This window comes from Kluyvera sp. (assembly GCF_965301105.1).
Genome location: NZ_CBDKZX010000027.1, coordinates 1 through 45993 on the forward strand (window position 1 = coordinate 1; position 45993 = coordinate 45993).

Consider the following 45993-nt stretch of genomic DNA (forward strand, 5'->3'; position numbering starts at 1 on the left):
CCATCATTATGAGTGATGTGCTCTAACCAACTGAGCTACGTAGCCATCTTTTTTTCGCGTTACCTTATCGGCGTTGCGGGGCGCATTATGCGTATTGAGCCCTGGACCGTCAACACCTTTTTCAATGAAATTCACCGGAATGTGACTGTTTGGTTAGGTTGCGAACAGCCTGGCGCATTATTCGGCAATTATTGGCTATTTACCGTTATCCCAAACGTAAAATAGACCCTTCACAGTGCGTTGGCTAGTGGGTTCTGGCACCGGTTTAAGAAATGATTGTTATCACTGCAAACGTGGGTTTGCCGGCAGCAGAAAGAAGCAGGGCCCCGATGTCGCCATCGGGGCCCTGCCATTAAAACATCGTGCTTACTTATAAGCAGACTGATGCACGCCTACCGCACGGCCAGACGGATCGTCCATGGTTTTAAACGCTTCATCCCACTCAATGGCTTTCGCAGAGGAACATGCTACGGACGGGCCACCCGGTACGCATTCCGCAGCGCTCGGCACCGGGAACAGCTCTTCAAAGATTTCACGGTACAGGTAGCCTTCTTTTGAGCTCGGCGTGTTGTACGGGAAACGGAAGTGTGCGGTTTCCAGTTGCTGGTCGGTCACCTGTTTTGCCGCCACTTCTTTCAGCGTATCAATCCAGCTGTAGCCAACACCGTCAGAGAACTGCTCTTTCTGGCGCCACGCCACGCTTGCCGGCAGATAGGATTCGAAGCACTCGCGAAGCACGTGTTTTTCCATTTTACCGTTGCCGCACATTTTGTCCTGCGGGTTGATGCGCATTGCCACATCGAGGAATTTTTTATCCAGGAACGGCACGCGTGCTTCCACGCCCCAGGCGGACATGGCTTTGTTGGCACGGGCGCAGTCATACATATGCAGCGCCTGCAGCTTACGTACGGTCTCTTCGTGCAGTTCTTTGGCGTTCGGCGCTTTATGGAAGTACAGGTAGCCGCCAAACACTTCATCAGAACCTTCACCAGACAGCACCATTTTGATGCCCATCGCTTTGATTTTACGTGACATCAGGTACATCGGCGTGGAGGCGCGGATGGTGGTCACATCATAGGTTTCGATGTGGTAGATAACATCACGAATGGCATCAAGGCCTTCCTGCACGGTGAAGTGAATTTCATGGTGCACGGTGCCGAGGTGGTTAGCCACTTCCTGCGCGGCTTTCAGGTCAGGTGAACCTTCCAGACCGACGGCGAAAGAGTGCAACTGCGGCCACCAGGCTTCAGAGCGTTCCTGATCTTCGACGCGACGGGCGGCGAATTTTTTGGTGATAGCCGAGATAACCGAAGAGTCCAGACCGCCGGACAGCAGCACGCCGTAAGGAACGTCGGACATCAGGTGGCTTTTCACGGATTCTTCCAGCGCCTGACGAAGCTCATTTTTGTCGGTGACGTTGTCTTTTACCGCGTCGTAATCGAACCAGTCGCGCTGATAGTACTGACGAATTTCGCCGTCTTTGCTCCACAGGTAGCTGCCTGCCGGGAACTCCTGAATGGTGCGACAAACCGGAGTCAGCGCCTTCATTTCTGAGGCGACATAGAAGTTGCCGAATTCATCATGGCCCATGTACAGCGGGATAATACCGATATGGTCACGGCCAATCAGATACGCGTCTTTCTCGCTGTCATACAGCGCGAAGGCGAACATGCCCTGCAGATCGTCAAGGAACTCGGGGCCTTTTTCCTGGTACAGCGCGAGGATCACTTCACAGTCAGAGCCGGTCTGGAACTGATAGCGATCGGCATATTCAGCACGCAGGGCCTGATGGTTGTAGATTTCACCGTTGACCGCCAGAGCGTGCGTTTTCTTTTCGTTATACAGCGGCTGGGCACCGGCGTTCACGTCAACAATCGACAAACGTTCATGCGCAAGAATGGCTTTATCGCATGCGTAAATACCGGACCAGTCCGGGCCACGGTGGCGCATCAGGCGGGAGAGCTCAAGCGCTTTTTTACGCAGCTCGCCCGCGTCAGTTTTAATATCCAGTACACCAAAAATAGAACACATAGACTTCTCCGTTAACCCTGTTGTGCTGTGTTGTTGTGTGGCGTTGCGCTATCGCGTTGCCTTTGCATGACTAAAAAAATGCCGTAAAGGGCGCACGGGTGCAAGGCTTTTTCAGCCTCTGGAAGAAATAATGCAATAGGGCTTAATGAATACTAAAAAATACGTACGTAGAATCTCCTGTTATTGATGAATCTTCATTTTTATGCGGATTTTTTTATCGATTCTGTTTTCTTGCGGGCGTGTGATGTGGCATTTGTGCACCTCACCCGACAGCGCCAGGCTGCCGGGTGATAAGAGCGTCAGAAATGATAGTACACGCCTATACGTACCCGGTTTTCGTCATCGCCGTCGCTGGCTTTATCCAGATAAGCGACATCAATATAAGGCGTAAAGTGGTCGTCAATTTTGTAGCTTAAGGCTAACGTATGCTCGTAGTTCTCGGTCGAACCATTGCCGTAGCGATAATCTTCATCACGTTTATGGTAGGTAAAGTTGTACTCCATCCAGATTCGGTCGGTGACATTGAGGTCGGCCCAGATGTTAACTTCCTGGTTGGAATCTTCGGTGTAATCGCCGTTATAGTCGAAGCTCTGATAATTGTTCTGGTTATAGCGGTAGCCTGCAATGAGCATGAAGTTATCAGTCACCTGCACGCCAAGTTTGACGTAGGGATCAAAGGCGCTGCCGTTAGAACCCCAGTTAAAAACGAAACCGGGCCAGAAGAACAGGCGTGAAGCAAGTGGGATCTTATAGTTGGATTCAATTTCATTATAGCGGTTATTAAATTCATCAAAGTGCTTACCTTGCCCGGAAGTATTCTGAATGCTGAAATAGAGGTCGTCATCCAATTTCATTCCGTATTCTATTTTCGTCTGGAATTGTTCGCTCCCGGACATATAAGCTTCACGAAAGTTAACCCAGGAATCTGTAATTTTCATTGCTGATGCAGAGGTACTCATAAGAGCAAGGCTAATAGCAGTCGATAGTAAGGTGATATTTTTCATTCTTTTCATCCATTATGAATTTAAATTATATTTCCGATACGACTGAATTCGGATGAGAGTAGGTTATTTTTCGGGCCACAATTTTTCATGCGGCAGGCCGGTCAGGGTGTGCAGTACCGCCTTCGTTTCAGGAGCCGTATCGCTTAACGAACCGCCATTTTTCAAACGTGCAATTTCATTTTTGACTATCTGATGATTCTCTTTCGACAGCTTGAAGCGGAACGCAATAATGGTGCTGAGCAGTAACAAAATGACGTTGCCAAAAAAGAACAGGGCAGTAATCCCGTGAATAGTGGTGATGGATTGAGTGCTGCTGGTCGCGTCGAAATGGACGGCTTGCAGTACGATGCCAATTAACATTCCAGCCAGCGCTGAGGTGCTTTTTCTGGCAAGCGTCATCACGCCAGCAAAAACACCTTCGCGGCGTTGGCGTGTGACCAATTCATCGACATCAGGAATAAAAGGATAAATATTCCAGATAATATAGACGTAGCCACCCTTGAAGAACTGATAGATAAGAGAAGTGACGTACATGATGGGAAGCATCAATAAAGGCTTCCAGAAGTAGAACCCGGAAAAGACAAAAAAGCACAGCATGCTGACGGTCAGACAGATTCTCAGGCTCCAGGTCTGGCCATAACGGATCACCATCCACGCCATCAGCGCGTTACTCCAGCCGGTAAGGAAAATACCCACCGCCAACAGGTTTGAGGCCATCACCGAAGTGCTGTTCAGCGAGTAAATAATAAAATAGATAAATACCGTGTAGAACAGATCGAGTGAGGTAAACGACAGCACGTACATGGTCAGGTGCTGGCGGAAGCAGCGCACGCGTAGCGTAGAAGCCATATCCGTAAAAATATGTTTTATGCTGAAGCTGCGTGCTTTAGGGGCATCTGCCGTGCTTTCCTGTTTACGCTCCCAGGTGGTGGACCAGGTGACCAGCAGAGCCACCATAAAAATAACGGAGAAAATGACGGCGTTAATGAAGAAAACTTTGCTGTCCGACGTACCGAAATGTGCAAACAGACGTCCCGGTAAGAAGGTCGCGAGCCAGGTACTGAAACCGCCATAAAACAGACGAACGGCGGACAGAATACTGCGCTGCTTGTAATCGTCGGTCATTTCGGAGGCGAGGGTTTCCCAGGGAATGATGACCAGCGCACCGATGATCTCTATGGAAAGGTAGACCACCAGATAGTAAAGATAGGGCATGCCGGGGATCCACAACAGTGAATAGACATAAACCAGCACCGCGCCCAGCAGCAGGAAGATGCGTCGGCGACCAAAACGACGGCCTAACCGGGTATTCCCGATATTATCGGTAAGATAGCCAACGCAGGGGCTAACGAAGGTATCGATAATTTTGGCGATAAATAGAATCGATCCTGCCTGAATGGGCGTCAAACCCGAAAAGTTGGTAAAAAAATACATTAACCACGCCGCAATAATGGAAAATGCGCCGCTGGAAAAGAGGTCCGTCATGCCGTAACCAATATAGGTTCGCAGTTTAATCGGTACAGGGGTGCTCATAGGGTATCTCCAGAAATACGCCATAAAGTTAGATGAATTTATTTAGCGGTGGCATAAATGCCACCGACTAATGGTTTTTATTTATCAGGGATAAATCTTTCTGTTTCGTGAGTCATGAATACCTGATTTACGATAAAAATAGGTGTTGACCTGGTCACGCCAGGCTTCAGCGTTATTCAGTTGTCTATTTAAACGCTCTTGTACTTCGTGAAATAGAACTTCTGGAATGTTTTTATCAGCGGCAAGCTCAGCCCATTTTTGAATATAATCCTCAACCTGAGCCACGCCATTAAAGTGGCTGTCGTAAATGTGCTGGATAACGGTCTTACCTGAAGGCAGGACGTGGCGATATTTGAGGTGATGGAAGAATAAAATCAGCTCCTGCGGGCAGCGATTCGGGTTGTTATACATCTGGCAGTTGAGCGGATGATATTGTTTTACGTATCCTGTACCGCTGTTTTGGGTGCGGTCGACGCCAAGACCGTAGCGGTTAGCGTAGTGGTAAGTACCCCAGCTATCGTATTCGTAGCCATCAACCGCGGGACCGTAGTGGTGATGGGGCTGTACCATCCAGCCTACACCCAGTGGTGCGGTATAGCTTTCGTAAACTAACCAGCTGCTGAGCAGCATCTGGCTAACGGTGTCGACGGTTTTGGGGGAGTCAGACAGCGTGAGCTTGCACCACTCCTGTGCCAGCAGGCGTTCATCGATCTCAGGATCCCATATTAAACGGCCATAACCGTAGAGATTGGCCTGCGCAAGCGGATGACCCGTCCAGAAGGGATGATCGCCGGTGTTGACCACCGCCGTGACGCCGCTGTGGCGCATAGAGTGCTGACGACAACGGCCTGCAAGGATATCGGCAATCGAGGCGTCGTGCCTTCCTGGTTGGGTATCAAAGCCGAGAATGGTTTTCCACTGGGGAACTAACCAGCAGAGATCGATTTGCTGGCCGGTATACTCCTGGGTGATTTGCAATTCCATGACTTTGTTGGTGTGGGGCATCGCGCCCAGCAGGGGTGATACCGGTTCACGGACCTGGAAGTCCATCGGACCGCTTTTGATCTGCAAAATAACGTTGTCATCGAACTGCCCATCCTGTGGCGCAAAGTGGTCCCAGGCGGCACGGGCGCGATCGGTGCTACGGTCATACCATTTTTGCTGGCAGTTGTAGACGAAGCAGCGCCAGTACAGCAGACCCCCGTAAGGAGCTAACGAGCGCGCTAACATATTGGCGCCGTCAGCATGGGTACGCTCATAGGTGAAGGGGCCAGGGCGATGCTCCGAGTCCGCTTTCACTACGTAGCCGCCAAAATCAGGAATATATTGATAAATCTCTTCGGCGCGTTGCTGCCACCACGTCACAACCTGCGGATCAAAGGGGTCTGCCGTGGCGAGTTCGCCGGTTTCAATAGGCGCGGCAAAGTTAACGCTCAGGAAAAGCTGGATAGCGTAGCGGCGGAAAATAGCCGCGATACGGGCAACGTCAGGCAGCAGGTGTTGACGAATCAGGTTGGTTTCATGATGGTGGACGTTAACATTGTTTATCGTCAGGGCGTTGATGCCGACGCTGGCCAGCAGGCGTGCGTATTGGCACAGGCGAGTTTCATCGTAACTTATTTTATTATCAGCGAAAAAGAGTGAACGGCCTGCATATCCGCGCTCGATCGAGCCATCCATATTATCCCAGTGGTTAATCATGCGGATTGTAAAAGCCGGGCGTTCTTTTGTTATTTCCTTCACACCCGTTGGATTAGCGATATTACGCAGCAAATGGAACCAGCCATACAGTAACCCGGCATAATCTCCGGCTGTAATGGTTATCGCGTAATCATCGCGTGTAATCAAATATTCGCCATGACATGGCTGAGAGTCCGTGAAGGGCTCGAGTTTAAAAATTAGCGAGGCTTCATGAGGAGCGGCGGCTATTACCGTGTCTGCAGTGAGTTGTTTAATCTCCAGCAGCAATGTCTGGTTGTTCTCGTCCTCCTGATGGGGGAGATGAACCGCTTGTAAATACGGTTTAAGCCATGTTCCTTCCACGCTGGAGGGCAACCAACAATATGAAAAGTGACGGGGCTGGGCTATTTCCTGACGCGGTCTCATTATTTATCCTCTCGATCACCATACAAGTATGAGTGCGAGGGTAAATAATGAAATTAAAGAAATCTATTATAAAAATAGCTTGTGGGATTACGATAATTATTTTTCACATGATGGATCACATTTTTTATCAGGGTGGGAATAGCGTGGGGGAATTTATGTTATATACCGGGAAGGGAAATATTGTTGATGTGAATTTATATTTTGTATTTATATTATTGGTAAATGAATATGGTGCTGTATATCCATCTACCAATAATTTATGTGAATCTATTAGAGAATGTCGATTTCCGCCACAGACGGATAAATCCATGATGGCCGGAACGGCATATCATCGATGTCATCTACGGTGGAGACGCCAGAGAGGACCAAAATCGTTTCCAGACCAGCCTGGAAGCCGGCCAGAATATCGGTGCGGAGATTATCGCCGACGATCACCGTCTGCTCTGAATGCGCCTGCATTTTGTTAAGCGCGGCGCGGATGATCCACGGGCTTGGCTTGCCAACGACAAACGGCTTACGGCCTGAGATTTTTTCGATGCCGGCGCACAGTGCGCCACAGGCAGGGTAATAGCCGCGGCCATGCGTGTCCGGGTTGGTTGCAATGAAGCGTGCGCCATTGGCCACGAAGAATGCCGCTTTGTGCATCATCTCCCAGTTAAAGGAGCGCGTTTCACCCACGATAACGAAGTCAGGGTTGACGTCGGTGATGGTGAACCCGGCTTTATAGAGTTCGTGGATCAATGCGCCTTCGCCGACCACGTACGCTTTTTTGCCTTCCTGGCGGCGCAGGAAATCGGCGGTAGCCATGGCGGAGGTGTAAAATACGCTGTCAGGCACGTCGATGCCTGCGGTGGCGAAACGGTTCGCTAAATCCTGACCCGTCTGTGAAGGGTAGTTAGTCAGACAAAGAAACGGCATACCTTTATCCAGTACGCGCGCGACGAATTCTGCCGCGCCCGGCACGGCGACATTATCGTGCATCAGCACGCCGTCAATATCACAGATTACATTCTGAATGGTCATGGACTACCTGGCGTTTGTTTTTGAAGAGGCGTAATTATACACGTTATCTTTCTGCCTGCCTCTTCGTTGCGCCGTTCTCTCACGCTTTACGCTTGTTTTCTCAGCTCTTCGAACCATTCAGGATGCTTTTCTAGCGTCTTAAATAACAATATGAGCGGCTTAGGCGGCGCAATGCGTCCCGTTTCGTAGCGGCTAAAAGCATTCGCACCGCCGCCAAAGATTTCAGCCGCCTGGCGTTGGTCGAGTTCAAGACTTTTACGTACCCGGGCTATGAATGCAGGATCCACCTCACGGGCATTGATCTGCCGGTTAAATTCCACCATGCCAGCCATATACTCTTCGCCTTCACCCTTATCGAAGATGATTTCGCCACAGTTATCGCAGTACTGGCCTTTAACATCGTGAAATACAGTCTTGTTCCCTTTGTATTCATAGGGAATATCACGCTTTTCGTGTTTCAGCTCTGCACCACTGCATAGAGGACATTTCATTTTACAACTCCTTAAATGACACTATCAGGAGGCTGCCTGATACGATGAATTTAATGTAGAGAGGCAGTCCCTTATAGGTGGGACGATAGACGTCGTGCCAGCATGTGTGATCATGGTAGGCCGTCATACTTTTGTAGAAATCGCCTGTTTTCAGAGCCATCACAACCTCAAAGATTTCTCGTTTTGACTGGAATCCGATTTGAGATGCGCTGATTAACGCTGTGTTTGTGATACATACCCGTCCATCGCGGACCAGATTTTGGATGGTGTCTAAACGGGTATGCGGCGTTCTCTTTTCCATAAGATTAACCTAAATGCAAAATTTGGCAAATAGGTTAATCCGGCAGTGGGGGATGTCTAGCGAGGATGAGTTTAAAAATGCGCTGTATCAACGTTTGCAGCGCGTTACTCGTTGATTTGCGACTAACCTTCCAACAAATGTTGCAGCAAAATCCCGTTCAGCATGGCGCGTTTAACCAGCGCAAAAGCGCCAATCGCGGAGCGATGGTCGAGGGTTGAGCGCACCACCGGCAGATTCTTGCGGAAGGCCTTCAGAACCTGAGTATTGATGCAGCCTTCGATGGCGGGTAACAGCACGCGGTCAGCCTCGATGATCTCACCGGCAATTACCACTTTTTGTGGGTTAAACAGGTTGATGGCGATGGCAATTGTTTTCCCGAGATGGCGGCCCACGTGCTCAATAACTTCGGTGGCAAGTGGGTCACCTTTATTGGCCGCCTTACAGATGGTTTTGATGTGGCAATCGTCAAGCGTGATTCGGCTCTGGTAGCCCTGTTCAAGCAGATGGCGCACGCGCTGCTCAATGGCGGCATTCGCAGCCACGGTTTCCAGACAGCCGAAGTTACCGCAGTGGCAGCGCTCGCCGAGCGGATCAACCTGAATATGGCCGATTTCACCCACATTGCCATTACGGCCAATAAAAATACGCCCGTTAGAGATAATGCCCGCGCCGGTACCGCGGTGCACGCGCACCAGAATGGAGTCTTCACAGTCCTGGCTTGCACCAAAGTAGTGCTCCGCGAGCGCCAGACTGCGGATGTCGTGGCCGACAAAGCAGGTGACTTTGAAACGTTTTTCCAGTGCTTCCACCAGATGCCAGTTTTCGACCGGGATATGCGGCATATAGCGAATAATGCCGCTTTCCGGGTCGACAAGACCGGGCAGAATCACCGAAATGGCGATCAGCTCGCGAATTTTACGCTGGCACGATTCAATAAAGGTGGCAATGGTGTTGAGCAACGCATGTTCCAGCGTTTCCTGAGTGCGCTCCGGCAGCGGGTAGTGTTCTTCGGCAACCGCCTTGCTGCTCAGATCGTACAGTGTCAGGGTGGTGTCGTGGCGGCCCAAACGGACACCAATCGCGTGGAAATTGCGGGTTTCGGTGACGATAGAAATGGCGCGGCGGCCCCCGGTGGAGGCCTGCTGATCGACTTCTTTGATCAGGCCGCGTTCAATAAGCTGACGCGTAATTTTGGTTACGCTGGCGGGGGCAAGCTGGCTCTGCTCGGCAATCTGAATCCGCGAGATTGGCCCATGCTGGTCAATCAGGCGGTAAACGGCCGCGCTGTTAAGCTGTTTTACGAGATCAACATTACCAATTTGAGCTTGTCCGCCTGATGTCATACTTTCTCTTACTCAGTAACGACCTCGTCGCCATTAACGATGGTCTTGATGATTTTAAAGTCGTGGGTGAATGCGGTCAGGTTCGCCACTTTACCCGGGGCAATGCTGCCGAGGTGCTTTTCAACACCGATCGCGCGAGCAGGGTAGAGCGTCGCCATACGCAGCACTTCGTCCAGCGCAATGTTAGCGTGCTCGACCAGGTTGCGGACCCCTTCGATCATCGTCAGCGATGAACCGCTCAAGGTGCCGTTTTCGTCTACGCAGAGACCATTGCGGTAGTATATTGTTTTACCGGCAAAAATGAACTGATCAATATTGGCGCCTGCCGGTGCGGTGGCGTCGGTGACCAGGCACAGCTTATCGCCTTTCAGGCGTTTGGCGTTACGGATATTGATGTAGTCCACATGCAGGCCATCAGCAATGATACCGCAGTAGATTTCATTCGCATCGAGAATTGCACCGGTCAGGCCTGGTTCGCGGCCAGACATGTACGGCATGGCGTTAAACAGATGGGTGGCGAAGGTGATGCCCGCGCGGAAACCGATACGCGCTTCTTTCGCCGTGGCGTTGGAGTGCCCGGCGGAAACCACGATACCGGCGTTAGCCAGCGCGGTAATCACTTCCGGTGCGACCATCTCTGGCGCCAGGGTCACTTTGGTGATGACGTCAGCGTTGTCGCAGAGGAATTGCACCAGTTCGTGATCTGGCTTGCGCACGAATTCCGGATTATGGGTGCCTTTTTTCACCAGGTTCAGCCACGGGCCTTCGAGGTGCAAGCCCAGCGCCTGGTTCGGATGTTTGGCCAGATATTCACGCATCACGCGTACGCCCTGTTTCATCAGGTCGTCGCTGGTGGTAATCAGCGTCGGCAGGAAGCTGGTGCAGCCAGATTTCTCATTGGCTTTCTGCATAATCTCCAGCGTTTCAACGGTCACCGCTTCGGCAGTATCGTTGAACTGTACGCCGCCGCAGCCGTTAAGCTGAACGTCGATAAAACCAGGGGCGAGAATGGCGCCATTCACGGAACGCTGTTCGACGTTCGCTGGTACATCAGCCAGTGGGCAAATACGTTCAATAAGGCCATTGGCGACGATAATCGCATGGTCATCCAGAATTTCGTGACCGGTAAAGATCCGGCCATGGGTTAATGCATACATTACGACCCCCGGTATTCAAAAAATGTTGTCCCACGCCGCGGCGTGGGACGGGTAAGACATTACAGACCTTTGATATTTTCAGCTTCTAATTCATTGAAATATTTCAGGGTCTTAACTTTCAGCTCCATCGTGGACGGTTCGTCGCAAACGATCAGCGATTTCGGGTGCAGCTGCAGACAGGTAATGGTCCACATGTGGTTGACGTTGCCTTCAACCGCCTGCTGCAGCGCCAGCGCTTTCGGCGCGCCCTGCACCAGGATCATCACTTCTTCGGCATCCAGCAGGGTGCCCACGCCAACGGTCAGCGCATATTTTGGCACCAGTGAGACGTCGCCATCGAAGAAGCGGGAGTTTGCCACGCGGGTTTCGTGAGTCAGCGTCTTGATGCGGGTACGGGAAGAGAGTGACGATGCCGGTTCGTTGAACGCAATGTGACCGTCGTTGCCCACACCGCCCATGAACAGGTGGATTTTACCGTAAGAACGAATTTTTTCTTCATAGCGACGGCATTCTGCGTCAACATCTGGCGCGTTGCCATTCAGCAGATTGATGTTTTCTTCAGGAATGTCGATATGATCGAAGAAGTTACGGTGCATAAAGCTGTGGTAGCTTTCCGGATGCTCTTTTGGCAGGCCGACATATTCGTCCATGTTAAAGGTGACAACATGTTTAAAGCTAACCTGGCCCGCTTTATGCATTTCGACTAACACTTTGTAGGTCGCCAGCGGGGTACCGCCGGTTGGCAGTCCGAGGACAAACGGACGGTCCGCAGTGGGTTGAAATGCGTTGATGCGGTTAACGATGTGGCGAGCAGCCCATTTGCCGACTTGTTCAGCGTTAACGAGAGGAATCAGTCTCATTCTTCACCTCAAATGTAAAATGTAAGAAGTTGGCGGATGGCGTCTCCGTGCACTCTCTAAGCGTAACCTGTTTGCATCGATAGGGAGCAATCCGTTTTGATTTTTTGAATGATAAAATAAGTTTTCATAGTTAGCCAGTGAAAGGGAGTGGTGAGAACAATATTTGGTGACTATAGTCACAAAAAGAACGCGTTTAATTTGCGATACGAATTAAATTTTCACACACTCTGATGCCTGAACAGGTGTAAATGCAGTTTACAAGACATCGCAGTGTCATGCTTTTTTGCACAATAAAAAAATGGCTTAGATTAAATGAGCCGTCTCGGGGTCTCGTAGGGGGAATAAGATGAATATTTTAGGTTTTTTCCAGCGACTCGGTAGGGCGTTACAGCTCCCTATCGCCGTGCTGCCAGTTGCGGCGCTGTTGCTGCGATTTGGTCAGCCAGATCTACTCAACGTCGCGTTTATCGCACAGGCGGGCGGGTCTATCTTTGATAACCTGGCGCTAATCTTCGCTATCGGTGTGGCATCCAGCTGGTCAAAAGACAGCGCGGGTGCGGCAGCGCTGGCGGGTGCGGTAGGTTATTTCGTATTGACCAAAGCAATGGTGACTATCAACCCGGCCATTAACATGGGTGTGCTGGCCGGTATCATTACCGGTCTGGTCGGTGGTGCCGTTTATAACCGTTGGGCGGGTATCAAACTGCCTGACTTCCTGAGCTTCTTCGGCGGTAAACGTTTTGTGCCGATCGCAACCGGCTTCTTCTGTCTGGTGCTGGCTGCCATCTTCGGCTACGTATGGCCGCCGGTGCAGAACGCTATCCATGCGGGCGGTGAGTGGATCGTCGGCGCGGGCGCGCTGGGTTCCGGTATCTTTGGTTTCATCAACCGTCTGCTGATCCCAACCGGTCTGCATCAGGTTCTGAACACTATCGCCTGGTTCCAGATTGGTGAGTTCACCAACGCGGCGGGTGCGGTATTCCACGGCGACATCAACCGCTTCTATGCGGGTGACGGCACCGCGGGTATGTTCATGTCCGGCTTCTTCCCGATCATGATGTTTGGTCTGCCGGGTGCGGCACTGGCGATGTACTTCGCAGCGCCAAAAGCGCGTCGTCCGATGGTCGGCGGTATGCTGCTGTCTGTTGCCGTCACCGCGTTCCTGACCGGTGTGACCGAGCCGCTGGAATTCCTGTTCATGTTCCTGGCGCCGGTACTGTACCTCCTGCACGCGATTCTGACCGGCGTGAGCCTGTTCATTGCAACGCTGCTGGGTATCCACGCGGGCTTCTCCTTCTCCGCAGGTGCTATCGACTACGTGTTGATGTACAGCCTGCCGGCAGCGAGTAAGAACGTCTGGATGCTGGTGGTGATGGGTCTGGTGTTCTTCGTTATCTACTTCGTGCTGTTCAGCGTGGTTATTCGCATGTTTAACCTGAAAACGCCGGGCCGCGAAGATAAAGACGAAAACGTTGTGACCAACGAAGCCAACAGCAACACGGAAGAAGGTCTGGATCAACTGGCGACCAGCTACATTGCTGCCGTTGGTGGTACTGACAACCTGAAAGCGATTGACGCCTGTATTACCCGTCTGCGCCTGACCGTTGCCGACTCCGCGAAGGTGAGTGACGCAGTATGTAAACGCCTGGGTGCATCCGGCGTGGTGAAACTGAACAAACAAACCATCCAGGTTATCGTGGGTGCGAAAGCAGAAGCGATTGGCGATGCGATGAAGAAAGTGGTTGCACGTGGCCCAGTTGCCGCTGCTTCTGCTGACAGCGCGCCGGCTGCGGCACCTGCTGCGGCAAAACCGCAGGCAGTGGCTAACGCCGCAACCGTTGAAGCGTTGGTTTCGCCAATTACCGGTGATGTGGTGGCGCTGGAGCAGGTGCCTGACGAAGCGTTCGCCAGCAAAGCGGTCGGCGACGGCATTGCGGTGAAACCAACGGACAACATCGTTGTTTCCCCGGCTGCGGGCACTATCGTGAAAATCTTCAACACCAACCATGCGTTCTGTCTGGAAACAGATAAAGGCGCGGAAATCGTTGTCCACATGGGTATCGATACCGTAGCGCTGGAAGGTAAAGGCTTCAGCCGCCTGGTTGAAGAGGGTGCGGAAGTCAAAGCAGGTCAGCCAATCCTGGAAATGGATCTGGACTTCCTGAACGCAAATGCACGCTCAATGATCAGCCCAGTTGTATGCAGTAACAGCGATGATTTCGGCGGTCTGGTGATTAAAGCCGAAGGTCACGTGGTTGCGGGTCAGACGCCGCTGTATGAGATTAAAGGTAAATAATCGCTCCTGAGTAAAGTAGATTAATGCCTTAAGCGGCGGGGGAATTCCTCCGCCGCTTTTTTTTGCCGTAAATTCCCCCATATTCATCGGTACAACGCCTTTTTGTGCAACTAATAGTTGTCTCCGGGCGCGGCTTATAAGATCATGTGCCGTTATACGTTGTTTACGCTTTGAGGAATCCACGATGAGTGAGGCTGAAGCCCGCCCGACTAACTTTATTCGTCAGATCATCGATGAAGATCTGGCAACCGGTAAGCACAACACGGTGCATACACGTTTTCCGCCAGAGCCGAATGGCTATCTGCACATCGGCCACGCGAAATCTATCTGCCTGAACTTTGGTATCGCGAAAGACTACCAGGGCCAGTGCAACCTGCGTTTCGATGACACCAACCCGGTGAAAGAAGATATCGAATACGTAGAGTCGATCAAAAACGATGTCGAGTGGTTAGGTTTTCACTGGTCAGGCAACGTTCGCTACTCCTCGGATTACTTCGATCAGCTGCACGCCTACGCTGTAGAACTTATCAACAAAGGCCTGGCCTACGTTGACGAACTGACGCCGGAACAGATCCGTGAATATCGCGGCTCGCTGACTGCGCCGGGCAAAAATAGCCCATTCCGCGATCGCAGCGTAGAAGAGAACCTGGCGCTGTTCGAAAAAATGCGTACCGGCGGCTTCGCGGAAGGTACCGCGTGCCTGCGCGCCAAAATCGATATGGCTTCGCCGTTTATCGTTATGCGTGACCCGGTGCTGTACCGTATTAAATTTGCCGATCACCACCAGACCGGCACCAAGTGGTGCATCTATCCGATGTACGACTTCACTCACTGCATCAGCGATGCGCTGGAAGGCATTACCCACTCGCTGTGTACGCTGGAGTTCCAGGACAACCGTCGTCTGTACGACTGGGTGCTGGACAACATCACCATTCCGGTTCACCCGCGCCAGTACGAATTCTCGCGCCTGAATCTGGAATACACCGTGATGTCCAAGCGCAAGCTGAATCAGCTGGTGATGGAAAAACATGTCGAAGGCTGGGACGACCCGCGTATGCCGACCATCTCCGGTCTGCGTCGCCGTGGCTACACCGCCGCCTCCATTCGCGAGTTCTGCAAGCGCATCGGCGTGACCAAGCAGGACAACACCATTGAGATGGCGTCGCTGGAATCCTGCATTCGTGAAGATCTGAATGAAAACGCACCACGCGCGATGGCGGTTATCGATCCGGTAAAACTGGTGATCGAAAACTATCCCCAGGGCGAGAGCGAAATGGTTTCCATGCCTAACCATCCGAATAAACCGGAAATGGGCAGCCGTGAAGTGCCGTTTAGCGCTGAAATCTGGATCGATCGCGCAGACTTCCGTGAAGAAGCGAACAAGCAGTACAAACGTCTGGTGATGGGGAAAGAAGTGCGTCTGCGTAACGCCTATGTGGTGAAAGCAGAGCGCGTGGAGAAAGATGCCGAAGGCAATATCACCACCATCTTCTGTACCTACGATGCTGATACCCTGAGCAAAGATCCGGCTGATGGCCGCAAAGTGAAGGGCGTAATTCACTGGGTTAGCGCCGCGCACGCGCTGCCGGTAGAGATTCGCCTGTACGATCGTCTGTTCAGCGTACCGAACCCAGGCGCCGCAGAAGACTTCCTGGCGGTGATGAACCCTGAGTCACTGGTTATCAAGCAGGGCTATGCTGAGCCGTCTCTGCAGGCCGCTGAGGCCGGTAAAGCGTACCAGTTCGAGCGTGAGGGTTACTTCTGCCTCGACAGCCGCTACAGCACGGCAGACAAGCTGGTCTTTAACCGTACCGTTGGTTTACGTGATACCTGGGTTGGCTAATACTCGCCGATCCAAGATGAAAAACGCCGCTTTTGCGGCGTTTTTTTTTGCCTGGTCATATGCCCCTGGCGCCGATGGCAACATATCGTTCCTTTCTGTTCCGGTAATGTGCAAACCGGTTCTTTTTATAGTTTCGCGATGCGAATTAATAATATTTTCCTGGATCTGGTACGTTCGCACTTTTTTACATCTACCCACCCCTGATCTTCAATGTAAACGGTCTCATTAACATTTCATCCAAGCCCCGCAAGGGCTGGCCTGTGCAAATGTTAACAATGCATTACGTTACACATTGAAACCAAATATGTGCGCTTTGTCATAATCCTGCACTCTTGTTGCGGAAAAGGATTGATAATTCGCGTCGCGAAAAATAGTCTATCAGTGTACTGAAACACCTTTTTCCAGAAGTTCATTTTTTAGCGTTTTATTTTTTTGCTTCTGCTTTGCAGCGGCATTTTTAAAAGTCAAAGAGGATATAACTATGCGTACGTTTAGTGGCAAACGTAGTACGCTGGCGCTGGCTATCGCCGGTGTGACAGCAATGTCAGGCTTTGTGATGACTCCGGAAGCGAAGGCAGAAGGGTTCATTGATGATTCAACATTAACCGGCGGCATCTACTACTGGCAGCGTGAGCGTGACCGTAAAGATGTGACCGACCACGACAAATATAAAACCAACCTTTCTCACTCCACCTGGAACGCCAACCTCGACTTCCAGTCGGGTTATGCGGCTGACATGTTCGGTATTGATATTGCTGCTTTTACCGCGATTGAAATGGCGGAAAGTAGCGAAAGCGGTCACCCGAACGAAATTGCATTCTCGTCAAAAAATAAAGGCTATAGCGAAGATTACAGCGGCGATAAGAGCGGTATCAGCCTGTATAAAGCGGCAGCTAAATTTAAACTTGGCCCAACCTGGGCGCGTGCGGGTTACATTCAACCAACCGGTCAAACCCTGCTGGCACCGCACTGGAGCTTTATGCCGGGTACTTACCAGGGCGCTGAAGCCGGGGCAAACTTTGACTACGGCGACAATGGCGCGCTGAGCTTCTCCTACATGTGGACCAATGAGTACAAGGCGCCATGGCATCTGGAGATGGATAACTTCTATCAGAATGATAAGAAGACCAAAGTTGATTACCTGCACTCTATCGGTGCGAAATACGATTTTAAAAATGACCTGGTGCTGGAAGCGGCATTCGGTCAGGCGGAAGGTTATGTCGACCAGTACTTCGCCAAAGCAAGCTACAAATTTGATATCCCTGGCGGCCCGCTGACCACCAGCTACCAGTTCTATGGTACCCGTGACAAAGTGAGCGATCACGGCGTGAACGACATTTACGACGGCACCGCGTGGCTGCAGGCGTTAACATTTGGCTATAAGCTGAACGAGGTGTTCGACTTCCGTCTGGAAGGGACCTGGGTTAAGGCTGACGGTCAGCAGGGCTACTTCCTGCAGCGTATGACCCCGACCTACGCGTCATCTAACGGTCGTCTGGATATCTGGTGGGATAACCGCTCTGACTTCAACGCCAACGGCGAAAAAGCGGTCTTCTTCGGTGGTATGTATGACCTGAAGAACTGGAATCTTCCTGGCTGGGCAGTGGGTGCATCCTACGTCTATGCATGGGATGCGAAACCAGCGACCTGGCAGATGAACCCGGATGCCTACTACAACAAAAACAATACGATCAGAGAATCTGCATACAGCCTGGATGCCATGTATACCGTACAGGAAGGCCGCGCGAAGGGTACCCTCTTCAAACTGCACTTCACTCAGTACGACAACCACTCCGACATCCCAAGCTGGGGCGGTGGTTACGGCAACATCTTCCAGGATGAGCGTGACGTGAAATTCATGGTTATCGCACCGTTCACTATTTTCTGATGCATGATGCGGCAGGGGGAAGCCTCTGCCGCCGCTAAGAGGCTCATCGTATGAAAAAACTGATTATTGTTGCCCTGATGGCCGCTGGCCTTACCGCTTGCGCTCAGCCATCCACGCCGAAAGAAGACAGTAAGCTGAAGGATGCCTACAGCGCGTGCATTAACACCGCTGAAGGCAATCCGGACAAAATCCAGGCCTGCCAGAGCGTGCTGAACGTGCTGAAAAAAGAGAAACAGCATGAACAGTTTGCTAATCAGGAATCCGTACGCGTGCTGGATTATCAGCAGTGTATTCAGGCAACCCGTACCGGTAACGACCAGGCCGTAAAAGCCAAATGCGAAAAGATGTGGCAGGAAATTCGCAGCAATAACACCGTGAAGCCATAAGATAAGGCGAATGCTAATAACTGAAAAAACCGCTGCTTGCAGCGGTTTTTTTATGGCTGAATGCGAACGAAGGGCAAAAAAAACCAACGCATGGCGCTGGTTTTTTTAACGAGGGCGGGAGTTACTTCTCTACACCATCGTGAGCATGTTCATCTTCACGGCAGTCGCCTTCAGCGCAGTGGCCATAAAGATAAAGGCTGTGGTTGGTCAGACGAATTCCGTGTTTGGCGGCAATTTCACGCTGGCGAGCTTCGATAGATTCGTCGCTGAACTCGATCACTTTGCCACAGTCGAGGCAAATCAGGTGATCGTGGTGATGCTGCTGGGTCAGTTCGAAAACGGATTTGCCGCCTTCAAAATTATGACGGGTCACGATGCCCGCGTCATCAAACTGGTTCAGGACACGATAAACCGTGGCCAGGCCAATTTCTTCACCCATGTCGATCAGGCGTTTGTATAAGTCTTCCGCACTGACATGGTGGTTATCCGGTTCCTGAAGAACTTCCAGAATCTTTAACCGTGGAAGTGTGACTTTCAGGCCAGCCTTCTTTAATGCGGTATTATTGTCAGTCATGCGGAATCTGTCCTGTTGCTAAACGATTAACTTCCATCAGCGAAAGTATCACAGAGAATTCACCCGTTTTAATGCGTCTCATTATAGAATGACCCTGGATAAATGAAAACAGCAAGGCTTGGGTAAACTAAGCTTTCAAAAACGAGGCGTCACCGACAAACAGAGCGATGAACCTACGCTAAATCAGAAGATATTGTACAGGTATGCGCTGAAAAGTTAAAAAAATGTAGCTATTATTTTGATTGCTTTTACCTATTAATGAGGCGCGATTTGTTATCGCGCCTCAATATCATCAGGCGTTTTTGATTTCGTCGAGGTGCAGCTCTTCAGCAACCTGCTTAACCCATTTTTCAACGCGTTCAGCGGTCAGCTCCGGCTGGCGGTCTTCGTCAATCGCCAGACCCACGAAGTGGTCGTCATCGGCCAGGCCTTTCGACGCTTCGAAGTGGTAGCCTGCGGTTGGCCAGTGACCAACGATGGTCGCGCCGTTTGGCTCGATGATGTCGCGAATCGTACCCAGCGCATCGCAGAAGTACTCCGCGTAGTCTTCCTGATCGCCACAGCCGAAGAGGGCGACCAGCTTACCGTTGAAGTCAACTTCTTCCAGAGACGGGAAGAAATCGTCCCAGTCGCACTGTGCTTCACCGTAGTACCAGGTTGGGATACCCAGCAGCAGGATATCGTAGCCTGCCAGGTCTTCTTTGCTGCTCTTGGCAATGTCGTGAACGTCAGCGACATCTTTACCAAGCTGTTTTTGAATCATTTTTGCGATATTTTCGGTGTTCCCGGTGTCGCTACCGAAGAAGATGCCAACGATTGCCATGAGTAAAATAACCTCTTGAAACTTAATGATATGGTGGTGGCTTATTGCCCACAGATAAGGGCAATCATAGCAGAACAGAGAAGCGGGCGGAAACAGCTATCGTGCCGTACTGCACACTCTGCTACATGAAAGTGCGTTCTGGGGGGATATTTCAGACTTTCCCTTGCCCGTGCAGCAGCGCCAGTTGGCTCATCAGCATCTCTTCGATGAGTTCGCTGCGGCTCATGTCACGGGCTGCCGCCAGTTCGTTGAGCGCATCAACGGCGTCGCTGTTCAGCTTTAACTCGACGCGCTTAAGCCCACGAACTTTGTCGCGTTTGAGCTGATTGCGCTTATTAATGCGGAGCTGTTCGTCACGCGAAAGCGGATTGGTTTTGGGTCTTCCCGGCCGACGCTCATTTGCGAACAAATCTAATGTCGTACGGTCCGTTTGTTCTTTTGCCATGGTTCTGAGTGACTTCGGGGAAACAAGCTACCGGACGGTGCCCGGTGCAGACAGCGCGCAATCATACAACAGTGGAACCCGCACGCCAACGACCACGGCCATTCTGGCGCGCGGTCGATGCATTTTTAATCACTCAGCGAGGTAACGGCGAATGGCGCGCAGCACGGCGTCCGGTTTTTCGGCGTGAACCCAGTGACCCGCCCCGGCAATCACGTGCGCTCTCGCCTGCGGGAACTGCGCCAGCAGATCGTCACGATAGGCTTCGGTGACATACGGTGAGTTGCCGCCGGGAATAAACAGCGCAGGGTGTTCCCAGGCCGGAATGGTTTCCCAGCCGACGATATGGGGATATTGCTCCCACAGCACCGGCACGTTAAAGCGCCAGGCGCCGTCAACAAACGACTTCAGCAGAAACTGAATCACGCCTTCTTCATGCAGATACTCGCGCATCACCGTGGCTGCCTGCTGGCGCGTGGAGACGCCCGCGCTGGTGACGGCGTTAATGGCGGCAAAAATTTCATCATGACGACGCACGTGGTAATCCACCGGCGCAATGTCGATTGCCACCAGGCGGTCGATGCGCTCCGGGGCCAGCGCGGTCAGCGCCATCACCGCTTTTCCGCCCATTGAATGGCCGATGAATGTCGCTTTCTCAATCTGGTTGGCGTCGAGAGTATCGAGCAAATCCTGCGCCATGGCCGGATAGCTCATATCGTCGGAACGCGGCGACAGACCGTGGTTACGCATGTCGACCTGAATGACATCGTGATCGGCAAGCAGGTCGCGGGCGAGAATGCCGAGGTTATCCAGGCTGCCGAACAGACCGTGGACCAGGACGATGGGGGAATTATTGTGCAGGTTTTGTGCAGTTTGCGCTCGGAAATTCAATTTCATAGCAAAGTTCTTTTTTTCGCATTGTCGGGTTAGGGTATCATGTTGAACATTCTAACGCTCAGGGGCAAGTGAGGAACTCATCCGAATTTTGCCGTGCCCCTGGTTTGGCGCTACCCGCTGTTGGGTTTTGACTTTATAATCCCAATAAACTGTATTCAGAAAAATTATCGCACCGGATTAAGATGAAAACGATCGAAGTTGATGACGAGCTCTATCGCTATATTGCAGCCCACACTCTGCGCATTGGCGAGAGCGCGTCCGACATTTTACGGCGTATGCTGAAATTCTCCGCCGCTTCCCAGCCCGCAGCCGTCGCTGCCGCGCCGGTCGTCAAAGCAGAAACGGTTGCCGCTCCGGCGCCCGCTGCTGTCCCCGTTGCTGAGGTGAAAACGGTTAAATCCGCCAAAGATAAAGTCCGTGCCATGCGCGAACTGCTGCTCTCCGACGAGTATGCAGAGCAGAAGAAAGCGGTAAACCGCTTCATGCTGGTGCTGACTACGCTGTACTCTCTGGACAACAATGCGTTTGCTGAGGCAACCGAATCCCTTCATGGCCGTACCCGCGTCTACTTTGCTGCCGACGAGCAAACGCTGCTGAAAAACGGCAATCAGACGAAACCAAAACAGGTTCCGGATACGCCATACTGGGTCATTACCAATACCAATACGGGCCGTAAATGCAGCATGGTCGAACACATCATGCAGTCAATGCAATTCCCGGCGGAATTGATTGAGAAGGTTTGCGGTACCATCTAATACTGACAATCTAACCCTTGCATAAGAAGGACCAGGCAATGGCAAACCATACCCGTGCGGGTCAACCCGCACAGCAGAGTGATTTGATCAACGTCGCTCAACTGACGGCCCAGTACTACGTGCTGCAGCCGGACGTGAGCAATGCGGAACACGCGGTGAAATTCGGGACCTCCGGTCACCGCGGTAGCGCAGGTCGTCACAGCTTCAATGAAAAGCATATTTTGGCCATTGCTCAGGCGATTGCTGAAGAGCGCGCGAAAAATGGAATTTCGGGCCCATGCTACGTCGGAAAAGATACGCACGCGCTTTCTGAGCCTGCGTTCATCTCCGTACTTGAAGTGTTAGCGGCGAATGGCGTAGATGTGATTGTGCAGGAAAACAATGGTTTCACGCCGACGCCGGCGGTTTCCAACGCTATCCTGGTGCACAACAAGAAAGGCGGCCCGCTGGCCGATGGCATTGTCATTACGCCGTCCCACAACCCGCCGGAAGACGGTGGTATCAAGTACAACCCGCCAAACGGTGGCCCGGCTGATACCAACGTCACCAAAGTGGTTGAAGACCGCGCTAACGCGCTGTTGGCCGCCGATCTGAACGGTGTTAAGCGCATCTCTTACGATGCGGCGCTGGCCTCGGGTCATGTGAAGGAAGTCGATCTGGTGCAGCCGTTCATTGAAGGGCTGGCGGATATCGTCGATATGGCGGCGATCCAGAAAGCCGGTCTGACGCTGGGCGTTGATCCGTTGGGCGGTTCCGGTATCGAATACTGGAAACGTATCGCGAAGCACTACAACCTGAACCTGACTATCGTTAACGATCACGTTGACCAGACTTTCCGCTTCATGCACCTCGATAAAGATGGCGCAATCCGTATGGACTGCTCTTCCGAGTGCGCGATGGCGGGCCTGCTGGCGCTGCGTGATAAGTTCGACCTGGCATTTGCCAACGATCCTGACTACGACCGTCACGGTATTGTTACCCCGGCCGGGCTGATGAACCCGAACCACTACCTGGCGGTTGCGATCAACTACCTGTTCCAGCATCGTCCGCAGTGGGGTAAAGACGTTGCCGTGGGTAAAACCCTGGTCTCTTCCGCAATGATTGACCGCGTGGTGAACGACCTGGGCCGTAAGCTGGTTGAAGTGCCGGTGGGCTTTAAATGGTTTGTTGATGGCCTGTTCGACGGTAGCTTTGGCTTCGGCGGCGAAGAGAGCGCGGGCGCTTCCTTCCTGCGCTTCGATGGTACGCCGTGGTCAACCGATAAAGACGGGATCATCATGTGCCTGCTGGCGGCAGAAATCACCGCCGTCACCGGTAAGAATCCGCAGGAACACTACAACGACCTGGCAGCACGTTTCGGCGCGCCAAGCTATAACCGTCTGCAGGCGAGCGCGACTTCCGCACAGAAAGCGGCGCTGTCTAAGCTCTCTCCTGAGATGGTCAGCGCCAGCACCCTGGCCGGTGATCCGATTACCGCACGCCTGACCGCTGCACCGGGTAACGGCGCATCTATCGGTGGTCTGAAAGTGATGACCGATAACGGCTGGTTCGCGGCGCGTCCGTCCGGCACGGAAGATGCGTACAAGATTTACTGCGAAAGCTTCCTTGGCGCTGAGCATCGTCAGCAGATTGAGAAAGAAGCGGTAGAGATTGTTAGCGAAGTGCTGAAAAACGCCTGATATCATCGCTGTTAAGACAAAGGAGCCGTAAGGCTCCTTTTTCATATTCCCTGATGCTGGCGGCAGGTTAGCGTCTGGCAATCCATTCGCACGACGCACACCGCTTTCATCATATCGTCACGATAGCTGAAGGTTTTACCCGGTACGGCCTGCCGCATGATGAGGTCCAGCCCGGTGGTCATTTCTTCGCATTCTTGCAAAATCGACGCCTGTCCATTGGCAATGATGCTGGTGTACGCACTGCTATAATCACAGGCATCCTCGGCGGGAATTAAGCGATAATCACCGTCTATTTCCAGGCTGATTGCCGGGTCTTTACGCAACAAACGCATCTTTTTACCGGTGCGCGCGCCATGGAAATAGAACGTCCAGCGTTCGTCCTGATAGGTACAACCAAAGTTGACCGGAACAATGTACGGGCTGCTCTCATCGTTCAGTGCGATACGGCAAATTTGCTGGGTCTGAATAAAACGGAGGATCCGTTCTGGGTCGGAGACAATACGATCTGGATTACTCAAGTTAGCTGCCTTATCAACGAAAGAAAAGAAAGCGGGCTGTAGTGGTCTACAGCCCGAACGGGTAAGTCAATTAACCGTGTTTATTCTTCAACTCAAAACGCGGTGACACCAGCCCGTACAGCGTCCAGCCGAGGAACGTCACGATGGAACCGTACAGCATCGCTTCTTCACCGGAAGAGTAGAGCGCATAGAAGCTATACATTGCCCCAACGAATGCCACGAAGTTAGCGATGCGCGCTTTGTTCATCGGCACGTTAGCCATACGCTGGATAATAACCAGCGCTGCCATCGACAGGATGTACGGAATAATGTTGGTGACGACCGCCAGGTTTACCAGCACGTTGAACTGATTATTCAGCGACGGGCTGATGGTCATCAACGACAGCCCGGACTGAATGACCACGATCACCAGCATCCCCTTAACCGGCGCATCCGCCTTGCTAACCTGAGAGAATACTTTCGGGAAGTAGCCTTCGTCCGCCGAGGATTTGAATACCTGGGCGATAGTGAACTGCCAGCCGAGCAGTGAACCGCAGCAGGACATGACCATCAGCGCCATGATCACTTTACCGACTTCCGGCGTGAACATTTGCGCGAAGGCCAGGCCGAACGGGGCGGTTGAGTTAGCCAGGTCCATATTTGGCACAATCCCGGCAATCACGTTGGTGGAGACAATGTAAATCACCGCCGCCCCCAGCGTCCCGCCGAGCACGGCGATTGGCACGTTACGTTCCGGGTTTTCCACCACTTCAGCGTTGGCGCAGGCAGATTCCAGACCGAGGAAGGCCCACAGCGTCATAGCGATGGATGAACCGACCGCGCTAAAGAACGGCACGTGATGCGGGTTCCAGGACTCGACGTACATTGTCGGGCTGAACCAGAACCAGCCAATCACGCACAGACCCACCACCGGGATAATGACGCCCCATACCGTGATGCTGCTGATCTGTCCGGTAATGCGCGCGCCGCCGAAGTTGGCAACAGTACAGATCCACAGCACGCCGATGGTGGCGAGCCCAATTTGCACTGGGCTCAGTGCGGCACCGAAAAGCTCGGTGCCATAACCCACCGCCGAAATCGCGATCGCGACGTTGGCAATCAGCAGCGATACCCCATAGGTATAGTTGGCCATAAAGTTGCCCGACTTACCAAAGGCATACTCCGCATAGCCGCCCATGCCGCCGGATTTTTTACTGAACATCCCGCATTTAGCGAAAGCCCAGGCCAGTGCCATCGAACCGACGGCGGTGACCAGCCAGGAGATAATGGAAATGGTGCCGACTTCAGCGAGCTTGGTGGGCAGCATGATGATACCGGAGCCCATCATGTTCACCATCGTCAGGATGGTGAGCTGAACAACACCCATTTTGTTGTTGGCTTTGCTCATAATTTCTCCCCTTTCAGCATCGCTGGCAGCGGCTGCTGAGGTTTAATCACGTTGCACCACACTTCTTTGCGACCGTCGTGTTCCTGGATGTAAACCCCTTGCAGTTCTGGCGCAAAGCCCGGCAGCAGGTTGATGCCTTCTTCCAGCGCTTTGAAGTAGCGCAGAACGGAATCCCCCCAGATTTCACCCGGGACAACGCACAGCACGCCAGGAGGATACGGCAGGGCGCCTTCGGCGGCGATTTTGCCTTCCGCCATCGACAGCGGCACCAGATCGACCTCGCCGCGGATGTAGGCAAAGTTCGCTTCCTGCGGGTTCATGCTGACGCGTGGGAAGTGCGATTTGCGGAACATCTCTTTTTGCAGCTGTTTCACGTTATGGCGGGCATAAAGGTTGTGCATTTCCTGGCACAGCTGGCGCAGGGTGTAACCGGCGTAACGATCTTTATGCTGACCGTAGAGCGACGGCAGCACCTCTTGCAGCGGCGCGTCAGATTCCAGCAGCGTTTCGAAGCGCACCAGCAGCGCCACCAGCTGTTGCAGCTTGGCCATATCTTCCGCTGGCGTCAGCAGGAACAGGATTGAGTTGAGGTCGCATTTTTCCGGCACCACGCCGTGTTCACGCAGGTAGTTGGCCAGAATGGTGGCCGGCACGCCAAAGGTGTCGTACTCGCCGTTAGCGTCAATGCCTGGGGTGGTCAGCAGCAGTTTGCACGGGTCAACGAAGTACTGATGCTCTGCGTAGCCTTCGAAGCCGTGCCAGCGTTCACCCGGGACGAAGTGGAAGAAGCGCAGGTCGTTGGCAATCTGCTCGGTCGGCCAGGATTGCCACGGTTTACCGTCAATCTCGGCGGGGACAAACGGACGAATGTGGTGGCAGTTATCCAGAATCAGCTTACGTGCTTCAATGCCGTTCGAGACGCAGTCCATCCACATATTGCGGCCCGCCTGTCCTTCGTGCATCCGCGCGTTGACGTCCAGTGCGGCAAACAGCGGGTAGAACGGGCTGGTGGACGCGTGCATCATAAAGGCGTTGTTGAGACGTTTGTGCGGCACATAGCGCTGTTGGCCTTTGATATGACTATCTTTTTTATGGATCTGCGAAGTCTGGGAGAAACCGGCCTGCTGTTTGTGCACCGACTGAGTCACCAGAATCCCCGGATCGTTTTCATTCAGTTCCAGCAGCAGCGGCGAGCAGTCGGCCATCATCGGAATGAACTGTTCGTAGCCTACCCATGCGGAGTCAAACAGGATGTAGTCGCACAGGTGACCGATTTTATCCACCACCTGACGGGCGTTATAGATAGTGCCATCGTAGGTGCCCAGCTGGATGACCGCCAGACGGAACGGGCGTTCGTTACGTGCGCGGTTTGGCGCCACTTCTGCCACCAGTTCACGCAGATAGCCTTCTTCAAAGCAGTGGGCATCGATGCCGCCGATAAAGCCATACGGGTTACGTGCGGTTTCCAGGTAGACCGGTGTGGCTCCAGCCTGCAACAGCGCGCCGTGGTGGTTGGATTTGTGGTTGTTACGGTCAAACAGCACTAAATCCCCCGGAGTCAGCAGCGCGTTGAGCACCACTTTGTTAGAGGAGGAGGTGCCGTTGAGCACGAAGTAGGTTTTGTCGGCGTTAAACACCTTCGCCGCGTGCTGCTGAGCGATGCACGGCGCGCCTTCGTGAATTAAAAGGTCACCCATTGCCACGTCGGCGTTACACAGGTCGGAACGGAAAAGCGTTTCGCCAAAGTACTCGACAAACTGATTCCCTGCCGGATGACGGCGGAAGAATTCGCCGCCCTGGTGCCCCGGGCAATCAAAGGCACTGTTGCCCTGGGCGACATAATCCACTAACGCACTGAAGAACGGCGGGCGCAAATTGACTTCGTACTTATGGGCGGCGGCCTCTAACTGGCGGCCATAGAAATCGTTGCGGGTTTCATCGTGCTCGAATACCCCTTGAATGCGGGCAAGATATTCAGCCGGAACGATCTGATCTTTATTAATAGCAATAAACACCGGCAGGTTATAACCCGTCGCATCTATTTCATCGAGTTTACCGCTTTCCACATCTTCAATAGATAATACGGCAGCTGCGACATCAATAAAGTGGGTGTCGCAGGTATTGATAATACTACGCTGGGTAGTGAAGCAGTCAGGACATGAACGACTAACGGCAATTTTTAATTCAGACATTTTTTCGACTCTTTATTTTAGGTAATAGCAGTCCCTCAATTTCTCAATGGAGAAATTGATATCGCCGGAAAAAAAAGCAATAAGATCTCGCTGACAATAAAATCAGAACATTGCTTTTTTCAGAATGTAGCAAACCCAACTCGGTCCGGTGGCCGGCAGATACAGGTTTGTCATGGCGAGCGCTGGCAGCAGGCTAGAAGCCTGAATTAGCAAGGAATAACTGCGAGGCGCCCGAAGTCGGGAGACTTATCGGGCGTTAAAGAAGTGAAAGTCGAAACTATTACGGTGAGCAAACATCATAATATGTGTTGTCCGCCGTATGTGGGGCATCAATCGGTTATTGTTTTCCATTTCGTATACCTCAGATGAATATCCTAAAGCGCAGCCATTTTATCTCCGGGTGGGCTTAAAACTGTGAGGGTGATCAACAATAAGAGATCATTTATAAAATTATTCATTATTGATGAGCGACAAGCCAGGATAAAATGCTGGATTGTTTAAGTAATGTAAATAAATTGTTTTAATTATATATTTGAAAGGGTTTTAAAACCATATTTGAATATTTTTCAGATTGAGTTATTTCTGATTAAAAATAAAAGCTGGCTATGTTGTAAATATGAATAATTATTCAAAACATGAAACGATAGCCAATTCCGGTTTCGGTTAATAAATGCTGAGGACGCGCGGGATCTATTTCCAGTTTCTGGCGAAGATGCCCCATATAAATGCGCAAATAGTGACTATGTTCTACGGCATTAGGTCCCCATACCTGGCTGAGTAGTTGGCGTTGGGTGAGCACTTTACCGGCATTATTGAGCAGTACCGCCAGCAGACGGAATTCAATCGGGGTGAGATGAATTTCTGCACTGCCACGGGTAATTCGCCGTGAGGCGAGGTCAACGGTGATATCAGCAAAGGAGACGACGGGTTCATTGGGCTGGGCACCGGCATGGCGACGTAGCGCGACGCGTAAGCGCGCCTGAAGCTCGCCGATGCCAAATGGTTTACTCAGATAATCGTCGGCGCCTGCATCCAGCGCTGCTATCTTATCGCTCTCTTCACTGCGCGCCGACAGCACAATAATCGGCACCGGGCTCCACTGGCGGATATCGCGAATAAAATCGAGGCCATCACCGTCCGGCAGGCCGAGATCGAGGATCACCAGGTCTGGTTTGCGCGTCGCCGCTTCCAGCAACCCACGCTGGAGGGTTTCGGCATCAAAAACGCGCAGGTCTTCGGCTTCCAGCGCGGTACGCAGAAAACGGCGAATGGCGTGTTCGTCTTCAACAATCAGAACGCTGGTCACAGCTCTTCGTATCCCTCTTCAAGTTCAGGCGGTTGTTCCAGTGGCAGTGTAACACGAAAACAGGCGCCGCCTTCCGGGCGGTTACTGACAGACAGCGTACCGCCATGAATCTCAACGATGGCCTGACAAATGGCCAGACCTAGCCCCACGCCGGGAATGGCCGACTCTTTGTGGCCACGGGCGAATTTGGCAAAAATATGCTGTTCCTGGCCGCCTGGAATCCCCGGCCCACTGTCCCAAACGTCCAACAGCAGGTGGTTGTTTTCCGTTGCCGCGCGAATACCGATTTGCGCCTCGCTGCCCGCGTACTTCACGGCGTTCTCCAGCAGGTTGTTGAGCACTCGCTCAAACAGCGGGCCGTCGAGGTGCACCAGCATCAGCGGGTCGGGCAGGTTAAGGAGGATTTTCCGCCCGCTAAGCGTGGGTTCCAGCGTACGCAGTGCGCTGCCCACGACCTCTTCGAGCGTCAGCCACTCCTTATTGAGATTAAAGCCACCGGACTGAATCCGCGCCATATCCAGCAGATTGTTTACCAGACGCGTAGTGTTAAGCACGTGCTGGCGAATTTCGTTCGCCTGCGGCGCGTAGGGCGAACCGCTGCTGGCGAGATCGAGCGTCAGAATTTCGGCCTGGCCAAACAGCACGGTCAACGGTGTGCGCAGGTCGTGCGACAGCGCGGCGAGCAGCGAGTTACGCAGGCTTTCGCGTTCGCTGATAAGCCTTGATTGCTCTTCGCTGGCCGTCAATGCCAGCCGCTCCAGCGCGCTGGAGACCAGCAGGGTAAAGGTTTCCAGTAGTCGCTGTTGTTCCGGCACCATCAGCTGACGCAGATTATTGGGCTCGACGACGACCAGTCCGTGGGTTTTATCCGCGCTGCGTAGCGGCAGAATCAGGTAGGGGACGCCGGGGAGCGTGTCGGTTCCCGCTCCGGCGGGTAGCCCTTTGTCAAAACTCCAGTGGGCGATGGCTTCATCCCACGGCGTCATACCTTCCTGATGATTTAGCGCCGCCAGCTTCCCGTTTTCGTCCGGCAGCAGCACCTGGCTGCGGGCGTGGAAGGTCGAGCGAATATATTGCTCGCAGGTGAGGGCGATATCGCGGGCGTTGCGACCCACCGCGAGTGTTTTCGACATTTCATACAGGTGCCGTGTTCGTTGCTCGCGATAGCGGGCCACACGCGCCTGATAGCGCACGCCAGCGGTCAGATTACCGATGACCAGACCGACGGTGAGCATCACGCCGAAGGTGAGCAGGTACTGGACATCGGAGACGGCCAGCGTGCCGCGTGGGGCGATAAAGAAGAGATCAAAACTGACCACGTTGATCACCGTCGCCAGTACCGACGGCCAGCGGCCATAGAACAGCGCGACGATCACCACGCCCAGCAGATAGAGCATGACCAGGTTGGCGGCGTCAAATGTCATGAGCCACTGAGCGGCCACCCATGTAATGGCGGCGCACAGCCCAAGCGCCACCAGGCAGCCACGGATCTGGACGCGCCATTTGTCGATAAACGGGCGGCGGTCGCTTGAGCGCTCGGGCAGCGGCAGGGGCGTCTCATCTACGCCTATCACCAGCAGGTCCAGCTCCGGCGCGTGGCGAGTCAACCGGTCGCCGAAGCGTTCACCGCGCCACCAGCGACGCTTCTGCTGACGGCCAATGACAATTTTGCCCAGATTGTGTTCACGCGCATAGCGGATCACCGCCGCTTCCTCGGACGGCTCCGACAACGTCGCGGTCTCTGCGCCCAGCTCCTGCGCCAGTCGCAGTGCGTTAAGGATAGCGCGGCGCTGCGGTTCGGGCAGACGGTGCAGCGTAGGGGTTTCAACGTAAACGGCGTGCCAGACGCTGCCCAGCCGGGCGGCCAGACGCGCGGCGGTGCGCACCAGCTTTTCGCTACCGGCATGATGGCCAATACACAGCAGGATCGCGTCCTGGGTATGCCACACTTTTTCCTGCCCCTGACCGTCGCGCCAGGCGCGCATTTGATCGTCCACCCGCTCGGCGGTACGACGTAGAGCCAGTTCGCGCAGGGCGATCAGGTTACCTTTACGAAAGAAATTCTCGATCGCGCGTTCAGCCTGGCCGGCCAGATAAACTTTGCCTTCGTTCAGGCGCTGACGGAGGTCGTCCGGCGGCAGATCCACCAGCACCACCTCATCCGCGGCGTCAAAAAAGGGATCGGGCACGGTTTCCCGCACCTGAATACCGGTGACGCCGCTGACAACATCGTTCAGGCTTTCCAGATGCTGCACGTTAACGGTGGTGAAGACGTCGATGCCCGCTTCCAGCAGCTCATCGATGTCCTGCCAGCGTTTGGGATGGCGGGAACCGGGCGCATTGCTGTGCGCCAGCTCATCCATTAACACCAGCGCCGGGCGACGGGCGAGGGCGGCATCCAGGTCGAACTCCATCACGTAGCGGCCGCGGTAGGCGGTGCGCTTTGGCGGCAAAATGCTCAGGCCATTCAGCATCGCAGCGGTCTCTTTGCGACCATGGGTTTCTACCACGCCCGCCAGCACGTCCAACCCCTGCGCACGCAGCCGCTGCGCCTCTGCCAGCATCGCCCAGGTTTTACCTACCCCGGCGCAGGCGCCGAAGAATATCTTCAGCTTTCCGCGGTGCGCGTCGGCGGTTTGTTCCAGCAGGCGATCCGGGTTCGGACGCAGCGGCTCGTCGGTCATCATCAATTATCCTTGTGGGCATCCAGCGCCATATTCAGCTCAATAATATTTACCACAGGTTGGCCGAGAAAGCCGAGTAGCGGCGTATGGGTTGCCGCCTGTACCTGTTGCGTTAACCATTGCGGCGAGAGCCCGCGCGCTTTGGCGATACGCGGCACCTGCCACAGTGCGGCGGCAGGGGACAGGTTGGCATCCAGACCGCTGGCGGAAGCGGTCACCAGTTCAACCGGTACCGTGCGGCTGGCGTCCGGGTTAGCGGCGCGCAGCGCGGCAATACGGTCCGTAAACAGTTTATCCAGCGCCGGGTTGCTGCCCGCCAGGTTGCTGCCGCCGGAGGCCATCGGGTTATCCGGCGCGTCGGCGGTGGCGGAGGGACGCCCCTGGAAATAGCCGGGGTCGCTAAAGTTCTGGCCGATAAGCTGCGATCCGCGAATCTCATGGTTTTCAAAAATCAGCGAACCGTTAGCCTGAGTCTGGAACAACCACTGCCCTAACGCGGTGGTCAGCAACGGATAGACGCCGCCGGTAATCACCGCCAGGAATAGAAAAATGACAATGGCAGGACGTAATGCAGACATGGTTATTTCCTCACACCAGACCCAGCAGGGTTAACAGTAAATCAATCACTTTAATACCGATAAACGGCACCACCAGCCCGCCCGCGCCGTAAATCCACAGGTTGCGGCGCAGCATCGCCGATGCCGACAGCGGGCGGTAGCTCACGCCTTTCAGCGCCAGCGGCAGCAGGAAGACGATGATAAGCGCGTTAAAAATCACCGCGCTGAGAATGGCCGAGTTCGGTGAGTGCAGGTGCATAATGTTGAGCACGCCCAACTGCGGCCAGGTGGCGGCAAAGGCTGCCGGGATAATGGCGAAATATTTCGCCACGTCGTTAGCGATACTGAACGTGGTCAGCGAGCCGCGCGTCATCAGCATCTGTTTACCAATATGCACCACCTCAATCAGCTTGGTCGGGTTAGAGTCCAGATCCACCATGTTGCCGGCTTCCTTCGCCGCCTGCGTACCTGAGTTCATCGCGACCGCCACGTCGGCCTGTGCCAGCGCGGGAGCGTCGTTGGTACCGTCGCCGGTCATCGCCACCATCCGGCCTTCGGACTGATACTGACGAATTAACGCCAGTTTGGCTTCCGGCGTGGCTTCGGCGAGGAAGTCATCAACGCCCGCTTCCGCGGCAATGGCGGCGGCGGTCAGCCGGTTGTCGCCGGTGATCATCACCGTTTTAATGCCCATTTTGCGTAACTGGGCAAAGCGTTCTTTAATGCCGCCTTTGACGATGTCTTTCAGCGCGATGACGCCGAGCACCCGTGCGCCTTCGGCCACCACCAGCGGCGTTGCGCCCAGACTGGCAACACTTTCGACCTTCTGCTCGACATCCAGCGGGAAGTGACCGCCGTTGCTCTCAATATGGCGGCGAATAGCATCGACCGAACCTTTACGGATCATGCGGTTATCAATATTGATGCCGCTCATTCGGCTTTGGGCGGTAAACGGCACGAAGGTAGCGTGTAGCGCCTGGACATCACGTTCGCGCAGATTGAAGCGCTGTTTTGCCAGTACCACGATGCTGCGGCCTTCCGGCGTTTCATCAGCAAGCGACGAGAGCTGCGCGGCATCGGCCAGCGTTTTCTCATCCACGCCCTGAGCCGGCAGGAACTGCGAGGCCTGACGGTTCCCCAGGGTAATGGTGCCGGTCTTATCCAGCAGCAGTACGTCAACATCGCCTGCCGCTTCTACCGCGCGGCCGCTGGTGGCAATCACGTTTGCGCCGAGCATACGGCTCATCCCCGCCACGCCGATGGCCGACAGCAGGCCGCCGATGGTGGTGGGAATCAGGCACACCAGCAGGGCGACCAGCACGGTGACGCTAATGGGCGCGCCGCTCCAGGCGGAAAACGGCCAGATGGTCGCCGTTGCCAGCAAGAAGACAATAGTCAGCGCCACCAGTAGAATCGTCAGCGCGATTTCATTTGGCGTTTTACGTCGCTGGGCACCTTCGACCATGGCGATCATGCGGTCGAGGAAGGTCTCACCCGGGTTAACGCTACAGCGCACTACCAGCCAGTCGGAGAGAATACGCGTCCCGCCGGTTACTGAGGCGAAGTCGCCGCCGGATTCACGAATGACCGGGGCGGATTCCCCGGTAATGGCGCTTTCATCCACTGATGCGCCCCCCTCAATCACTTCACCATCGCAGGGGATAATGTCACCGGCTTCCACCAGCACCACGTCGCCTTTGCGCAGGTCATCGGCCGGAATATGATCCATTTCCGCCCCGTAGCGGGCTTCGCGCAGTTTGCGGGCGAAAGCGGTTTTCTTTACCCCTTTCAGGCTGTTGGCCTGCGCCTTGCTGCGGCCCTCCGCCATGGCTTCGGCAAAGTTGGCGAACAGCACGGTAAACCACAGCCACAGCGCGATAGCGCTGCTGAAACCCACGTTGCCCGGCAGAGCGCCCACGGCCATGGCAATGGCCAGCGCGCTGGTCAGCACGCTACCAATCCAGACGATAAACATCACCGGATTGCGCCACTGGACGGTAGGGCTGAGTTTCTTCACGGCGTCGATCAGCGCCTGGCGAACCAGCGACGGTTCAAACAGGCCCAGTTGTTTACGACTCATAACCAATAGCTCCGCATCACTCAAAACAGGGAAAGATGTTCCGCCACCGGGCCAATCGCCAGGGCGGGAATAAAGGTCAGGGCGCCAACAAGCAACACGGTGCCAATCAGCAGGCCAATAAACAGTGCATCGTGGGTGGCAAGCGTCCCCGGCGTCGCGGGCTGGATCTTTTTATTCACCAGTGAACCGGCAATCGCCATCACCGGGATGATGACGCCGAAGCGGCCAACGAACATGCACACCGCCAGCAGGCAGTTCCAGAACGGCGTATTGGCGCTCAGGCCGGCGAAGGCGCTACCGTTGTTGTTGGCGGCGGAAGAGACGGCATAGAGCACTTCGCTAAAACCGTGCGAGCCGGGGTTGGCCATTGCGCTACGGCCTGCGTCGGTCATCATCGCCAGCGCGGTACCCAGCAATACCAGCGTTGGGGTCACCAGAATCGCCAGCGCGGTCATTTTCATCTCCGGCACGTCGATTTTTTTGCCGAGATACTCCGGTGTGCGGCCAATCATCAGCCCGGCGATAAAGACCGCCAGCAGCACGAACAGCAGCATGCCGTAGAGGCCCGATCCGACGCCGCCGAAGACCACTTCGCCAATCTGCATCAGCCAAAGCGGGATCATGCCGCCCAGCGCGGTAAAGGAGTCATGCATGGCGTTCACCGCCCCGCAGGAGGCCGCCGTGGTCACCACCGCGTACAGGCTGCTGGCGAGGATGCCGAAGCGGCTCTCTTTCCCTTCCATGTTGATGCTGCTGTCTGCGCCAAAGGCCAGCAGATGTGGGTTACCGCGGGTTTCCGCCCACATCACCACCGCCACGCAGACCACGAAGATGATCGTCATGGCCCACAAAATTGCCCGGCCCTGACGGTTATCGCTCACCGCCTCGCCGAAGGCGAAGCACAGCGCCGCCGGGATCAGGAAGATCGCCAACATCTGCACGAAGTTGGTCAACGCCGTGGGGTTCTCAAACGGATGTGAGGAGTTAGCGTTAAAGAAACCGCCGCCGTTGGTGCCCAGCATTTTGATCGCTTCCTGCGAAGCGACTGGCCCCATTGGCAGGAGCTGATGCGCGCCTTCCAGCGTGGTAAATGGCTGATAGGGTAGGAGATTCTGCAATGCGCCTTGCTGAATAAAGAACAGGGCCAGTAGCAGCGAAATCGGCAGCAGCAGCCACAGGGTAATGCGGGTGATATCGACCCACGCATTGCCCAGTGTGCTGACGTTGTGACGAGCAAAAGCGCGCACCAGCGCAAACAGCACGGCAATACCGGTGGCCGCGGAAAGGAAGTTCTGCACCGTCAACCCAGCCATCTGGCTAAAGTAGCTCAGGGTTGTTTCGCCGCTGTAGGACTGCCAGTTGGTATTACTGACAAAGCTGACGGCGGTATTGAGCGCCAGATGCCAGGACAGTCCAGGTAACTGCTGCGGGTTCAGCGGCAGATAACCTTGCAGCATCAGCATTGCGAACAGGACGAGCAGGCCGCACAGGTTGAGCAGCAAAATCGCGATAGCATAACGCCCCCAGCTCATTTCCTGGCCGGAAATACCGAGTACGCGCCACAGCCCGTTTTCCACACGCGCCAGTCCCGGCAGCGGTACGTTGCCGATCATTGTCGCCAGCATTTTGCCGAGTGGGCGAGCGAGAATAAACAGCACCAGCAGGAAGCTGGCAATGAGTAAAAATCCCTGAGCAGCCATCACAGCGCCTCCGCCTTCAAAAGGGCATAAACCAGATACGCCAGTAACAGGAACACCAGCACCACGCCAGCTATTACGCCTGTAGTCACAATCCACCTCCGGATGGTTGAGTTATGCCGGTAAGCGTAGGATTTTGGATGCAAAGATTTCGCAAAAATCAGCGGGCGGGGTGTAAAAAAAGTATAAAAATGGACAAGACCACAATTTAACTAATGGTTAGTATTAATTTAACAATCGTGTAACCGAATTACGTTTTGAATGTAAATAAAGACAAAACGGCCTTAAATTAGTGGTCGGATGAGTAGTAAAATTACACAAAAAGCGGTACTCTTTTAGTCAGATTACTGAGCTTCATTTTCCGGCGTGCGTTGCCGGCCAACTTAGGGGAGAGAATATGGAACTGTATAAAAAATATCCTGCACACGTCATATTAATGCGCCGTACTTTCGCCGTGGTGGCGGGGATAGTCGCGCTGCCGGTGATGCTGTTCTGGAAAGACCGCGCCCGTTTTTATAGCTATCTGCACCGCGTCTGGTCGAAAACCAGTGAGAAACCGGTATGGATGGAACAAGCTGAAGAGGCCGCCTGCGACTTTTATTAATGTTGTGGCGTAAAAGAACGAGACAAACCGCTCCTGCTATAAAGGGGGGCGGTTTTTTTCACCTTGTGTTGCCGGGCCAGCCGCGTGTGGTGAAATAATTGGTGTAATATGAATGTATTAGTTAAATATATTCAGGGTTTTTATGTCCACTCATCTGGTCTGGTTCCGCGCCGATTTACGCCTGCATGACAACCTCGCCCTTGCCGCTGCCTGCCGCGATCCGCGTGCGCAGGTGCTGGCGTTGTTTATCGCCACGCCTCAGCAGTGGGCTGCGCATGACATGGCTCCCCGTCAGGCGGCCTATATTGCCGCGCAGTTGAACGCGCTCCGCCAGGCGCTGGCGGAGAAAAATATCCCGCTGGTGTTTCATGAAGTGGCCGATTTTGCGGCCAGCGTCGAGGTGGTGCACGACGTTTGCCAGACTCATGGGGTAACGCATCTTTTTTACAACTATCAGTATGAATTTAACGAGCGCCAGCGTGATGCTGCCGTAGAGCGCCGGCTTACCGACACGGTTTGCCAGGGTTTTGATGACAGCGTGATCCTGGCGCCCGGTGCGGTCATGACCGGTAGCCAGGAAATGTATAAAGTGTTTACGCCGTATAAAAATGCCTGGCTGCGCCGCCTGCAGGCGCATATGCCGGAGTGCGTCCGCGCGCCGGAGCGACGCGATGCGCCCACGGTAACGGCAGAGGAAACGCTCAACTTTACCTATCCTCAGCAGCCGTTCGACGCGATGCTGTTTCCCGCCGATGAAAAGGCGGCCATTGCGCAGTTGCGCCATTTTTGCCAGCAGCAGGCGGCAGAGTACGAGACCCAACGCGATTTCCCGGCTATTGAGGGAACCAGCCGTTTGTCGGCCTGCCTCGCCGTCGGCGTGCTTTCGCCGCGCCAGTGTCTGCATCGCCTGTTGGCAGAACAGCCGGAGGCGCTTAACGGCGGCGCGGGGAGCGTCTGGCTGAATGAGCTTATCTGGCGCGAGTTTTACCGCCATCTGCTGACCTATTATCCTGCCTTATGCAAGCATCGGCCGTTTATCGCGTGGACCGATCGCGTGCGCTGGAACCCGGCGCAGAAAGCGCTGATTGCCTGGCAGAAAGGCGAGACCGGCTACCCGATTGTCGATGCGGCGATGCGCCAGCTTAATGAAACCGGGTGGATGCATAATCGCCTGAGAATGATCGTCGCCAGTTTCCTGGTGAAAGATCTGCTGATCGATTGGCGAGAGGGTGAGCGTTATTTTATGTCGCAGCTGGTGGATGGCTGTCTGGCCGCTAACAATGGCGGCTGGCAGTGGGCCGCGTCAACCGGTACGGACGCCGCGCCTTATTTTCGCATCTTCAATCCGACGACCCAGGGCGAGCGCTTTGATAAAAACGGTGAATTTATCCGCCGCTGGCTGCCGGAACTGGCGGCGGTACCCGAGAAGGCAATTCATCAACCGTGGGTATGGGCCGATAAACAGGGGAGAACGCTGGCGTATCCGCGACCGATAGTCGATCACGCGCAGGCGAGGGTGGCGACGTTGGCCGCTTATGAAGCAGCGAAAAAGAGCGAGGCCTGAACATTCAGGCCTCGTCAGAGCGGGTTTAGACGTCAACCGCGAGGCGACGGCTACGCACTTTCACCGTGTGATATAACCAGATAACCAGCACCACGCCAACACAGGCCAGCGCGCCCCAGGTGATTTGGCTGAATACGTCGATATAAGCGTTAATCGAGTAGTCTGCCGCGCCCGCAGAATCGAACGATGCCTGCGACGTCTGGTCGGCAATAATACCCGCCACATAGTTGGCTACCGCACCGGAAAGCAGCATGTAAATGCCGGTCAGTACGCCGGTCACGCCCGGGATCTGGATGCGGGTGATTTGCGACATGGCGACCGGGTCGATAAACAGTTCAGCGAAGCCCATCACCGACAGCCCCAGCAGCATCAGCGGCATGGAGGAGTGGCCATAGGTGGCTGACCAGCGGGCGCTCAGGGTCAGAATACAGAACCCTGCGCTCATCAGGCCCAGACCCAGCGCGTATTTGCCCCAGATGCGCAGATCGCGGTTATTGGTGACCTGTTCTTTAATCAGCCACGCCAGCACCACGCCGCACAGCATGACCGCAAAGGCGTTGACCGACTGGAACATGGCGGTAGGCACTTCATAGCCGAGTACATCACGGTTTACAAAGCGGTCGATATATAGGCTGATTGAACTGCCGCCCTGCTGAGCAAAGGCCCAGAACAGCAGGCTGAAGAAGGTCAGTACCACGATCAGACGCAGGTCTTTACGCTGCTCGGCGGTTTCGGCGCGGCGATAAATTTTCGCCAGAACCGCAAGGCCAATCACCGATGCGGCGATCAGCGCATACACCGACCACTCCTGCCAGAACAGCACGGTGATGAACAGCGGCGCAACCACCAGCAGCACCAGCAGCCAGCCCCAGTTTGGCAGCAGGAAGTTGCGGGCGCACAGCACCTCTTTGTTTACCCCACGCGTGTGGGCAAAATGGCGGCGACCGCTAATGAAAATGACCAACCCGGCCAGCATGCCGACGGCTGCCAGCGTAAAGCCCATTGCCCAGCTATACTGCTCTTGCGCGAAGCCGCAGGCGATTGGCGCAATAATAGAGCCGACGTTGCCCGCCGCGTACATCAGCGAGAAGCCGCCGTCACGACGCGGATCGGTGGGTTCGTACAGTTCGCCCAGCAGGCAGCTGACGTTGGACTTAAATAGCCCATAGCCGCAGACGATAATCGCCAGCGACAGGTACAAGAACATCGGCGCGATTTCGCTGGCGCCAAGCACCATATGGCCGACGACCATCAGCAGTGCGCCGAGCATGACCGCCACCCGGTTGCCGAGCACTTTATCCGCCAGATAGCCGCCAAGGATGGGCGTAACGTACACCAGCGAACAATAGGCGCTGAATAATTCGTACGCGTGGGTATCGTTGTATTTCAACTGGTTGGTGAGATACAGGATCAGCAGCGCGCGCATGCCATAGAAACTGAAGTATTCCCAGATTTGCAGAGCGACGACGTAGTAAATCGCCTTAGGCTGCGATTGTGATTTATTCATTGCACATTTAACCTCGAAACCCGGCAACGGCATGCTGCGTAAGGCTTTGTTTCATTTATGTAATAATACGTAGAAAAGCGTATTATCTTTGTAATATGCGGTATGGTTGCATAAATATACATGAAGTCCATCACATAAAAACAGACATATCGTGTTATTTACGCATTTTTTTCGCGTAGTTAAGCGGTGTCCTGACAGAGGTAAGGAATTGTGTATCGACGTAGCCGCGCGAGGGCGCTATTTTATTCTGCTTAACAGCATCAATGGCTAAGGGAGCGACGATGAAAAATACCGAGCTAGAACAACTGATTAACGAGAAACTCAATAGCGCCGCCTTTAGCGATTACGCGCCTAACGGCCTGCAGGTTGAGGGGCGTGAAACGGTGCAGAAGATTATTACTGGCGTCACCGCCAGTCAGGCGCTGATTGATGAAGCCATTCGCCAGCAGGCAGATGCGGTGATTGTCCATCACGGCTATTTCTGGAAAGGGGAGTCGCCGGTCGTGCGCGGCATGAAGCGCAATCGCCTGAAGGCGCTGCTGACAAATGATATCAATCTTTACGGTTGGCACCTGCCGCTGGATGCGCATCCGGAGCTGGGTAACAACGTTCAGCTGGCGCAACTGCTGGGGATTAACGTCCAGGGGGAGATCGAATCGCTGGTGCCGTGGGGGGAACTGTCGATGCCGGTGTCCGGTCTGGAACTGGCCTCATGGATCGAAGCGCGTCTGGGGCGTAAACCGCTGTGGAGCGGCGATACCGGGCCGGATAAAGTTTCTCGTGTGGCCTGGTGTACCGGCGGTGGTCAGGGCTTTATCGATAGCGCCGCGCGCTTTGGCGTCGACGCGTTTATTACTGGCGAAGTGTCGGAACAAACCATCCATTCAGCGCGTGAACAGGGGCTGCACTTCTATGCTGCGGGCCACCATGCCACCGAACGCGGCGGGATCCGTGCGCTGAGCGAATGGCTCAATGAAACCACCGATCTGGATGTTTCATTTGTGGATATCCCGAACCCGGCTTGATGTCGTGAGCGCGTTACGCTTCCTGAAATAGTGAAATAGCCGCTTGCGTCGACGCGGGCGGGGCGCACACGATATCAACGTGTTGGTTTAGTAGAAGGAAATGGTCATGCCTGAAGGCCCAGAGATCCGTCGTGCGGCGGATAGCCTGGAAGCGGCAATAAAAGATAAAACGTTAACCGAGGTGTGGTTTGCGTTCCCCGAGCTTGCGCCCTATGCAGCGGAGCTGGTGGGGCAGCATGTGACGTGGGTAGAAACGCGCGGTAAGGCGCTGCTGACGCATTTTTCAGGCGGTCTGACGCTCTACAGCCATAATCAGCTGTACGGCGTATGGCGGGTGGTGAAGGCTGGCGAAATACCCAAGACCACGCGAGTGCTGCGCGTGAAGCTACAAACGGATGATAAAGCCATCCTGCTGTATAGCGCTTCCGATATTGAGATGCTGACGGCGGAAACGTTGAAAACGCATCCGTTTTTGCTGCGCGTCGGGCCAGACGTGCTGGATATGACGCTGACGCCTCAGGCGGTAAAAGCGCGGCTGCTGTCGGCGCCGTTTCGCAACCGTCAGTTTTCAGGCCTGCTATTGGATCAGGCGTTTCTTGCCGGGCTGGGCAACTATCTGCGGGTTGAAATTCTCTGGCAGGTGGGGCTAACGGGTCACCACAAGGCGTCGCAGCTGACTGAACCGCAGCTTGACGCGCTGGCGCAGGCGCTGTTGGATATCCCCCGGCTCTCCTACAAAACCCGCGGCAGAGTGGATGATAACAAGCATCACGGCGCGTTGTTTCGCTTTAAGGTTTTTCATCGCGACGGTGAAGCCTGTGAGCGCTGCGGCGGGATCATTGAGAAGACCATGTTGTCGTCAAGGCCGTTTTATTGGTGCCCGGGGTGTCAGCGTTAAGTAGGACGGATAAGGCGTAGCCGCCATCAGGCAATGTGCGCCGATATTGCCTGATGGCGCTTTGCTTATCAGTCCTACGGTAATAAAAAAAGCGCCCGCAGGCGCTTTTTTTGTGCAGACCATCGCTTACTTCTTGAGGTCTGATTTGAAGTCACGCTGCTCGTAGCCGGTGTACAGCTGACGCGGACGCGCGATTTTCATGCCGTCGGTGTGCATTTCGTTCCAGTGAGCAATCCAGCCGATAGTACGCGCCATCGCAAAGATGACGGTGAACATGGAGGACGGAATACCCATCGCTTTCAGGATGATACCGGAGTAGAAATCGACGTTCGGGTAGAGTTTCTTCTCGATGAAGTACGGGTCGTTGAGCGCAATGTGCTCAAGTTCCATCGCCACTTCCAGCAGATCATCTTTGGTACCCAGCTCTTTCAGCACTTCGTGGCAGGTTTCGCGCATTACGGTCGCACGTGGATCGTAGTTTTTGTACACGCGGTGGCCGAAGCCCATCAGGCGGAAAGAGTCATTCTTGTCTTTCGCGCGACGCACGAATTCAGGAATGTGCTCAACGGAGCTGATCTCTTCCAGCATTTTCAGCGCGGCTTCGTTGGCGCCGCCGTGTGCCGGCCCCCACAGGGAAGCAATACCGGCCGCGATACAAGCAAACGGGTTGGCCCCGCTGGAGCCTGCGGTACGCACGGTAGAGGTGGAAGCGTTCTGCTCGTGGTCAGCGTGCAGGATCAGAATACGGTCCATCGCACGTTCCAGCACCGGGTTAACTTCGTAATCTTCACACGGCGTGGCGAACATCATACGCAGGAAGTTACCGGCATAGGACAGGTCGTTGCGCGGATAAATGAACGGCTGGCCAATCGAATATTTGTAACACATGGCCGCCATGGTCGGCATTTTGGACAGCAGACGGAAGGCGGCGATTTCACGATGACGCGGGTTATTCACGTCCAGAGAATCGTGATAGAACGCCGCCAGCGCGCCGGTAATCCCGCACATCACCGCCATCGGGTGAGAGTCGCGGCGGAACGCGTGGAACAGACGGGTGATCTGCTCGTGAATCATGGTGTGGCGAGTGACGGTAGTGGTGAACTCGTCGAATTCGGCCTGGCTCGGTTTTTCGCCGTACAGCAGAATGTAGCAAACTTCAAGGTAATTAGATTCGGTGGCTAACTGATCGATCGGGAAGCCGCGATGCAGCAGGATCCCTTCGTCGCCATCAATAAAAGTAATCTTAGACTCGCAAGATGCGGTAGAGGTAAAACCAGGGTCAAAAGTAAAAATGCCTTTTGAACCGAGAGTACGGATATCAATAACATCCTGACCGAGCGTGCCTTTCAGCACATCAAGTTCAATAGCAGTATCACCGGATAGAGTGATTTTTGCCTTTGTATCAGCCATTTACGGTCTCCTTAGCGCCTTTTTGCTTAAGACTGCCGGATGCCGGATTTGCAATTCAAAAAATATTTCGACGGTGCCAGTTTGTTATTTGGCTCACGGCTCTGCTGTAGAGATGAAGCAAGGGTACAGAGCAAGGGCGCTTGACGGTGCACGTCTAATCTACAGTGAAACAACAGCAAATCAGGGTCTTAGCAATCCAATGATTCAAACCTGAACAAACACTAATAACGTTACAGCCAGGCCAGGTCAACCCAATCACACTGTTACATAACTTATTATCAGGTGAAAGAGTGCCCCCATAACTTTTGAGCATTATATGCTTTTACAGGTGATGGTTGTAACAATAATGTTTAATATTTGTCAAATCACGTGATTAATTTTTAAAAAATTGTTTTAATCGTGAGCGTGATCACTGTTCTGCATAAAACCAGACAAACTATATGTAGGTTAATTGTAATGATTTTGTGAACGGCCTATACTGCCGCCAGGTCTCCGGAACACCCTGCAATCCCGAGCCACCCAGCGTTGTAACGTGTCGTTTTAGCATCTGGAAGCAGATTTAACCATGACGCGAAGTTATAGAAAGGACGCTGCTTGACCCGCCTGCAGACCGGAGGAAGGAAATAATAAGAACAGCATGTGGGCGTTATTCATGATAAGAAATGTGAAAAAACAAAGACCTGTCAATCTGGATTTGACAACAATCCGGTTCCCTATAACAGCGATAGCGTCCATTCTTCATCGCGTTTCCGGCGTGATTACGTTTGTGGCGGTGGGCATTCTGCTATGGCTGCTGGGCACCAGTCTCTCCTCTCCGGAAGGCTTCCTGACCGCTTCCTCCATCATGAGCAGTTTCTTCGTTAAATTCATTATGTGGGGCATCCTCACTGCGCTGGCCTACCACGCCGTTGTGGGTATCCGTCACGTGTTAATGGATTTCGGTTATATCGAAGAAACCCTCGAAGCCGGTCAGCGTTCAGCCAAAATCTCTTTCGTTATTACAGTCGTGCTTTCAATTCTTGCAGGAGTCCTCGTATGGTAAGCAACGCCTCAGCATTAGGACGCAACGGCGTACATGACTTCATCCTCGTCCGCGCCACCGCCATTGTCCTGACTCTGTACATCATTTACATGGTGGGCTTTTTTGCGACGCACGGTGAAGTGACCTGGGAAATCTGGAGCGGTTTCTTTGCCTCTGCGTTCACTAAAGTGTTCACCCTGCTGGCTCTGTTCTCAATCTTGATTCATGCCTGGATCGGCATGTGGCAGGTGTTGACCGACTACGTTAAACCGCTGGCCTTGCGCCTGATGCTGCAACTGGTGATTGTCGTTGCGCTGGTGGTTTACGTGATTTATGGATTCGTTGTGGTGTGGGGTGTGTGATGAAATTGCCAGTCAGAGAATTTGATGCTGTTGTGATTGGTGCCGGTGGCGCAGGTATGCGCGCGGCGCTGCAAATTTCCCAGAGCGGCCAGACTTGTGCGCTGCTGTCTAAAGTGTTCCCAACCCGTTCCCATACCGTATCCGCGCAGGGTGGCATCACCGTTGCGCTCGGTAATACCCATGAAGATAACTGGGAATGGCACATGTACGACACCGTAAAAGGGTCGGACTATATTGGCGACCAGGACGCGATTGAATATATGTGTAAGACCGGCCCGGAAGCGATTCTGGAGCTGGATCATATGGGCCTGCCGTTCTCCCGTCTGGAGAATGGCACCATTTATCAACGTCCGTTTGGCGGCCAGTCGAAGAACTTCGGCGGCGAGCAGGCGGCACGTACCGCGGCGGCGGCTGACCGTACCGGTCACGCTCTGCTGCACACGCTGTATCAACAGAATTTGAAAAACCACACCACGATTTTCTCCGAGTGGTACGCGCTGGACCTGGTGAAAAACGCCGATGGCGCCATCGTCGGTTGTACCGCGCTGTGTATCGAAACCGGTGAAGTGGTGTACTTCAAAGCCCGCGCAACCGTGCTGGCGACCGGCGGCGCAGGCCGTATTTACCAGTCCACCACCAACGCCCACATCAATACCGGTGACGGCGTGGGTATGGCTATCCGCGCTGGCGTGCCGGTGCAGGATATGGAAATGTGGCAGTTCCACCCGACCGGTATCGCCGGCGCGGGCGTGCTGGTCACCGAAGGCTGCCGTGGTGAAGGCGGTTACCTGCTGAACAAACACGGCGAGCGCTTCATGGAGCGTTATGCCCCGAATGCGAAAGACCTGGCGGGTCGTGACGTGGTGGCGCGTTCCATCATGATCGAAATCCGTGAAGGTCGCGGCTGTGACGGCCCGTGGGGCCCACACGCCAAGCTGAAGCTGGATCACCTGGGTAAAGAGGTGCTGGAATCCCGTCTGCCGGGTATCCTGGAACTGTCTCGTACCTTCGCGCACGTTGACCCGGTTAAAGAACCGATTCCGGTTATCCCAACCTGCCACTACATGATGGGCGGCATTCCGACCAAAGTGAGCGGCCAGGCGTTGACGGTGAACGAGCAGGGCGAAGACGTGGTCATTCCTGGCCTGTTCGCGGTCGGTGAAATCGCCTGCGTATCGGTACACGGTGCTAACCGTCTGGGCGGTAACTCGCTGCTGGATCTGGTGGTGTTTGGTCGCGCGGTCGGTCTGCATCTGCAGGAATCTATCGCGGAGCAGGGCGTACTGCGTGACGCTACCGAAGAAGAGATTGACGCTTCTCTGGAACGTCTGAACCGTTGGAACGGTAACCGTAACGGTGAAGACCCGGTCGAAATTCGCAAAGCGCTGCAGGAATGTATGCAGCATAACTTCTCGGTATTCCGTGAAGGTGATGCGATGGCCAAAGGCCTTGAGCAGTTGAAAGCCATCCGCGAGCGCCTGAAAAATGCCCGTCTGGATGATACCTCCAGCGAGTTCAACACCCAGCGCGTTGAGTGCCTGGAGTTGGATAACCTGATGGAAACGGCTTTCGCCACCGCGATGTCCGCCAACTTCCGTACCGAGAGCCGTGGCGCGCATAGCCGCTTCGACTTCCCGGAGCGTGATGATGAAAACTGGCTGTGCCATTCCCTGTATCTGCCAGAGTCGGAGTCTATGACGCGTCGTAGCGTCAATATGGAACCGAAACTGCGTCCGGCATTCCCGCCGA

Annotated in this window: 39 protein-coding genes; 13 read left to right on the forward strand and 26 right to left on the reverse strand. The window is 54.1% G+C overall.

The features are described from left to right. Window positions 1–366: 366 nt before the first annotated feature. From asnB to nagB, 10 genes are all read right to left on the reverse strand, one after another. On the reverse strand, window positions 367–2031 hold the full coding sequence (gene asnB / locus ACW14G_RS11530; protein WP_064548273.1) for an asparagine synthase B: 1665 nt from the start codon (window positions 2029–2031) through the stop codon (window positions 367–369). A 299-nt stretch (window positions 2032–2330) separates the two neighbouring features. Then, entirely contained in the window at window positions 2331–3044 is a 714-nt protein-coding gene (locus tag ACW14G_RS11535) for an oligogalacturonate-specific porin KdgM family protein (RefSeq protein ID WP_346015166.1), read from the reverse strand. A gap of 54 nt (window positions 3045–3098) precedes the next feature. Continuing rightward, window positions 3099–4568: an MFS transporter gene (locus ACW14G_RS11540; RefSeq protein WP_167576401.1), complete on the reverse strand. Its 1470-nt coding sequence runs from the start codon at window positions 4566–4568 to the stop codon at window positions 3099–3101. 84 nt (window positions 4569–4652) lie between these two features. After that, a complete protein-coding gene (locus tag ACW14G_RS11545) occupies window positions 4653–6416 on the reverse strand; it encodes an alpha-glucuronidase (RefSeq protein WP_419057327.1) in 1764 nt (587 codons plus the stop codon). A 528-nt stretch (window positions 6417–6944) separates the two neighbouring features. Then, a complete protein-coding gene (locus ACW14G_RS11550) occupies window positions 6945–7697 on the reverse strand; it encodes an HAD-IIA family hydrolase (RefSeq protein ID WP_163449155.1) in 753 nt (250 codons plus the stop codon). 86 nt (window positions 7698–7783) lie between these two features. Further along, window positions 7784–8188, reverse strand: a complete 405-nt coding sequence (locus ACW14G_RS11555) for a type II TA system antitoxin MqsA family protein (RefSeq protein ID WP_419058060.1) — start codon at window positions 8186–8188, stop codon at window positions 7784–7786. A gap of 1 nt (window position 8189) precedes the next feature. After that, a complete protein-coding gene (locus ACW14G_RS11560) occupies window positions 8190–8489 on the reverse strand; it encodes a type II toxin-antitoxin system MqsR family toxin (RefSeq protein WP_271458520.1) in 300 nt (99 codons plus the stop codon). A 122-nt stretch (window positions 8490–8611) separates the two neighbouring features. Beyond that, window positions 8612–9832 carry a DNA-binding transcriptional regulator NagC gene (gene nagC, locus ACW14G_RS11565; protein WP_163449156.1) on the reverse strand — a complete coding sequence of 407 codons (1221 nt, stop codon included), beginning with the start codon at window positions 9830–9832 and terminating at the stop codon, window positions 8612–8614. Between the two features lie 8 nt (window positions 9833–9840). Further along, a complete protein-coding gene (nagA, locus tag ACW14G_RS11570; protein ID WP_163449157.1) occupies window positions 9841–10989 on the reverse strand; it encodes an N-acetylglucosamine-6-phosphate deacetylase in 1149 nt (382 codons plus the stop codon). Between the two features lie 59 nt (window positions 10990–11048). Continuing rightward, window positions 11049–11849, reverse strand: coding sequence for a glucosamine-6-phosphate deaminase (gene nagB / locus ACW14G_RS11575; RefSeq protein ID WP_064548283.1), 801 nt, complete (start codon window positions 11847–11849; stop codon window positions 11049–11051). Window positions 11850–12195: 346 nt separating this feature from the next. Here nagB and nagE point away from each other — a divergent pair, with 346 nt between their 5' ends. From nagE to chiQ, 4 genes are all read left to right on the forward strand, one after another. Then, window positions 12196–14145, forward strand: coding sequence for a PTS N-acetyl glucosamine transporter subunit IIABC (nagE, locus tag ACW14G_RS11580; protein WP_163449158.1), 1950 nt, complete (start codon window positions 12196–12198; stop codon window positions 14143–14145). 184 nt (window positions 14146–14329) lie between these two features. Further along, entirely contained in the window at window positions 14330–15988 is a 1659-nt protein-coding gene (gene glnS / locus ACW14G_RS11585) for a glutamine--tRNA ligase (protein ID WP_163449159.1), read from the forward strand. Between the two features lie 481 nt (window positions 15989–16469). Then, window positions 16470–17876 (forward strand): chitoporin ChiP, encoded by a 1407-nt coding sequence (chiP, locus tag ACW14G_RS11590; RefSeq protein WP_163449160.1) that lies wholly within the window; start codon window positions 16470–16472, stop codon window positions 17874–17876. 50 nt (window positions 17877–17926) lie between these two features. After that, window positions 17927–18262: a ChiQ/YbfN family lipoprotein gene (gene chiQ / locus ACW14G_RS11595; protein WP_249022157.1), complete on the forward strand. Its 336-nt coding sequence runs from the start codon at window positions 17927–17929 to the stop codon at window positions 18260–18262. A 121-nt stretch (window positions 18263–18383) separates the two neighbouring features. Here the strand turns inward: chiQ and fur are convergent, their stop codons facing one another. The 4 genes from fur to ybfF form a co-directional block, all read right to left on the reverse strand. Beyond that, window positions 18384–18836: a ferric iron uptake transcriptional regulator gene (fur, locus tag ACW14G_RS11600; protein ID WP_064548293.1), complete on the reverse strand. Its 453-nt coding sequence runs from the start codon at window positions 18834–18836 to the stop codon at window positions 18384–18386. Window positions 18837–19128: 292 nt separating this feature from the next. Further along, the gene (gene fldA, locus ACW14G_RS11605) at window positions 19129–19659 is read right to left on the reverse strand and encodes a flavodoxin FldA (RefSeq protein ID WP_064548295.1); all 531 of its coding nucleotides are present in this window, start codon (window positions 19657–19659) and stop codon (window positions 19129–19131) included. A gap of 151 nt (window positions 19660–19810) precedes the next feature. After that, window positions 19811–20104, reverse strand: coding sequence for a LexA regulated protein (gene ybfE, locus ACW14G_RS11610; protein ID WP_163449162.1), 294 nt, complete (start codon window positions 20102–20104; stop codon window positions 19811–19813). Window positions 20105–20233: 129 nt separating this feature from the next. After that, entirely contained in the window at window positions 20234–20998 is a 765-nt protein-coding gene (ybfF, locus tag ACW14G_RS11615) for an esterase (protein ID WP_249022156.1), read from the reverse strand. Between the two features lie 182 nt (window positions 20999–21180). Here ybfF and seqA point away from each other — a divergent pair, with 182 nt between their 5' ends. Continuing rightward, complete coding sequence (gene seqA / locus ACW14G_RS11620; RefSeq protein ID WP_249022155.1) at window positions 21181–21753, forward strand: replication initiation negative regulator SeqA; 573 nt, start codon at window positions 21181–21183, stop codon at window positions 21751–21753. Between the two features lie 38 nt (window positions 21754–21791). Beyond that, a complete protein-coding gene (gene pgm, locus ACW14G_RS11625; RefSeq protein WP_223802177.1) occupies window positions 21792–23432 on the forward strand; it encodes a phosphoglucomutase (alpha-D-glucose-1,6-bisphosphate-dependent) in 1641 nt (546 codons plus the stop codon). A gap of 41 nt (window positions 23433–23473) precedes the next feature. On the opposite strand, the gene ACW14G_RS11630 is transcribed toward pgm, so the two are convergent. The 10 genes from ACW14G_RS11630 to kdpF form a co-directional block, all read right to left on the reverse strand. Beyond that, window positions 23474–23950 (reverse strand): pyridoxamine 5'-phosphate oxidase family protein, encoded by a 477-nt coding sequence (locus ACW14G_RS11630; RefSeq protein ID WP_455648599.1) that lies wholly within the window; start codon window positions 23948–23950, stop codon window positions 23474–23476. Between the two features lie 70 nt (window positions 23951–24020). Further along, window positions 24021–25337, reverse strand: coding sequence for a putrescine-ornithine antiporter (potE, locus tag ACW14G_RS11635; RefSeq protein WP_163449167.1), 1317 nt, complete (start codon window positions 25335–25337; stop codon window positions 24021–24023). Continuing rightward, window positions 25334–27529, reverse strand: a complete 2196-nt coding sequence (gene speF / locus ACW14G_RS11640) for an ornithine decarboxylase SpeF (protein ID WP_249022153.1) — start codon at window positions 27527–27529, stop codon at window positions 25334–25336. The genes potE and speF overlap by 4 nt, the downstream gene beginning before the upstream one ends. Before the next feature lie 246 nt (window positions 27530–27775). Then, window positions 27776–27880 (reverse strand): leader peptide SpeFL, encoded by a 105-nt coding sequence (gene speFL, locus ACW14G_RS11645; RefSeq protein ID WP_106875989.1) that lies wholly within the window; start codon window positions 27878–27880, stop codon window positions 27776–27778. A 277-nt stretch (window positions 27881–28157) separates the two neighbouring features. Next, window positions 28158–28835, reverse strand: a complete 678-nt coding sequence (gene kdpE / locus ACW14G_RS11650) for a two-component system response regulator KdpE (protein WP_163449169.1) — start codon at window positions 28833–28835, stop codon at window positions 28158–28160. Then, window positions 28832–31519 (reverse strand): two-component system sensor histidine kinase KdpD, encoded by a 2688-nt coding sequence (gene kdpD, locus ACW14G_RS11655; RefSeq protein WP_249023346.1) that lies wholly within the window; start codon window positions 31517–31519, stop codon window positions 28832–28834. The genes kdpE and kdpD overlap by 4 nt, the downstream gene beginning before the upstream one ends. Before the next feature lie 2 nt (window positions 31520–31521). Continuing rightward, window positions 31522–32097, reverse strand: coding sequence for a potassium-transporting ATPase subunit KdpC (gene kdpC, locus ACW14G_RS11660; RefSeq protein WP_249022152.1), 576 nt, complete (start codon window positions 32095–32097; stop codon window positions 31522–31524). A 10-nt stretch (window positions 32098–32107) separates the two neighbouring features. Next, complete coding sequence (gene kdpB / locus ACW14G_RS11665) at window positions 32108–34156, reverse strand: potassium-transporting ATPase subunit KdpB (RefSeq protein ID WP_163449171.1); 2049 nt, start codon at window positions 34154–34156, stop codon at window positions 32108–32110. A 20-nt stretch (window positions 34157–34176) separates the two neighbouring features. Continuing rightward, window positions 34177–35856 carry a potassium-transporting ATPase subunit KdpA gene (gene kdpA, locus ACW14G_RS11670; RefSeq protein ID WP_249023345.1) on the reverse strand — a complete coding sequence of 560 codons (1680 nt, stop codon included), beginning with the start codon at window positions 35854–35856 and terminating at the stop codon, window positions 34177–34179. Then, window positions 35856–35945, reverse strand: coding sequence for a K(+)-transporting ATPase subunit F (kdpF, locus tag ACW14G_RS11675; protein ID WP_077625464.1), 90 nt, complete (start codon window positions 35943–35945; stop codon window positions 35856–35858). Before kdpF ends, kdpA begins: the two co-directional genes overlap by 1 nt. Before the next feature lie 305 nt (window positions 35946–36250). Between kdpF and ACW14G_RS11680 the strand changes: the two genes are divergently transcribed. Both ACW14G_RS11680 and phrB read left to right on the forward strand, forming a co-directional pair. Continuing rightward, window positions 36251–36457, forward strand: a complete 207-nt coding sequence (locus ACW14G_RS11680) for a YbfA family protein (protein ID WP_163449173.1) — start codon at window positions 36251–36253, stop codon at window positions 36455–36457. A gap of 142 nt (window positions 36458–36599) precedes the next feature. Then, window positions 36600–38021 (forward strand): deoxyribodipyrimidine photo-lyase, encoded by a 1422-nt coding sequence (gene phrB, locus ACW14G_RS11685; RefSeq protein WP_249022151.1) that lies wholly within the window; start codon window positions 36600–36602, stop codon window positions 38019–38021. A 25-nt stretch (window positions 38022–38046) separates the two neighbouring features. Here phrB and dtpD read toward each other — a convergent pair whose 3' ends face one another. Beyond that, window positions 38047–39528: a dipeptide permease DtpD gene (gene dtpD / locus ACW14G_RS11690; protein ID WP_223802181.1), complete on the reverse strand. Its 1482-nt coding sequence runs from the start codon at window positions 39526–39528 to the stop codon at window positions 38047–38049. A 281-nt stretch (window positions 39529–39809) separates the two neighbouring features. On the opposite strand from dtpD, the gene ACW14G_RS11695 reads away from it, so the two are divergent. Then, the gene (locus tag ACW14G_RS11695) at window positions 39810–40553 is read left to right on the forward strand and encodes a type 2 GTP cyclohydrolase I (protein WP_163449176.1); all 744 of its coding nucleotides are present in this window, start codon (window positions 39810–39812) and stop codon (window positions 40551–40553) included. A gap of 106 nt (window positions 40554–40659) precedes the next feature. Further along, on the forward strand, window positions 40660–41451 hold the full coding sequence (nei, locus tag ACW14G_RS11700; protein ID WP_249022150.1) for an endonuclease VIII: 792 nt from the start codon (window positions 40660–40662) through the stop codon (window positions 41449–41451). 126 nt (window positions 41452–41577) lie between these two features. On the opposite strand, the gene gltA is transcribed toward nei, so the two are convergent. Continuing rightward, window positions 41578–42861, reverse strand: a complete 1284-nt coding sequence (gene gltA / locus ACW14G_RS11705) for a citrate synthase (protein WP_064548326.1) — start codon at window positions 42859–42861, stop codon at window positions 41578–41580. Between the two features lie 637 nt (window positions 42862–43498). Between gltA and sdhC the strand changes: the two genes are divergently transcribed. From sdhC to sdhA, 3 genes are all read left to right on the forward strand, one after another. Next, the gene (gene sdhC, locus ACW14G_RS11710) at window positions 43499–43903 is read left to right on the forward strand and encodes a succinate dehydrogenase cytochrome b556 subunit (RefSeq protein WP_035892718.1); all 405 of its coding nucleotides are present in this window, start codon (window positions 43499–43501) and stop codon (window positions 43901–43903) included. Then, entirely contained in the window at window positions 43897–44244 is a 348-nt protein-coding gene (gene sdhD, locus ACW14G_RS11715; protein ID WP_455648600.1) for a succinate dehydrogenase membrane anchor subunit, read from the forward strand. The genes sdhC and sdhD overlap by 7 nt, the downstream gene beginning before the upstream one ends. Beyond that, the coding region (gene sdhA / locus ACW14G_RS11720) for a succinate dehydrogenase flavoprotein subunit (RefSeq protein ID WP_455648601.1) at window positions 44244–45993 on the forward strand (1750 nt) is incomplete at its 3' end. The genes sdhD and sdhA, both read left to right, overlap by 1 nt.

Bases quoted from the DNA above. Each gene is read 5' to 3' on its own strand.
- asnB (WP_064548273.1), bottom strand. From the start codon at position 2,031: ATGTGTTCTATTTTTGGTGTACTGGATATTAAAACTGACGCGGGCGAG.
- ACW14G_RS11535 (WP_346015166.1), bottom strand. From the start codon at position 3,044: ATGAAAAGAATGAAAAATATCACCTTACTATCGACTGCTATTAGCCTT.
- ACW14G_RS11540 (WP_167576401.1), bottom strand. From the start codon at position 4,568: ATGAGCACCCCTGTACCGATTAAACTGCGAACCTATATTGGTTACGGC.
- ACW14G_RS11550 (WP_163449155.1), bottom strand. From the start codon at position 7,697: ATGACCATTCAGAATGTAATCTGTGATATTGACGGCGTGCTGATGCAC.
- ACW14G_RS11555 (WP_419058060.1), bottom strand. From the start codon at position 8,188: ATGAAATGTCCTCTATGCAGTGGTGCAGAGCTGAAACACGAAAAGCGT.
- ACW14G_RS11560 (WP_271458520.1), bottom strand. From the start codon at position 8,489: ATGGAAAAGAGAACGCCGCATACCCGTTTAGACACCATCCAAAATCTG.
- nagC (WP_163449156.1), bottom strand. From the start codon at position 9,832: ATGACATCAGGCGGACAAGCTCAAATTGGTAATGTTGATCTCGTAAAA.
- nagA (WP_163449157.1), bottom strand. From the start codon at position 10,989: ATGTATGCATTAACCCATGGCCGGATCTTTACCGGTCACGAAATTCTG.
- nagB (WP_064548283.1), bottom strand. From the start codon at position 11,849: ATGAGACTGATTCCTCTCGTTAACGCTGAACAAGTCGGCAAATGGGCT.
- nagE (WP_163449158.1), top strand. From the start codon at position 12,196: ATGAATATTTTAGGTTTTTTCCAGCGACTCGGTAGGGCGTTACAGCTC.
- glnS (WP_163449159.1), top strand. From the start codon at position 14,330: ATGAGTGAGGCTGAAGCCCGCCCGACTAACTTTATTCGTCAGATCATC.
- chiP (WP_163449160.1), top strand. From the start codon at position 16,470: ATGCGTACGTTTAGTGGCAAACGTAGTACGCTGGCGCTGGCTATCGCC.
- chiQ (WP_249022157.1), top strand. From the start codon at position 17,927: ATGAAAAAACTGATTATTGTTGCCCTGATGGCCGCTGGCCTTACCGCT.
- fur (WP_064548293.1), bottom strand. From the start codon at position 18,836: ATGACTGACAATAATACCGCATTAAAGAAGGCTGGCCTGAAAGTCACA.
- fldA (WP_064548295.1), bottom strand. From the start codon at position 19,659: ATGGCAATCGTTGGCATCTTCTTCGGTAGCGACACCGGGAACACCGAA.
- ybfE (WP_163449162.1), bottom strand. From the start codon at position 20,104: ATGGCAAAAGAACAAACGGACCGTACGACATTAGATTTGTTCGCAAAT.
- ybfF (WP_249022156.1), bottom strand. From the start codon at position 20,998: ATGAAATTGAATTTCCGAGCGCAAACTGCACAAAACCTGCACAATAAT.
- seqA (WP_249022155.1), top strand. From the start codon at position 21,181: ATGAAAACGATCGAAGTTGATGACGAGCTCTATCGCTATATTGCAGCC.
- pgm (WP_223802177.1), top strand. From the start codon at position 21,792: ATGGCAAACCATACCCGTGCGGGTCAACCCGCACAGCAGAGTGATTTG.
- potE (WP_163449167.1), bottom strand. From the start codon at position 25,337: ATGAGCAAAGCCAACAACAAAATGGGTGTTGTTCAGCTCACCATCCTG.
- speF (WP_249022153.1), bottom strand. From the start codon at position 27,529: ATGTCTGAATTAAAAATTGCCGTTAGTCGTTCATGTCCTGACTGCTTC.
- speFL (WP_106875989.1), bottom strand. From the start codon at position 27,880: ATGGAAAACAATAACCGATTGATGCCCCACATACGGCGGACAACACAT.
- kdpD (WP_249023346.1), bottom strand. From the start codon at position 31,519: ATGACCGACGAGCCGCTGCGTCCGAACCCGGATCGCCTGCTGGAACAA.
- kdpC (WP_249022152.1), bottom strand. From the start codon at position 32,097: ATGTCTGCATTACGTCCTGCCATTGTCATTTTTCTATTCCTGGCGGTG.
- kdpB (WP_163449171.1), bottom strand. From the start codon at position 34,156: ATGAGTCGTAAACAACTGGGCCTGTTTGAACCGTCGCTGGTTCGCCAG.
- kdpA (WP_249023345.1), bottom strand. From the start codon at position 35,856: ATGGCTGCTCAGGGATTTTTACTCATTGCCAGCTTCCTGCTGGTGCTG.
- ACW14G_RS11680 (WP_163449173.1), top strand. From the start codon at position 36,251: ATGGAACTGTATAAAAAATATCCTGCACACGTCATATTAATGCGCCGT.
- phrB (WP_249022151.1), top strand. From the start codon at position 36,600: ATGTCCACTCATCTGGTCTGGTTCCGCGCCGATTTACGCCTGCATGAC.
- dtpD (WP_223802181.1), bottom strand. From the start codon at position 39,528: ATGAATAAATCACAATCGCAGCCTAAGGCGATTTACTACGTCGTCGCT.
- ACW14G_RS11695 (WP_163449176.1), top strand. From the start codon at position 39,810: ATGAAAAATACCGAGCTAGAACAACTGATTAACGAGAAACTCAATAGC.
- nei (WP_249022150.1), top strand. From the start codon at position 40,660: ATGCCTGAAGGCCCAGAGATCCGTCGTGCGGCGGATAGCCTGGAAGCG.
- gltA (WP_064548326.1), bottom strand. From the start codon at position 42,861: ATGGCTGATACAAAGGCAAAAATCACTCTATCCGGTGATACTGCTATT.
- sdhC (WP_035892718.1), top strand. From the start codon at position 43,499: ATGTGGGCGTTATTCATGATAAGAAATGTGAAAAAACAAAGACCTGTC.
- sdhD (WP_455648600.1), top strand. From the start codon at position 43,897: ATGGTAAGCAACGCCTCAGCATTAGGACGCAACGGCGTACATGACTTC.